The 57,671-nt window shown below is 70.1% G+C and carries 49 protein-coding genes (2 of these 49 only partly in view); 30 read left to right on the top strand and 19 right to left on the bottom strand.

Annotated features, from left to right (window positions below):
• Nucleotides 1–691, bottom strand: partial view of an MMPL family transporter gene (locus tag ACYVOK_RS10685; protein WP_460662143.1) — the 5' end (the start) only. 1,481 nt of this gene lie to the left of the window's left edge; the window shows 691 of its 2,172 coding nt (coding positions 1–691); it begins with the start codon at nt 689–691; its stop codon lies off the left edge, out of view.
• A gap of 68 nt (nt 692–759) precedes the next feature.
• Entirely contained in the window at nt 760–1,308 is a 549-nt protein-coding gene (locus ACYVOK_RS10680) for a TetR/AcrR family transcriptional regulator (protein ID WP_460662142.1), read from the bottom strand.
• Nucleotides 1,309–1,425: 117 nt separating this feature from the next.
• On the opposite strand from ACYVOK_RS10680, the gene ACYVOK_RS10675 reads away from it, so the two are divergent.
• Entirely contained in the window at nt 1,426–2,370 is a 945-nt protein-coding gene (locus ACYVOK_RS10675) for a S1C family serine protease (protein ID WP_460662141.1), read from the top strand.
• On the opposite strand, the gene ACYVOK_RS10670 is transcribed toward ACYVOK_RS10675, so the two are convergent.
• Complete coding sequence (locus ACYVOK_RS10670; protein WP_460662140.1) at nt 2,371–3,504, bottom strand: LuxR C-terminal-related transcriptional regulator; 1,134 nt, start codon at nt 3,502–3,504, stop codon at nt 2,371–2,373.
• A 112-nt stretch (nt 3,505–3,616) separates the two neighbouring features.
• Here ACYVOK_RS10670 and ACYVOK_RS10665 point away from each other — a divergent pair, with 112 nt between their 5' ends.
• Both ACYVOK_RS10665 and ACYVOK_RS10660 read left to right on the top strand, forming a co-directional pair.
• On the top strand, nt 3,617–4,105 hold the full coding sequence (locus tag ACYVOK_RS10665; protein WP_460662139.1) for a cupin domain-containing protein: 489 nt from the start codon (nt 3,617–3,619) through the stop codon (nt 4,103–4,105).
• An 8-nt stretch (nt 4,106–4,113) separates the two neighbouring features.
• A complete protein-coding gene (locus tag ACYVOK_RS10660; protein ID WP_460662138.1) occupies nt 4,114–4,437 on the top strand; it encodes a Cif family virulence factor in 324 nt (107 codons plus the stop codon).
• Nucleotides 4,438–4,452: 15 nt separating this feature from the next.
• Here ACYVOK_RS10660 and ACYVOK_RS10655 read toward each other — a convergent pair whose 3' ends face one another.
• Nucleotides 4,453–5,112, bottom strand: a complete 660-nt coding sequence (locus tag ACYVOK_RS10655) for an MBL fold metallo-hydrolase (protein WP_460662137.1) — start codon at nt 5,110–5,112, stop codon at nt 4,453–4,455.
• Nucleotides 5,113–5,342: 230 nt separating this feature from the next.
• On the opposite strand from ACYVOK_RS10655, the gene uvrA reads away from it, so the two are divergent.
• From uvrA to ACYVOK_RS10615, 8 genes are all read left to right on the top strand, one after another.
• On the top strand, nt 5,343–8,363 hold the full coding sequence (uvrA, locus tag ACYVOK_RS10650) for an excinuclease ABC subunit UvrA (protein WP_460662136.1): 3,021 nt from the start codon (nt 5,343–5,345) through the stop codon (nt 8,361–8,363).
• Nucleotides 8,364–8,546: 183 nt separating this feature from the next.
• Nucleotides 8,547–8,885, top strand: coding sequence for a hypothetical protein (locus tag ACYVOK_RS10645; protein ID WP_460662135.1), 339 nt, complete (start codon nt 8,547–8,549; stop codon nt 8,883–8,885).
• A gap of 14 nt (nt 8,886–8,899) precedes the next feature.
• On the top strand, nt 8,900–9,205 hold the full coding sequence (locus ACYVOK_RS10640; protein WP_460662134.1) for a hypothetical protein: 306 nt from the start codon (nt 8,900–8,902) through the stop codon (nt 9,203–9,205).
• A gap of 98 nt (nt 9,206–9,303) precedes the next feature.
• Nucleotides 9,304–9,678 carry a DUF6507 family protein gene (locus ACYVOK_RS10635; protein ID WP_460662133.1) on the top strand — a complete coding sequence of 125 codons (375 nt, stop codon included), beginning with the start codon at nt 9,304–9,306 and terminating at the stop codon, nt 9,676–9,678.
• Nucleotides 9,675–9,956 (top strand): hypothetical protein, encoded by a 282-nt coding sequence (locus ACYVOK_RS10630; protein ID WP_460662132.1) that lies wholly within the window; start codon nt 9,675–9,677, stop codon nt 9,954–9,956. Before ACYVOK_RS10635 ends, ACYVOK_RS10630 begins: the two co-directional genes overlap by 4 nt.
• Before the next feature lie 64 nt (nt 9,957–10,020).
• Nucleotides 10,021–17,700, top strand: a complete 7,680-nt coding sequence (locus tag ACYVOK_RS10625) for a toxin glutamine deamidase domain-containing protein (protein WP_460662131.1) — start codon at nt 10,021–10,023, stop codon at nt 17,698–17,700.
• Nucleotides 17,700–18,173 carry a hypothetical protein gene (locus ACYVOK_RS10620; protein ID WP_460662130.1) on the top strand — a complete coding sequence of 158 codons (474 nt, stop codon included), beginning with the start codon at nt 17,700–17,702 and terminating at the stop codon, nt 18,171–18,173. Before ACYVOK_RS10625 ends, ACYVOK_RS10620 begins: the two co-directional genes overlap by 1 nt.
• A complete protein-coding gene (locus ACYVOK_RS10615; RefSeq protein ID WP_460662129.1) occupies nt 18,173–18,448 on the top strand; it encodes a hypothetical protein in 276 nt (91 codons plus the stop codon). Before ACYVOK_RS10620 ends, ACYVOK_RS10615 begins: the two co-directional genes overlap by 1 nt.
• Nucleotides 18,449–18,544: 96 nt before the next feature.
• Here ACYVOK_RS10615 and ACYVOK_RS10610 read toward each other — a convergent pair whose 3' ends face one another.
• A complete protein-coding gene (locus ACYVOK_RS10610) occupies nt 18,545–19,426 on the bottom strand; it encodes a hypothetical protein (RefSeq protein WP_460662128.1) in 882 nt (293 codons plus the stop codon).
• Between the two features lie 168 nt (nt 19,427–19,594).
• Between ACYVOK_RS10610 and eccCa the strand changes: the two genes are divergently transcribed.
• The 6 genes from eccCa (at nt 19,595) to ACYVOK_RS10580 (ending at nt 29,142) form a co-directional block, all read left to right on the top strand.
• A complete protein-coding gene (gene eccCa / locus ACYVOK_RS10605; protein ID WP_460662127.1) occupies nt 19,595–23,551 on the top strand; it encodes a type VII secretion protein EccCa in 3,957 nt (1,318 codons plus the stop codon).
• A 324-nt stretch (nt 23,552–23,875) separates the two neighbouring features.
• Nucleotides 23,876–24,280: a hypothetical protein gene (locus ACYVOK_RS10600; RefSeq protein ID WP_460662126.1), complete on the top strand. Its 405-nt coding sequence runs from the start codon at nt 23,876–23,878 to the stop codon at nt 24,278–24,280.
• Between the two features lies 1 nt (nt 24,281).
• Nucleotides 24,282–25,331: a DUF6177 family protein gene (locus ACYVOK_RS10595; RefSeq protein WP_460662125.1), complete on the top strand. Its 1,050-nt coding sequence runs from the start codon at nt 24,282–24,284 to the stop codon at nt 25,329–25,331.
• A gap of 49 nt (nt 25,332–25,380) precedes the next feature.
• Entirely contained in the window at nt 25,381–26,703 is a 1,323-nt protein-coding gene (eccD, locus tag ACYVOK_RS10590) for a type VII secretion integral membrane protein EccD (protein ID WP_460662124.1), read from the top strand.
• Nucleotides 26,704–26,715: 12 nt separating this feature from the next.
• A complete protein-coding gene (locus ACYVOK_RS10585; protein ID WP_460662123.1) occupies nt 26,716–28,398 on the top strand; it encodes a MinD/ParA family ATP-binding protein in 1,683 nt (560 codons plus the stop codon).
• Nucleotides 28,399–28,587: 189 nt separating this feature from the next.
• Nucleotides 28,588–29,142 (top strand): Rieske (2Fe-2S) protein, encoded by a 555-nt coding sequence (locus ACYVOK_RS10580; RefSeq protein WP_460662122.1) that lies wholly within the window; start codon nt 28,588–28,590, stop codon nt 29,140–29,142.
• Between the two features lie 56 nt (nt 29,143–29,198).
• On the opposite strand, the gene ACYVOK_RS10575 is transcribed toward ACYVOK_RS10580, so the two are convergent.
• Nucleotides 29,199–30,419 carry a S8 family peptidase gene (locus ACYVOK_RS10575; RefSeq protein WP_460662121.1) on the bottom strand — a complete coding sequence of 407 codons (1,221 nt, stop codon included), beginning with the start codon at nt 30,417–30,419 and terminating at the stop codon, nt 29,199–29,201.
• 148 nt (nt 30,420–30,567) lie between these two features.
• On the bottom strand, nt 30,568–31,023 hold the full coding sequence (locus ACYVOK_RS10570) for a DUF6194 family protein (protein ID WP_460662120.1): 456 nt from the start codon (nt 31,021–31,023) through the stop codon (nt 30,568–30,570).
• Nucleotides 31,024–31,105: 82 nt separating this feature from the next.
• Between ACYVOK_RS10570 and uvrC the strand changes: the two genes are divergently transcribed.
• The 3 genes from uvrC to ACYVOK_RS10555 all read left to right on the top strand — a co-directional run bounded on the left by uvrC (nt 31,106) and on the right by ACYVOK_RS10555 (nt 35,033).
• Nucleotides 31,106–33,136 (top strand): excinuclease ABC subunit UvrC, encoded by a 2,031-nt coding sequence (gene uvrC / locus ACYVOK_RS10565; protein ID WP_460662119.1) that lies wholly within the window; start codon nt 31,106–31,108, stop codon nt 33,134–33,136.
• The gene (gene rapZ / locus ACYVOK_RS10560) at nt 33,136–34,002 is read left to right on the top strand and encodes an RNase adapter RapZ (RefSeq protein WP_460662118.1); all 867 of its coding nucleotides are present in this window, start codon (nt 33,136–33,138) and stop codon (nt 34,000–34,002) included. The genes uvrC and rapZ overlap by 1 nt, the downstream gene beginning before the upstream one ends.
• An 89-nt stretch (nt 34,003–34,091) precedes the next feature.
• Nucleotides 34,092–35,033, top strand: coding sequence for a gluconeogenesis factor YvcK family protein (locus ACYVOK_RS10555; protein WP_460662117.1), 942 nt, complete (start codon nt 34,092–34,094; stop codon nt 35,031–35,033).
• Here ACYVOK_RS10555 and ACYVOK_RS10550 read toward each other — a convergent pair.
• On the bottom strand, nt 35,030–36,460 hold the full coding sequence (locus ACYVOK_RS10550) for a hypothetical protein (protein WP_460662116.1): 1,431 nt from the start codon (nt 36,458–36,460) through the stop codon (nt 35,030–35,032). The two genes, ACYVOK_RS10555 and ACYVOK_RS10550, sit on opposite strands and share 4 nt — an antisense overlap.
• Nucleotides 36,457–36,963: a SigE family RNA polymerase sigma factor gene (locus ACYVOK_RS10545; protein ID WP_460662115.1), complete on the bottom strand. Its 507-nt coding sequence runs from the start codon at nt 36,961–36,963 to the stop codon at nt 36,457–36,459. The genes ACYVOK_RS10550 and ACYVOK_RS10545 overlap by 4 nt, the downstream gene beginning before the upstream one ends.
• Nucleotides 36,964–37,105: 142 nt before the next feature.
• On the opposite strand from ACYVOK_RS10545, the gene whiA reads away from it, so the two are divergent.
• The 6 genes from whiA (at nt 37,106) to ACYVOK_RS10515 (ending at nt 42,076) form a co-directional block, all read left to right on the top strand.
• Nucleotides 37,106–38,089: a DNA-binding protein WhiA gene (gene whiA / locus ACYVOK_RS10540; RefSeq protein ID WP_112238983.1), complete on the top strand. Its 984-nt coding sequence runs from the start codon at nt 37,106–37,108 to the stop codon at nt 38,087–38,089.
• 252 nt (nt 38,090–38,341) lie between these two features.
• The gene (gene gap, locus ACYVOK_RS10535; RefSeq protein ID WP_460662114.1) at nt 38,342–39,349 is read left to right on the top strand and encodes a type I glyceraldehyde-3-phosphate dehydrogenase; all 1,008 of its coding nucleotides are present in this window, start codon (nt 38,342–38,344) and stop codon (nt 39,347–39,349) included.
• Nucleotides 39,350–39,438: 89 nt separating this feature from the next.
• Complete coding sequence (locus ACYVOK_RS10530) at nt 39,439–40,653, top strand: phosphoglycerate kinase (RefSeq protein WP_460662113.1); 1,215 nt, start codon at nt 39,439–39,441, stop codon at nt 40,651–40,653.
• The gene (gene tpiA / locus ACYVOK_RS10525; RefSeq protein ID WP_460662112.1) at nt 40,650–41,471 is read left to right on the top strand and encodes a triose-phosphate isomerase; all 822 of its coding nucleotides are present in this window, start codon (nt 40,650–40,652) and stop codon (nt 41,469–41,471) included. The genes ACYVOK_RS10530 and tpiA overlap by 4 nt, the downstream gene beginning before the upstream one ends.
• Nucleotides 41,468–41,701, top strand: a complete 234-nt coding sequence (secG, locus tag ACYVOK_RS10520) for a preprotein translocase subunit SecG (protein ID WP_132145086.1) — start codon at nt 41,468–41,470, stop codon at nt 41,699–41,701. The genes tpiA and secG overlap by 4 nt, the downstream gene beginning before the upstream one ends.
• Nucleotides 41,702–41,716: 15 nt before the next feature.
• A complete protein-coding gene (locus tag ACYVOK_RS10515; protein WP_460662111.1) occupies nt 41,717–42,076 on the top strand; it encodes an RNA polymerase-binding protein RbpA in 360 nt (119 codons plus the stop codon).
• 104 nt (nt 42,077–42,180) lie between these two features.
• Here the strand turns inward: ACYVOK_RS10515 and ACYVOK_RS10510 are convergent, their stop codons facing one another.
• Genes ACYVOK_RS10510 through tkt form a run of 7 tightly spaced genes read right to left on the bottom strand, consistent with a single transcriptional unit; the run spans nt 42,181 to nt 51,441 of the window.
• Nucleotides 42,181–42,984, bottom strand: coding sequence for an isocitrate lyase/PEP mutase family protein (locus tag ACYVOK_RS10510; protein WP_460662110.1), 804 nt, complete (start codon nt 42,982–42,984; stop codon nt 42,181–42,183).
• 57 nt (nt 42,985–43,041) lie between these two features.
• A complete protein-coding gene (pgl, locus tag ACYVOK_RS10505; protein WP_460662109.1) occupies nt 43,042–43,812 on the bottom strand; it encodes a 6-phosphogluconolactonase in 771 nt (256 codons plus the stop codon).
• Nucleotides 43,809–44,990: a glucose-6-phosphate dehydrogenase assembly protein OpcA gene (locus ACYVOK_RS10500; RefSeq protein ID WP_460662108.1), complete on the bottom strand. Its 1,182-nt coding sequence runs from the start codon at nt 44,988–44,990 to the stop codon at nt 43,809–43,811. The genes pgl and ACYVOK_RS10500 overlap by 4 nt, the downstream gene beginning before the upstream one ends.
• On the bottom strand, nt 44,987–46,537 hold the full coding sequence (gene zwf, locus ACYVOK_RS10495; RefSeq protein WP_460662107.1) for a glucose-6-phosphate dehydrogenase: 1,551 nt from the start codon (nt 46,535–46,537) through the stop codon (nt 44,987–44,989). Before zwf ends, ACYVOK_RS10500 begins: the two co-directional genes overlap by 4 nt.
• A 23-nt stretch (nt 46,538–46,560) precedes the next feature.
• Complete coding sequence (locus ACYVOK_RS10490) at nt 46,561–48,165, bottom strand: glucose-6-phosphate isomerase (protein ID WP_460662106.1); 1,605 nt, start codon at nt 48,163–48,165, stop codon at nt 46,561–46,563.
• Nucleotides 48,162–49,271: a transaldolase gene (gene tal, locus ACYVOK_RS10485; protein WP_460662105.1), complete on the bottom strand. Its 1,110-nt coding sequence runs from the start codon at nt 49,269–49,271 to the stop codon at nt 48,162–48,164. Before tal ends, ACYVOK_RS10490 begins: the two co-directional genes overlap by 4 nt.
• A 34-nt stretch (nt 49,272–49,305) precedes the next feature.
• Complete coding sequence (gene tkt / locus ACYVOK_RS10480; protein ID WP_460662192.1) at nt 49,306–51,441, bottom strand: transketolase; 2,136 nt, start codon at nt 51,439–51,441, stop codon at nt 49,306–49,308.
• Nucleotides 51,442–51,815: 374 nt separating this feature from the next.
• On the opposite strand from tkt, the gene ACYVOK_RS10475 reads away from it, so the two are divergent.
• Both ACYVOK_RS10475 and ACYVOK_RS10470 read left to right on the top strand, forming a co-directional pair.
• Nucleotides 51,816–52,787 (top strand): heme o synthase, encoded by a 972-nt coding sequence (locus ACYVOK_RS10475; RefSeq protein WP_460662104.1) that lies wholly within the window; start codon nt 51,816–51,818, stop codon nt 52,785–52,787.
• Nucleotides 52,788–52,906: 119 nt separating this feature from the next.
• A complete protein-coding gene (locus ACYVOK_RS10470; RefSeq protein WP_460662103.1) occupies nt 52,907–54,034 on the top strand; it encodes a ScyD/ScyE family protein in 1,128 nt (375 codons plus the stop codon).
• 53 nt (nt 54,035–54,087) lie between these two features.
• On the opposite strand, the gene ACYVOK_RS10465 is transcribed toward ACYVOK_RS10470, so the two are convergent.
• From ACYVOK_RS10465 to ACYVOK_RS10455, 3 genes are read right to left on the bottom strand one after another with little or no spacing between them, the layout of a single operon-like run.
• A complete protein-coding gene (locus tag ACYVOK_RS10465; protein WP_460662102.1) occupies nt 54,088–55,014 on the bottom strand; it encodes a COX15/CtaA family protein in 927 nt (308 codons plus the stop codon).
• Between the two features lie 28 nt (nt 55,015–55,042).
• Nucleotides 55,043–55,822, bottom strand: a complete 780-nt coding sequence (locus tag ACYVOK_RS10460; RefSeq protein WP_460662101.1) for an ABC transporter permease — start codon at nt 55,820–55,822, stop codon at nt 55,043–55,045.
• Nucleotides 55,819–56,544 carry an ABC transporter ATP-binding protein gene (locus ACYVOK_RS10455; protein WP_460662100.1) on the bottom strand — a complete coding sequence of 242 codons (726 nt, stop codon included), beginning with the start codon at nt 56,542–56,544 and terminating at the stop codon, nt 55,819–55,821. The genes ACYVOK_RS10460 and ACYVOK_RS10455 overlap by 4 nt, the downstream gene beginning before the upstream one ends.
• A 161-nt stretch (nt 56,545–56,705) precedes the next feature.
• Between ACYVOK_RS10455 and ACYVOK_RS10450 the strand changes: the two genes are divergently transcribed.
• Both ACYVOK_RS10450 and sufB read left to right on the top strand, forming a co-directional pair.
• Nucleotides 56,706–57,461, top strand: a complete 756-nt coding sequence (locus tag ACYVOK_RS10450) for a helix-turn-helix transcriptional regulator (RefSeq protein ID WP_460662099.1) — start codon at nt 56,706–56,708, stop codon at nt 57,459–57,461.
• A protein-coding gene (gene sufB / locus ACYVOK_RS10445; protein WP_460662098.1) for a Fe-S cluster assembly protein SufB crosses the window boundary here: on the top strand, nt 57,458–57,671 show its beginning. The gene runs 1,199 nt beyond the window's last position; 214 of the gene's 1,413 nt are visible here — the first part of the coding sequence; its start codon is at nt 57,458–57,460; the stop codon falls past the right edge of the window. Before ACYVOK_RS10450 ends, sufB begins: the two co-directional genes overlap by 4 nt.

The following is a 57,671-nucleotide window of genomic DNA, read 5'->3' as shown; positions in this document are numbered from 1 at the left end:
CCAGGATCGGCGCGGTCGACGACACCTCGGTGAACGCCGTCACCAGGAACAACCCGGCCATGCCGGCCGCCACGCCGAGCAGCGCGGTGAGCAGTGTCATCCCCGCCGCAACCAGCGATCCGAAGGTGACGACCAGTACGACGGCCGCGATCGCGACCCCGATCACCTCGGTCGCCCCGATCTCGGGGACGCCGCCGACGATCTGGCCGCCCGGGACGACCTGGAGGTCACCCGTGCTGAGTCCGCCGAGAGCGTCGTACGCCTCGGTGGTTGCCTTGGCCAGCTCGTCGGCCGGCTTGTCGAACTGGACGCTGATCAGGCCGGTGGTGCCGTCCGGGCTGATCGCCTTGCTGCTGAAGGGATCGACCGCGGCGATCACCTCGGGCACCTTCGCGACCTGGGCGACCGCGGTGCCGACGGCGGCCTTCACGGCCGGGTCGGTGAGCCTCTTGCCCTCGGCGGCCTTGACCACCACGGTGGCCGAGGCGCCGCTGGCCGCCGGCAGTTCGGTCTTCAGGGCGTCGAGCGCGCGCTGCGACTCGGTGCCCGGGATCGAGAAGGTGTTCGCCGTCTTGCCGCCGAGGGTCAGCGCGCCGACCCCCAGCAGGACGAGGAAGACCGCCCAGACGGCGGCGACGAGCCGCCGGCGCTGGTACGAGAACCGGCCGAGCCGGTACAGCAGATTGGCCATCGGGATGCGTCCGTTCGTGTGGGCAGGGAGAGCCGAGCTGACCGCGCGGGAGTCAGCGGCGGGCGGGATCAGGCGCGGATGAGCAGTCGCCGCAGCGCGATGTCGCAGAGTCTTCGGAGTTCGTCGTCGGTGCGTTCACCGGGATGCCGGCACTCGCCGAGCAGGCCGTTGATGGCGAACATGGCCAGGTCGTTCTCGAGCGGGTCGTCCGACCCTGCCATGTGCCGGGTCAGCTTGATGCCGTCCGCGACCAGTCCGGCGACCTCCGGCATGTCGTCGATCACCGGGATCACGTCCTGGATCACGTCGATGACGCCGCGGTGCACCACGGCGAGGTCGGTGAACTGCCGGATGGTCAGCTCCTGCGCCTCGGCATCGGACAGCTGGTCGGCGGCCTGGACCAGGGCGGCAAGGTCGGCCGCGGCCGGTTCGAGTACGGCGGCCAGCACCGCGGGCTTGCCGTTGAAGTGGTAGAGCACCGTCGCCTTCGAGCATCCGGCCGCGGTCGCGATGTCCTGCAGTGACGTCGCGTTGTAGCCCTTGGCCTGGAACAGGTCCATCGCCTGCCGCACGATCTCGTGCCTGGTCCGCTCCCGGGCGGGGGTGGTGACTGCCATGTCAGCCATCGTCCTGACCGATCGGCCAGTTTTCAACCGATCGGTCAGTTCTGTGGTCCGCTTCACGTACTGTCGCCGATTTGCTTGCGGTGTAATGCTGTAATCGGGAGGCGAGAGATGGCGGAAGAGACGGCTGGGGACGACGTACTGGACGCCTACTCCCGGGTGGTCTCGGGAGTGGCGGAGCACTTGATCCCGCGGGTGGCCAGCCTGCGGATCCCGGGCCGGCGCGGTGACTCCTCGGGGTCGGGCGTCGTCCTGACCGAGGACGGTCACCTGCTCACTAACGCACACGTGGTCGGGGACGGCTTACTGGCGACGGCCGAGTTCGCGGACGGTACGACGGCGCAGGCGCGAGTGGTCGGGGTCGACCGGCTGTCCGATCTCGCCGTACTGCGGTCCGACCGGGAGATCCCGGATCCGCCCGAGTACGGCGATGCGGACCAGTTGAGGGTCGGGAACCTGGTGGTTGCGGTCGGCAACCCGTTGGGCCTGGCCGGGAGTGTGACCGCCGGCGTGGTCAGCGCGCTCGGCCGGTCGCTGCCGGTCCGGACCGGGAACGCGAGCCGGATGATCGAGGACGTGATCCAGACCGACGCGGCGCTGAACCCGGGCAACTCCGGGGGAGCGCTTGCCGACGGCAACGGCCGGGTGGTCGGCATCAACACCGCGGTGGCCGGCATCGGTCTCGGGCTCGCGGTCCCGATGAACCGGACGACTCGCCGGATCATCTACGCGCTACTGCACGACGGCCGGGTACGGCGCGCCTACCTCGGACTCGTGACGACGCCGGCGCCGCTCCGCCCGCAACTCGCCGAGCGGTTCGACCAGCGCAGCGCACTCCGCGTCGTCGAGGTGATCTCCGGAAGTCCGGCGGCCCAGGCCGGTCTGCGCCAAGGCGATCTCGTCCTCGCGGTCGACGGCGTACCACTCCGCGACGCGCAGTCCCTCCAGCGCCAACTCTTCGAGGATGCGATCAGCCGCCGCACAGAAATCACCGCTATTCGCAACGGCGCCCTGGTCGACGTCGTTGCCTTCCCCGCCGAACTCACCGACCGCTAGTCAGGTCCGTACGGGACCGCCGCGGAGGGGGTGGCCGTCGACCGCGCGGCGCTCGTTGTCGCGGACGCGGGGCTCGTAGTGGGCGAAGAAGATCTTGCCGACCAGGTCACGCCGGCTGCGCACGCCGGTCTTGTCGAACACGCTCTTCAGGTGCTGCTGAACCGTGTGCGCGGAGACGACGAGGCGCTCGGCGATGTCGGTGGTCGAGTTGCCCTGCAGGACCAGTCGGGTGATCTGCTGCTCCCGGTCGGACAGCCCGTACGCCGCCATGAGCAGGGGAGCGATGCGGCCGGGGTGAGCGGGCTCGACGATGACCGCGACCCGGCGTGAGGTCGATGAAACCAGAGAGGTCCCGTGCAGCACGATCCAGCGGCCCGACCGGGACATCACCCGGGAGAGGGCGACTTCACCTGCGTCCGGAGACATCGCCGTACGCAGAGTCTGGCCCGCGATCGCCAGGACAGCCGAGGGCAGGCGACCCGCGGCCCAGTCGCCGTCGGGCAGTTCGTCGAGCCAGCGGTCGACGCCTGGGGTGGCCGACTCGATCTCCCAGCTCTCGGTGACGACGATCAGGCCGGGCGCGTCGTTGCCTTCGGGGTCGGTGGCCTCGCCGAGGAGCAGCGAGCTGCGGGCGCCGGCCGCGAGGACGGGGGCGACGGTCCGGATGAAGGACAGGTCCTCGTCGTCGAAGAACGGCCGGCCGGGCTCGCGATACAGGCTGAGCGCGCCCCAGACCTCGCCTGACCTGGTTCGCAGGCAGGCGATCAGCTCCTGATCGCCACCGAGAGTCATGTTCTGGTGCCAGCGCGGACTGCTGGCCGGGTTGCCGCCGGTGGCCTCGTGCAGCGTGGAGATCCCCCGCGGCGACCGGGCGACGTCGGCGAGCTTGTTGACGTCGTCGTCGTAGTACTCCTCGGCCATCCACTCCTGTGGGAGCTCCGGCATGCCCTCGTTGAAGTGACTGGTCACCAGCAGCGAGGCCGGATCGAGCGTGAACCAGCAGGGCGCCTGGTAGTGCGGGACCGCGCCGCGGAGGGCGTCGGTCGCCTCGCGCCAGAGCGTGGGCAGGTCGAGCCCCTGTCGCGTCAGTGCCGCGATCCGGTTGCTCGCACGCTCCTTCGCGTACCCGCTCACACCACCCACGGTACGGCGGCTCGGCCGGTTTGCGTGATACCAGATTTCTGGAATGGGCGGCAGGTGGTCCCGGTCGTAGCGTCGGCCGTATCCGATCCAGCTGGGAGGGGCCATGACCGATGTACGTGTTGTCGGACCGCGAGACGGCGTGACGACGAAAGACGAGGCGGGAGCCCGTGCCGACCGGTACCTGATCGACAGCGCGGACTCCGGCGGGGGGTTCGCCCTCGTGGAGCACATTCTGGCTCCGCACGTGCTGGCGGCGCCGCTGCACCTTCACACCCGCGAGGACGAGTACAGCTTCGTCCTGGAAGGCCGGTTGGGGGCACGGCTCGGTGACGACGAGGTGTTCGCGGACGCCGGCACGCTGATCTACAAGCCGCGCGGGCAGTGGCACACCTTCTGGAACGCCGGTGACGAGCCGCTCAGGCTGCTCGAGATCATTTCGCCCGGCGGTCTGGAGGTGCTGTTCCGCAAGCTGGCCGAGCCCGGCGGCGAGTACGACCCGGACACGCTGCCGGCGCTGGCCGCGAGCTACGGCTGCGAGGTCGACTTCGGCGCCACGATGCCGATCGCCGAGCGGCACCAGCTGATCTTCTAGGTGTCCCGATGGCCGTCGCGCGGACGCCGGAAGAGCTCGAGCTGATGCTCGAAGACGCGTTCGTCCTGCACGATCACGAGGCGCTCGCACAGCTGTTCGAGCCCGAGGCGTTGCTGCACCCGGAGGGGTGGCGCAGCCCCGCCCACGGCCGGGCCCAGATCGAGCGCCTCGTGCTGGACCTGTGGGACCACCAGCACCTGTACGTCGCCGATCCGCGAACGGTGCTCCAGTCGCGAGGCACCGCCCTGATCCTCAGTGACCTGGCGGTCAACGTCGTACGACGTGGCCCGGACGGAACCTGGCGCTACGCCATCGTGCACCTCAGCCGCTGAGCCGCAGACTGCAGCTCACCAGCCCCGTTCGCGCCACTCCGCGAGATGAGGCCGTTCCTTGCCGAGGGTGGAGTCGGCGCCGTGGCCGGGGTAGACCCAGGTCTCGTCGGGGAGGCGACCGAAGAGCTTGGTCTCGACGTCGTTGATCAGTGACGTGAACCGCTCCGCGTCACCCTGGGTGTTCCCGACGCCGCCCGGGAACAGAGAGTCGCCGGTGAACAGGTGGGGTGCGCCGGCCGGGTCGTCGTACAGGAGTGCGATCGAGCCCGGGGTGTGGCCGACCAGGTGGATGACCCTGAGGGAGCACCGGCCGACCGGGATGGTGTCGTCCTCGTCGACGAGTTCGTCGGTCGGTACGCCGATGCCCTCGGCGTCGTACCGGCCGGCGACCGTCGTCGCGTTGGTCCGGGCGACCACCTCGGCGAGCGCCTGCCAGTGGTCCTGGTGCCGGTGCGTGGTGACGACCCGCTCGAGGCCGCCGTCGCCGATCAGCCTGAGCAGCGTCTGCGCGTCGTTGGCCGCGTCGATCAGCACCTGCTCGTCGGTACGCCGGCAGCGCAGCAGGTAGGCGTTGTTGTCCATCGGCCCGACGGCGACCTTGGTGATCATCAGCTCCGCCAGCTCGTGGGTCTGCACCGGCCCGCCGACCTTGACGTTCCCGTGGTACTCCGCCATCTGCCCTCCTGGGTGTCGGTCCTGCGACCGATCCTCGCACCGATCGCGCTCCCGGGTCATGTCCGCGCGGGGTGGAGAAACCACGCGCCGCGGTCGAATATACTTTCGAAGCCGGCCGGAGCGGGGCGCCCGACCCGGCGCCGGAAGCTTTTGTCGGTGGGCCTCGTTAGCATGACCGGGCATGCCCGACAACCACCCGGAACCCCTCGAGAACGGCTGAGAGTGAGCTTGTGTCTGACCGTCTGATCGTGCGCGGAGCGCGTGAGCACAACCTGAAGGACGTCTCGGTCGACCTGCCACGGGACGCCCTGATCGTCTTCACCGGCCTGTCCGGGTCCGGCAAGTCCAGCCTGGCCTTCGACACGATCTTCGCCGAGGGCCAGCGGCGCTACGTCGAGTCGCTGTCGGCGTACGCGCGCCAGTTCCTCGGTCAGATGGACAAGCCGGACGTCGACTTCATCGAGGGTCTGTCCCCGGCCGTCTCGATCGACCAGAAGTCCACCTCCCGCAACCCGCGCTCGACCGTCGGCACGATCACCGAGGTCTACGACTACCTCCGGCTGCTGTTCGCCCGGGCCGGCCGTCCGCACTGTCCGGAGTGCGGCGAGCCGATCGCGCGGCAGACCCCGCAGCAGATCGTCGACCGGGTGCTCGAGCTGGACGAGGGCACCCGGTTCCAGGTGCTCGCGCCGGTGGTCCGCGGCCGCAAGGGGGAGTACGTCGACCTGTTCCGCCAGCTGAGCGGCCAGGGATTCTCCCGGGCCCGGGTGGACGGCGAGACGATCCAGCTGACCGAGCCGCCGAAGCTGGACAAGCAGAAGAAGCACACCATCGAGGTGGTCGTCGACCGGCTGGCGGTGAAGAGCTCCGCGAAGCAGCGGCTGACCGACTCCATCGAGACCGCGCTCGGCCTGGCCGGCGGACTGGTCGTGCTGGACTTCGTCGACCTGCCCGCGGACGACCCGCATCGCGAGCGCCGGTTCTCCGAGAAGCTCGCCTGCCCGAACGATCACCCGCTCGCCATCGACGAGCTCGAGCCCCGGTCGTTCTCGTTCAACTCGCCGTACGGCGCCTGCCCGGTGTGCTCCGGTCTCGGCACCCGGATGGAGGTCGACCCGGAGCTGCTGGTCCCCGACCCGTCCAAGTCCCTGGACGAGGGCGCGATCCAGCCGTGGGCCGGCGCGAACGTCTCGCAGTACTTCGAGCGGCTGCTGGCCGCGCTGGCCAAGGACCTGAAGATCAAGACCAGTACGCCGTTCGGCGAGCTGCCGGCCAAGGCGAAGAAGTCACTGCTCACCGGCCACGACCGGCAGGTGCATGTCTCCTACAAGAACCGGTACGGCCGCGAGCGGTCGTACTACACCACCTTCGAGGGGGTGATCCCGTACGTCGAGCGGCGGCACGCGGAGGCGTCGAGCGACACCAGCCGGGAGCGGTTCGAGGAGTACATGCGCGAGGTGCCGTGCCTGGCCTGCAACGGCGCGCGGCTGAAGCCCATCTCGCTCGCGGTCACCCTCGGCGGGAAGAACATCGCCGAGATCAGCGCGATGTCGATCGACGAGGTGCACGACTTCCTGCGCCAGATGGAGCTGACGCCGCGGGAGAAGCAGATCGCGGAGCGGGTGATCAAGGAGATCGGCGAGCGGCTGCGGTTCCTGCTCGACGTCGGGCTGGACTACCTGGCGCTGAGCCGGCCGGCGGGTTCGCTGTCCGGCGGCGAGGCCCAGCGGATCCGGCTGGCGACCCAGATCGGGTCCGGCCTGGTCGGCGTCCTGTACGTGCTCGACGAGCCGTCGATCGGTCTGCACCAGCGGGACAACCGGCGGCTGATCGACACCCTGGTCCGGCTGAAGGAGCTCGGCAACACGCTGATCGTGGTCGAGCACGACGAGGACACCATCGACCACGCCGACTGGGTCGTCGACATCGGCCCGGGCGCCGGTGAGCACGGCGGCCAGGTGGTCGTCTCCGGCACCGTCGAGGACCTGAAGAACCACCCGGACTCGATCACCGGCCAGTACGTCTCCGGCCGCAGGGAGATCCCGATCCCACCGGTCCGCCGGCCGCTCACCGAGGGCCGGGAGCTCACCGTGTACGGCGCCCGGCAGAACAACCTGAAGGACATCGACGTCACCATCCCGCTCGGGGTGTTCGTCGCGGTCACCGGAGTGTCCGGCTCGGGCAAGTCGACGCTGGTCAACGACATCCTCTACACCTCGCTGGCGCGGCAGATCTACGGAGCCCGGACGGTGCCCGGCCGGCACACGAAGATCTCCGGGATGGAGCTGGTCGACAAGGTCATCCACGTCGACCAGTCGCCGATCGGCCGTACGCCACGGTCGAACCCGGCGACCTACACCGGGGTCTGGGACCACATCCGCAAGCTGTTCGCGGAGACCCCGGAGGCGAAGGTCCGCGGGTACCAGCAGGGCCGGTTCTCGTTCAACGTCAAGGGCGGCCGGTGCGAGGCCTGCTCGGGTGACGGCACGCTCAAGATCGAGATGAACTTCCTGCCGGACGTCTACGTCCCGTGTGAGGTGTGCCACGGCGCCCGGTACAACCGGGAGACGCTCGAGGTGCACTACAAGGGCAAGACGGTCGCGGACATCCTGGACATGCCGATCGAGGAGGCGTCGGAGTTCTTCGCCGCCATCCCGGCGATCTCGCGGCACCTCAAGACGCTGACCGAGGTCGGCCTGGGGTATGTCCGGCTGGGCCAGCCGGCGCCGACTCTGTCCGGCGGTGAGGCGCAGCGGGTGAAGCTGGCCTCCGAGCTGCAGAAGCGGTCGACTGGCCGGACGGTGTACGTCCTCGACGAGCCGACCACGGGTCTGCACTTCGAGGACATCCGCAAACTGCTCGGCGTCCTCGGCGGCCTGGTGGACAAGGGCAACTCGGTGCTCGTGATCGAGCACAACCTCGACGTGATCAAGACCGCCGACTGGATCATCGACCTCGGTCCGGACGGTGGCCGTCGCGGCGGGACGCTGGTGGCCGAGGGCACCCCGGAGGAGGTCGCGGCGAACCCGGCGTCGTACACCGGGCAGTTCCTCGCCGAGATCCTCGGCGGGCGGGCCGCCAAGCCGAGCGCCAAGCAGCAGGCTGCCGCGGCGAAGACGGCCAAGAAGGCCCCGGCGAAGAAGGCCCCGGCCAAGAAGGCCGCAGCCACCACGGCGGGCGCGGCCAGGAAGGCAGCGAAGAAGGCACCCGCGAAGAAGGTCGGCGCCACCCGGAAACGCGCGGCTGGCTGACCCCTCGGCGCCGACCGGAACTGGTTGGCTGAGGCAACAAGTTCCGGGTGGCACAGGTGGCGGCGGACGGCAAGCTTTTCGACCTGGACGGAAAGAGTGCGCCAGGTCGCCTGAGCGGCTCGGGTGACCCGGTGTGCCGACTATCGTGACGTTGCGGCGCAACCACACTTCGAAGGAGAGACTGTGACCGGACGCTGGGACATGGGCCAGGACACGCTGAGCCAGTTGGCCAAGAAGACCTCTACCGGAACCCAGGACCTCGGTGGCCTGGTGAAGCAGTTGGTCGCCGCCGCGCAGCCGCTGGAAGGCAAGATGAACGGCGCCGGCAAGCAGGCGTTCATGGCCTTCAAGGCCAACGTCGACGGGATCGCCGCCGACCTGAACGCCGGTCTGGCGGCCATCAACCAGGGCCAGTCGGGCATGGATGCCGCCTTCCGTACCGGTGACAGCGAGATGGCCGACACCGCGAAGAAGAACCAGGGCACGGCCGACTTCAACGCGGCCAAGTTCGGCAAGCGCTGAGAGAGGAACCGACAATGGCCAACCGCAACAGCTACGACACCGCTGCCTCCGGCGAGGTCCAGACGAAGATCAACAGCCTCGCCAGTCAGATCTCCGGCCTGATCGCGACGCACAAGCAGAACGTGACCGCGGCCCTGTCGGACGCCTCGGCCAGCGGCGTGACCGAGAACTACCGCGCCGTCGAGGACCGCTTCAACAAGGCGGCCGACCAGACCCTGGCGATCATCCAGTCGCTCAAGGACACCCTGGCGCAGAACGACGCGACCGCCGCCGCGACCCTGAAGAAGGCCTCGGCCGCGGTCGACGGCATCGGCGGCTGACCGCCGGTCACACAGCATCACAGGCCCTGGACGTCCCCGGTCGACGGGGTGCGTCCGGGCTTGTCGTGGGCAGGGCCCGGCAGATCTGAGGAGTGACAGTGGACTGGGACATCGACGTCGAGGGCGTGAACAAGGTCCTCACCGACACGTCGACCGCCGCGCAACCGTTCGACGCGCTGGCGAAGTCGTACGGCGACAATTTGACCGCCATCATGGAGGGCCTCAACTACGACGTCTTCACCGTCGTCGCGGTCGCCGTCAGCGAGTACGCCCAGCACTGGGCGCCGACCCTGGACGCCGCGGCGAAGCAGGTCGGTGCCTCACTGACGGGCGCGCAGAACGCCGTGATGGCCTACATGAACGGGCAGGAAGAGATGGCCCTGAACGCCCAGCGGGCCGCGGGGAACGGGGTGATCCCCGATCCGCCCGGCGGGTCGAACAGGCAGCCGACCGGGGGGAACAAGGCGGTATGACGAATCAGGACCCGGCCGTCGCGCCGGACGACGTGGCCCAGGCCGGGCGGGTACGGCTGGCCGAATGGCTGACCGCCGAGGCGCCGAGTCCGGAGCTCGGCGCGACTCCCGAGGAACTGGCGGACTGGCCGGCGTACCAGGTGGAGGAGTTTCTCGTCTTCGTTCCGCCGGGGTACGCCAACCTGATCTTCCTCGTGGCCGACCACGGCATCAGTTCCTTCGCGCCGAGTGAGCAGACGCTCGAGCAGGCGATGGTGGCGGCCCGGCCGCAGTCGTGATCGCGGCCGTACGCCGTACCCGAAGCAATCGTTGACCCCGCGTGTGACCGAGGACTGAGCTGACATGATCAAACCCGAAGGCATCCCGATCACTGAGCTGAGCAAAGTGGTCTCGGCCCTCGACAACAACGTGTCGAAGCTGAGCGGCCTCGGGCAGGGTTTCACCGACGTCGGCAACGGTGTGCACAACACGTTCCAGCGGCTGAACGGGGTGTACCACGCGCCGGAACGCGAGGTGCTGGTCAACTCGACGAAGAAGATCCAGACCAACCTCACCGAGTTCGGCCCGAGCCTGCCGAAGATGTCCGGGCACCTGAGCACGCTCGCCGACGAGGTGCGCAGCCGGCTGGGCAAGCTGAGGGACATTCGGGACGAGGCCTACGAGTGGCACCGCCGCAAGAACGGCAACCCGGAGTGGCAGAACGACCAGGACATGATCGACGACAACAACCGGATGTTCGGTGATGTCGAGCGGATCATGAAGGAGGAACTGCCCAACCTCTGTTTCACCGCGGCCAACGAGATCGTCAAGCTCCACGGCGGCAAGACCTGGGACCCGAAGACCGGCGTCCGGGAAGGCGAGCAGCCGCCCCCGCCACCGGACGAGGACCAGGAACCGAAGGAGTCTCCGTGGGGTAGCCCTGAGGAGCGTGACAAGCCGCTCTGGCAGGACATCGTCGAGTTCCCGGTGAACTTCGTCGTCGGCGTGGCGACAGTCGTCGGTGAGACGCTCGAGAGCGTCCTGACGCTGGTGCCGGTGCTGCCGCTGCTCGGCAGCATCCCCGGGGTGCGCGACTTCCTGAAGGACACCATCGGCTATGACATCCCGACCTGGGAGGACTTCGGGAACTCCTGGAAAGGCCTGGCCACGTTCGTGGGACAGGTCGCCACGGCTCCGCTCCAGCTCGCCTGGTGGGGGTTCGACGCCATCACCGGTCTGGACACCCGGCCCCAGTGGGTTCAGGACTGGGGTGAACTGGGCGTCAACATGGGCGAGCAGATGGTGAAGGGCTTCGTCGCCTGGGACGAGTGGGCGAAGAACCCGGGCAAGGCACTCGGCATGGCGCTCACCAACATCGTCGCCACCGTGGCCAGCGGGGGTAGCGCCGGTGCGGTGAAGACCGCGGCGATGGCCGGCAAGTTCGGTGCCGCGAGTACGGCGGTGTCGCGGGTCGCCGGGGTGGCCGCGAAGTTGCAGGGTACGCGGGCCGGCCTGCACGACGCCGCCCTCGGCGCGGTGACGAAGATCCCTAAGGTCGGTGACGTGATCGGGGGACTGGCGAAGATCCCGATCGTCGGCGACACCTTCAAGATGCAGGGCGTCCCGAAGGTCGACGTACCGTCGTCGGTCGATGTCCCGGACGTCTCCGCGGACGCCCCGACGTCGACGGATGCCCCGGACGTCTCGGTCGACAGTCCGTCGTCGCACACCTCGTCGGTGAGCACCCCCGACGCCAACGCGCCCACCACAACCCAAACTCCGACCGTCGACTCCCCACCGACCCCGGTGTCCCACACGGACCCTGGGGCAACGCCGGTGTCTCACGCGGACCCTGTTACTACCCCGGTCTCTCACACGAACCCGGGCACGACGCCGGTGTCTCACGCGGACCCGGTCACGACGACACCCGGTTCTTCCCCGGATCCGGGGACCACCACCCCGGTCTCTCCTGCAGACCCCGGTACGACCACGCCGACCAACCGCGCCCCGGACACGACTTCGCCCACGACGCACACCCCCGACTCAACCACGGGTCCTGCTACGCGTACGCCGGATTCGACGACGGCTCCCGGCACGCGTACGCCGGACTCGTCCACGGCTCCGGGCACGCGTACGCCGGATTCGTCCACGGCTCCTGGCACGCGTACGCCGGACTCGACCACTGGCCCTGGCACGCGTACGCCGGACTCGTCCACGGCTCCTGGCACGCGTACGCCGGAGTCGTCCACGGGTCCCGGCACACGTACGCCCGATTCAACTACGTCACCGGGAACCCGCACGCCCGACTCGACCACGCGAACCGCGGACACGTCGCGGACGCCGGATTCGACGCGTAACCCGGAGACCTCCCAGACCCCTGAGACGTCTCGCACGCCGGAGACGTCTCGCACACCAGAGACCTCCCAGACCCCGGGGACATCTCGCACGCCGGAGACCTCGCGCACCCCGGAGAGGTCGCGCACCCCGGAGACGTCGCGCACTCCCGAGACCCCAAACACGCCGGAGACGTCGCGGCCCCCCGAGACACCGCGGACCCCCGAGACCCCAAACACGCCGGAGACGTCGCGGACCCCCGAGACACCGCGGACCCCCGAGACCCCAAACACGCCGGAGACGTCGCGGACCCCCGAGACACCGCGGACCCCCGAGACACCGCGCACGCCGGAGACCTCGCCTGGGACCAGGCGGACACCTGAGAGCACGCCGTCGACACCCGGCACCACGCGCGCTCCGGAGCCGGTCGCGGCGCGGCATGCAGACCCGGCGGTCACCCCGGTCATGCCGATGCATCCCGGCGTACCAAGTCATGCCGGTACGCCGGACGCGCCCAGCCACACCAGCGCGCCGAATCAGCCCGGCCGCACCGCGACGCCGAACCAGCCCAGTCACACGAGCGCGCCGAACCAACCCAGTCACACGAGCGCGCCGAACGCGCCCGGTCGCGTGGAGTCGCCGGCGGCGCGTCGTACACCGGACGGTCAGCCTCCGCGCTCCCGCGGCGAGGATCCGCTGCACCCGACCGGCGACCGCAGGCACGAGGGCTGGGAGTCGCCGGACTACCGCGACCCCGACCGTACCGGCGAACACGCCAAGACCCAGGCGGACTCGACACCGCCGTGGCACGGGCCGAGCAACGCGAACCGGCCGCCGTGGCACGACCCGGACCACAAACTCCCGGACAACGACCCGAGCGACCCGAAGTCGCAGCCGTTCGAGGACCAGCAAGGGCCGCGCTCGTACTCGGAGCAGAACTACGACCCCAGGTACGACCCGGCCAAGGTAGGGCGGGAGCCGGACGCGCCCGACGCCGGCAACGACCCGAAGTGGGACGACCCGCTCGAGCGTCAGAAGGTGCTCGACGAGATGAAGCCGGACTACCTCCGTCCGGAACCGGGCAAGGACCGATCGAAGATCGACCCGCATCAGTTCGTCGAGGCGGACCCGCGGGATCCTCGCCGGGGCGACCTGCGCGACTCGGTCGGCGACCCGCCGGAGCGGAACCCCGAGGACTGGGCCGGCAAGATCAACCCGGACTACGGCCTGAGCCACCAGTACCGGATGAACTGCGCGGACGGCTCGCGCAAGGCCGCGGCGATCCTGAACGGCGAGACACCGGACCTGGCCGCAGGCCGGAAGTTCGGGCGCGGCGAGTGGCCGGAAGACACCCTCGAGTGGATGGATCTGGACGACTTCCCGCCGGACCACAAGATGGGGCTGCAGGACTGGACCGCCGACCCGGCGGAATTCACCAACGCCGCCTACCGCAAGGTGTACGACGCGCTGGCCGGCCGTCCGCCGGGCACGCACGCGGTCATCTTCGTGAGCTGGCGGTCCCCGAACCCCGCCATCCCAGGCGGTGGTCACGTCCTGAACGCGTTCGTCGACGAAGCGGGCCACGTCAAGTTCCTCGACGTACAGCCGCCGGGCGGCAAGATCGTCGACGCGTTCCCGGACGGTCACCAGGGCCCGCATCCGAAGAACCCGTACGACGTCGACATCACGTCGATCCAGTTCGCCGTACGTGAGCGAGGCGGCCGCTGGGAAGGCCCCCCGCGCAGCCCCAACACCCCGCCGGCCTCGCAGCGGCAGCACATGCGCCCCCAGATCCCCCCGATCGCCAAGCCCCCGACCGGCAACGTCTTCGGCACACCGGGTGTCAACCCCCACGGGACTCACACACCGGATCCGAACCCACCGGACGCGCCGACCCCACCTGCGCGGAACCCCGAAGGCCTCTCGATCGCCGACCGCCTCGCCGGCCTCGACACCCCCTCCACCACCCGCCACACCCCCGAGCCATCTACGCCGCAGGCAAACACCCCAGACACGCGCACGCCAGACTCGGGAACTCCTGAGCCGCAGGCCCCCGACGGCCATACGCCGGATGCGCGCACGCCGCAGGCGAACACCCCGGGCACGCCTGCCCCGGAGTCGCGGGCTCCCGAGACGCAGGCTCCCGACGGGCGTACGCCGGAGACGCACGAACCGCAGTCGCGGGGAACCGAGACGAACGCGCCGGACGGGCGTACGCCGGGGGCGAACACCCCGGGCACGCGTGCACCGGAGTCGCGGGCTCCCGAGACGCAGGCTCCCGACGGGCGTACACCGGAGACGCACGAACCGCAGGCGCGGAGAACCGAGACGAACGCGCCGGACGGGCGTACGCCGGAGGCGAACACCCCGGGCACGCGTACGCCGGAGTCGCGGGGAACCGAGACCAACGCGCCGGATGCGCGTACGCCGGAGGCGGACACCCCGGGCACGCGTGCACCGGAGTCGCGGGCTCCCGAGAGGCAGGCTCCCGACGGGCGTACACCGGAGACGCATGGACCGGAGTCGCGGGGAACCGAGACCAACGCGCCGCACGGGCGTACGCCGGATGCGAACACCCCGGACGCGCGTGCGTCGGAGGCGGGTTTTGCTGAGCCGTACGGTTCGGGGGACATGCCTGGGCAGGCGGGCGGGGGACCGCGGTCGGAGTTGGCTGATCGTAGGTTCCGGGCTTCGGCGGCGGACGAGGCGGCGTACCGCGCCACCTTGAGGTCGATCGACGCGGGCAAGATGGCGGAGCACCGGGGACGCGGCCGGGCGCAGCTCGGTGATCGGATCGACGACTTCTCCGACCTCGAGCTGAACGCGATGGAAGAGATGCTCGGGATGCCGCACCAAGACATCAACCGGGCCTTCCGCGCGGGTGACCCGAGCGTCGAGCGGATGCCGCTCGTCCGGATGGCGACGTCGGCGATGAACAAGCTGCCCGACCACGTGGGCGAGATCCACCGGGGCATCACCTTCGACACGGTGGAGGACCTGCAGGCGTTCCTGAACCGGTACCGGCCGGGCAACTCCGTCCACGAGCCCGCGTTCACGCACTCGGACAAGGATCCGGACGGCGCCAAGATCTTCAGCGGCGGGGATTACGCCCCTGCCAGGGTCGTCATGCACATCGACGCCCGGCACGGCAAGGACATGTCGTTCCTGCGTGATCCGGCCCTCGGTGTCGACGAAGTCATCCACCCGCCGCACACGCCGTTCTATCCGACGAAGCTGGAGTTCGACGAGGACACCAACACCTGGCACGTGCACGTCCGCGACCACAGCGGGCCGGTGGATATCCCGCCGGCCGAACGGATGGCGCCGATCACGCTGGAGCCGGACACCAGAAACTCGTACTGGCAGCAGCACGCCCAGGCACGCTACGCACCGCCGCAGCACCCAGCCCCGACCGGTCACCCCCAGAACCCTGCGGACCCGTACACCACCGGCCAGCCACAGCAGCCGTTCGGTCCCGGTCAGCCGGCGCCCTTCGGTCCTGGCCAGCCCGACTACGGCCCGCCACCCCAGCCGACCCCGTCGTACGGTCCGGATCAGCAGCACCCGCAGTACGGCCCACCACAGCAGCCGCAGTACGGGCCGCCGCAGCCGCCGGCTTACGGTCCAGGTCAGTCCGGTTCTCGTCCGGAGCAGCCGGTAGACCCGTTCGCTCCCGGGGCACAGCAGTCGTTCGGTCCCGGTCAGCCGCATCAGCCCGGTTACGGTCCCGGGCAGGCGCAGCAGTCGTACGATCCGACGGGGGAGCAGCAGCCCTACGGTCCAGGGCAGCCACAACCCGGTCACGGTCCGGGGCAGCCGCAGCCGTCGTACGGTCCGGGGCAGCAACGACCGTCGTACGGTCCGGGGCAGCCGGACGGTCAGTTCGGTCCGACGGGGCAGCCGCACCGCGGGCAGGAGCCGTTCGGCCCGACGTTGCAGCAGCCGGGTTATCACCCCGGTCAGCAGCCGGGACACCTCCCGGGGCAGCCACAGCCCGGTCACGGTCCGGGGCAGCAACAACCGTCGTACGGTCCGGGGCAGCCGGAAGGTCAGTTCGGTCCGACGGGGCAACCGCACCCTGGGCAGCAGCCGTTCGGTCCGGGGCATCGGCAGCCGGAGCAGCCGGGGTACCCACACCAGCAGCCTGGATACGACCCGCAGCAACCCCAGCAGTTCCCGGGGCGGCAGCCGAACCCGAACCAGCAGCCGGGCCACCCGAGCCAGCAGCCGGGGCAGCACCCGGGGCAGCGTCCGTTCGAGGCACCGGCGCCGCACCGGCAGCCGCATCAGCCGCCGGGATACGACCCTCGGCAACCGCAGCAGTACCCGGGGCAGCACCCGCACCCTGGACAGCAGCCGCACCCGGGGCAGCAGCCGCACCCTGGGCAGGAGCCGTTCGGGCCGGGGCATCGGGAGCCGGAGCAGCCGGGGTACCCACACCAGCAGCCTGGCTACGACCCGCGGCAGCCGCATCAACAGCCGGCCCGCCCAGGTCAGCCGCATCAGCGCCCGGCGTATGACCCGCGGCAGCAGCCGCAGCAGTTCCCGCCGCGCCAGCCGGACCCGTACCAACAGCCGGGGCACCCGGGTCAGCCGCACCAGCAGCCTGGGTACGACCCGGGTCAGCCGGGCCCGTATCAGCAGCCGGGACAGCCCGGTCAGCACCCGGGACAGTCGCCGTATCAGCAGCCTGGTCAGCCGGGTCCGTACCCGGGGCAGTCGCCGTATCAGCAGCCTGGTCGGCCAGGTCCGCACCCGGCGCAGCAGCCGGGGTACGACCCGCGGCGGCCGGACCCGTACCAGCAGCCGGGACAGCCCGGTGAGCACCCGGGGCAGTCGGCGTACCAGCAGCCGGGGTATCGGTCGGATGAGTACGGCCCGTCCGCTCGGCACACACCGGAGTCGGAGCAGCCGCGCGGGCCGCAGCAGCCGCCGCATGGCGCTCCACAGCAGTACGGCGCCCAGCCGCCGCACAGCCGGCCCGACGCGTACGGCTCGCAGCCGAACCCATACGGCTCACAGCCCGATTCGTACGGCTCGTCAGACGCCAACGGCTCGGCGGAGCCGGACGGAACGGCGGGTTCCCGCGAACCGGCGGAATCCGGCAGGCTGGCAGAGCGGGAAGGACCGGCTGAATCCAACGAGCCGGCGGAGTCTGGACCGCAGGCGCACGACGGTCCGCAGGCTGGTTCGACCGACGGACAAGACTGGCGGCCGGGCGATGCCAGATTCGGCGTGAGCACCAAACCGGGCTTCGACCCGGCCTTCCACCACAAGGCGCTCGGGGACGACTGGGCGCCCGGCGTACATGACCCGGAAGGCAAGTTCTTGCCGAAGGAGAGGGTGATCGCCGACCGCCTGCACGAGGAAGGATGGCGGGTCGACGCACGCCCGCAGGACGACTCCAAGAAATCGATGAAGAACCCGGAGTCCATGGTCCGCAAGGATCCGGCCGATGAGGGTGTGATCACCGAGTACAAGACGCTGAAGAGCGGCGAGTGGACCGCCGTCAAGCGAAACATCCAGAAGGCGAGCAAGCAGGTTCCGTCGGACGGCGAGGTGGTCATCGACGGCAGGAACGTCGACCTCACGAAGGAGAACGCCGACCAGGCGTTCGCGGTCCTGGAGCATTATGGCGACACGCGAGCTGCGAAGGTGCACGTCATCCTCGGCGACGGCCGAATGGTGACCTACGTGAGGAGGGACTGATGTCCGAGCAGGAGAACATCTTCCTGCGGTCGTCCGCGACAGCCGAGGAGGCGGCGACGGTGCTCCGCGAGCTGCTCGATCTGGAGCCGATTCCCGACACCTCGGGCGCCGGTCCGGATGAGCACGGCCTGCGCGGCCCGGCGCGGACCGTCGAGGGTGTACTGGGCTTTGTGATCCAGCCGAACGATCTCGCGGCGCCGGACCGGGGCACGGACGACGTGCAGGCCATCGACGGGTACCCGATCGAGATCGACATCTGGCTCGGCCGCGACGAGGTGGTCCAGTTGAAGGAGGCGCGGCTGGTTTTCGACCGTCTGGTCGAGGCGCGGCCCGACGTGCCGATGCTGCTCTGCCACGACCTCGACCTGGTCGTCGCGGCTTATCTCCCCGGCCGGGGTGTCCATGAGTTCCCTGCGGGTACGACGGTGGATGCGCCCGACGCTGAGAAGTGGCGGGAGTGGGTGGTGGACTGATGTCGGGTAGTTATGGGACGCAGGTCATCGAGTCGGTGGCGGTTCGGCGGCGGCGGTTGCGGGAGGCCTGGTTGTTCGGGGCCGAGCGGGCGAAGAACACGTTGAACGAGCAGACCGGGAAGGTGCTCGCGAGCGTGATGATCGGTGCGGTGGCGTGTGCCGGATGCGCTGGTGTGTCGTACTTCAAGTCGGCACAGGCTAAGGAGAAGCAGAACCAGCAGCCCACGCCCACCGCAACCACATCCGGCCCGGTGAGCCCGTCACCGTCGAGGTGACCGGGCGCGCGACGACCAGGCGGTGAGCCTTTGGCGCCGAGGTGACCGGGCCGCGCGACGACCAGGCGTGAGCCGTTGGCGCCCAGGGCGTGGGGGCTAGCGGCCGAAGAGGGTGCGTAGCCAGGTGCGGCGGGGCTGGGGTTTCAGTGCGGGTGGGAGTACGGCGGTCGGCGGCGTCGCCAGTGTGACCGGGACCTGGACCATCTGGTCACCCTGGAGCCAGTAGAGATCCGGCGAGCACTTGTCCGGCGCGCCGCGGTAGCTGTCGGCGATCCACCGTGCCAACGCGTCGGCGCGGTCCTGGCCGGCGTCGGCGGGGCAGTACGCGACCGTGCTCAACCGGGGTACGCCGATCAGCACACCCGCGCCTGTGGATGCCTGCGGCAACAACCTTTCCCGGTCGACGATCGCCATCGACACCAGCGGATCGCCCTCACGGCTGAGGACGGAGAAACCGTTGTGCTCGTGTGGTTTCAGGTCCGCGATCTCGGCCAGGCTGAGCCGCACCGGCGACGGTACGCCGGGATCACCGAGTCCGTGCATGGACCGCCGGACGACGGTCAGCCGCCGGAGTTCGTCGCCGGTCCGGATGAACACGACCACCTCGAAGTGGTCGCCGAACGGCAGCAGCGCGTCGGCGACCGGGCCGGCCGTCCGCGCCGACCAGCCGCGCTGCACCAGCACTGCGCGCTGGCGTTCGGCGACGTCGCCGTACCGATGTTCCTCGGTGGCGAGCTCACCTTCGGCCACGACCGCACGCAGCCAGGCCTCGATCCGTTCCGGCCAGCGTTCCTGTGGTAGCTGAAGGCAACGATCGACGATCTCGCCGACGCCGACCACGGCGGACATCTGCAGCGCACCGCGTCCCCAGCCGACCTCGACCGTGCGCTCTGCGGAGTCCACGACGCAGCCCGGCAACCAGATCGGTGCCAGCTCCGCAATCATTTCGACCACGCTGGAATCGTCTGTCTCTGTCATCCGGTGACCTCACCCACCACTACAGTGTCTCGCACGTCCGTCGGTAAGAAGTAGGAAGTCCCCCCGCGCAACCGCGGGCCGGTCCAGCGGAGGAAAACCTTAGTGGCAAGCCGGATCGTGCACCGCCCGGCGCGGCGCACACCTGCCCCCGGGGTGCAGCAGCAGCGTGTGATCGAAGCCGCACCGTCGCTCGGCGGAAGTGGCGGCGGTGGGGGTGGCGGCGGCGCCATGCAGATGCTGCTGCCGATGGTCGGCAGCGTCGGCTCGGTCGCGATGATGACCATGGGCCGGTCCGGTCCGATGGTGATGGTCGGCATCGGCATGCTGGCGCTCACCCTGGTCGGGTCGGTCGGCGGCATGCTGGCCTCCCGCGGCCGCGGCGGCAAGGACCGGAAGAACCAGCGCACCCGCTACCTCGACTACCTGGAGCGGATGCGCGACGAGTTCTCCCTGGAGGAGCGCAAGGCTCGCGCGCAGGCGCTCGAGCTCAACCCGCCGCCGGACGGGCTGCTGGACTGTGTCGCGGACGTGTCCCGGTTGTGGGAGCGGCGCCGTACCGACAGCGACTTTCTCCAGCCGCGCTGCGGGAGTGGCCGGGTCCCGGTGGTGCCGGCGGTGGTCGGCCAGGGCGGATCCGCGATGGAGCCGCCGGACCAGTTCATGATGGCCGAGGCGAACGCGCTGGTACGGCGGTTCACCGAGATACCCAACATGCCGCTCACCGTTCCGCTCGACCACGTCGGCAACGTCAGTATCGTCGGCGACCGCGAGGGCGTCGTCCGAGTGGCTCGGTCGCTGCTCGTGCAGACGGCGGTGTTCCACGCGCCGGAGGATGTCGCGATCGCCGCGTGCTATCCGCCCGCGTCGATGCCGGACTGGCACTGGATGAGTTGGTTGCCGCACGTCCAGGACCCTGAGCGCAAGCAGGGCCCGATGCCGTTCCGCAGGATCGCGGAGACGCCGCTCAGGCTGTCGCAGCTGCTCTCCGACGACCTGTCCGAGCGGGTCCAGTGGGCGACCGAGTCCCGCCGTGGATCGGTGAACTTCGAGGATCGCCGCCGGCTGACCCGGCGCCTGCTCGTCCTGCACGACACGTACGGCGACGTCGCCGCCGAGGTCCGCCCGCAGGCCGACGACTCGCTCCTGCCGGGCGAGCTCGGCGTCACCGTCCTGCACCTGGTCGCGGACCGCGTGCAGGAGCCGAGTTCGGTGACGATGCGGATCACCGTGTACGGCGACGACATCCGGATCGAGGACCTGCGCGGCCCGTACCCGATGGTCGCCAGCGGCCAGGTGGACCGGATGGAGGCTCCGGTCGCCGAGGGCATCGCCCGTGAGCTCGCGCCGTTGCGGCTGTCCGCGGAGTCGCTGGACGAGGACGCGCAGCGCGAGAACGTCGACTTCATGAGCCTGATCGGCATCAGTGACGTGGCCCGGCTGGACTTCAGCCAGCTGTGGCAGCCGCGTCCCGACCGGGCCTTCCTGCGCGTGCCGCTCGGCATCGACGACAACGGCGGCGTCGTACTCGTCGACCTGAAGGAGTCGGCCCAGCTCGGTATGGGTCCGCACGGCCTGTGCGTCGGTGCGACCGGTTCCGGCAAGTCCGAGGTACTGCGGACCATGGTGATGGCGCTGATGGCCACGCACGGTCCCGAGGACCTCTCGTTCGTCCTGGTGGACTTCAAGGGTGGCGCGTCGTTCGCGCCGTTCGAGGGTGTGCCGCACGTGGCCGGCATCATCACCAACCTGCGCGACGACGCGAGCCTGATCGAGCGCGCGTACAAGAGCCTGGAAGGTGAGGTACTGCGCCGTCAGCAGGTGCTGAAGGACGCGGGCAACATCGCGAACATCACCGACTACCGGCTGCACCGGCAGCAGAAGCCGGACCTGCCGCCGCTGCCGCACCTGTTCGTCATCATCGACGAGTTCGGCGAGCTGCTGAACGAGCGGCCCGACTTCATCGATCTGTTCCTGTCGATCGGCCGGATCGGCCGGTCGATCGGTGTGCACCTGCTGCTGTCCAGCCAGCGGGTCGAGTCCGGCAAGCTCCGCGGCCTGGAGACCTACCTGTCCTACCGGCTGGGCCTGCGGACGTTCTCCGAGGAGGAGAGCCGGACGGTGCTGGACACGACGGACGCGTTCCACCTGCCGCCGCTGCCCGGCTTCGGGTTCCTCAAGGTGGACACGAGTGTCTACCAGCGGTTCCGGGCGGCGTACGTGTCCGGACCGTACGTTCCCCCGGCTGACGAGGTCCTGGAGGACGAGGGTACGGACGCCCGGCCGCAGGAGTTGACGCCGTACCAGCTGACCGAGGCGGAGCTGCAGGCGACGCAGCCGGTCGAGGTGAAGGCGACGGAGCGTACGACGGGGCCGACGGAGCTGAACGTGTTCGTCGACCAGCTGCGCCGTGCAGCCGAGCAGGTGCTGAAGATCTGGCTGCCGCCGCTGCCGACCGCGTGCACGCTGGACGGGCTGGCCGGCCGTGTGGACTACGTGGACGGTCGCGGCCTGCAGCTTTCCGTCCGGTCACCGCAGATGATGCCGCCGATCGGTGTGATCGACGACCCGGCCAACCAGCGCCAGGAGGTCTTCCGGCTGGACCTCACCCGGGCCGGCGGGCACGCCGCGATCGTCGGCGGTCCGCAGTCCGGCAAGACGACTGCGCTGCGGACGCTGGTCACCTCGCTGGCGCACACCCACACCCCGCAGGAGGTCGCGATCTACGCGCTCGACCTGGCGGGTGGCGGTATGCAGGCGCTGTCGCAGCTCCCGCACGTCGGCGGGGTGGCGCTGCGGACCGACCGGGAGCGGATCCGGCGGACGGTCGAAGAGGTCCGCGGGATGATCGACCACCGCGAACGCGTCTTCCGCAACCACGCCATCGACACCATGGAAGCCCTCCGCGAGGACCATGCGGAAGGCCGGATCCCGGAGCTGCCGAGCGCGGACGTCGTGCTGGTGATCGACAACTTCGGCGCGATCCGGACCACCTTCGACGAGCTGGACGAACCGATCAGCGACATCCTCCAGCGGGGCAGCAGCTACGGCGTGCACGTGGTGACGTCGATGATGCGGTGGAACGACGTCCGGATGCAGAACCAGGCGATGTTCGGGACGATGCTCGAGCTCCGCCTGAACGACGCGTCCGACTCCAACATCGACCGGCGCCTGCAGGAGGTGCTGCGCAAGGCCGGTCCCGGCCGGATGCTGGTGCCGGGCAGCAAGCTGTTCGCCCAGTTCGCGCTGCCGAGGATCGACGGTGTCGCCGACGACGACAACCTGGCCGAGGTGCTCGAGGGCCAGGCGTTGTCGGTCCGGTCCACCTGGCAGGGTCCGCGCGCGCCGCAGATCCGCATCCTGCCGCTGCAGCTGCCGCGCGCCGAGGTGGCGGACGAGGTCCGGCAGCCGGCCGTCGTACCGATCGGTGTGGACGAGCGCGCGCTGGCACCGGTGTACCTGGACCTGGCCGGCCGGGACACCAACCTGGTGGTGTTCGGCGACAGCGGCTCGGGCAAGACCAACATCGTCCGGCTGGTCGTGCAGCAGCTGATCGAGCGGCACACGTCGGACCAGCTGGTGTTCGCGGTGATGGATCCGCGGCGCGGTCTGCGCGAGTTCGTGCCGGAGGCGTACGTCGGCGGCTACGCGCCGACCGGCCGGGTCGCTGCCGGGCTGGCGGCCGGCGTGTCGCAGGAGCTGGCGAAGCGGATGCCGGACGACACCGGCGCGATTCCGGCGGAGGGCCAGGGCGGGCCGCGGATCGTCGTGCTCGCGGACGACTACGACCTGCTGACCTCGGGTGGGCAGTCTCCGATGGACCCGTTCCTCCCGTACGTCGCGGCGGGCCGGGACATCAAGTTGCACTTCATCGTGACCCGGCGCGCGTCGGGTGCGTCGCGGCAGCTGTACGAGCCGTTCCTGTCCGCGGTGCTCGAATCCGGGGCGGCCGGCCTGGTGCTGTCCGGTGACCGCAGCGAGGGACAGCTCTTCACCGGCGCGTACCCGGGCGACTACCCGCCCGGCCGTGGATTGTTCGTACGACGGGGCGACGGACCACAGCTGGTCCAGACGGCCATGGCCGATCCGGTCCAGGCCGTCAGCCCGAGCAGCGGAGGAACGACATGACCCTGCTATTGGCCGCGCCTCCGGCGCGGCGGGTCGTGGGGCCTTGGCTCCCGTCCTTCCCTCGTCGCTCCAGTCGCTGTGTTGACTGCCGCGCCTCCGGCGCGGCGGGTCCTGGGGCTCGTGCTCCCGTCCTTCCCTCGTCGCTCCAGTCGCTTCGCTCCCTCCGCTCCTCAGTCCAGGACGGGAGGCCCCACGACCGGGCTCCCTCCGCTCCTCAGTCCAGGACGGGAGGCCCCATGACCGGGCTCCCTCCGCTCCTCAGTCCAGGACGGGAGGCCCCACGACCGGGCTCACCGTGTTCGTCAGCCAAGGCCGGGAGGCCACATGACCTATGACCTGATCGCGCTGGTCGACGGGCGCCCGTCGAGCGACGACGTTCTGGCCGGACTCGCGGCCGCGGGGGAGGACCTCGGGGTTCGCGCGGTAAGCGGCGGAGCTGTCATCCAGCTGTGCGACGACGAGGCTCTGCCGCTGGTGTCGATCGAGTTGCCGCTGCTGGTCCAGGTGCCGGGTGAGGTCGAGCGGATGCTGGGCGCCGAGGTCGGCACCGTCGAGACCCCGGCCTGGTGGGTCGAGATCCGGGCGACCGCGCGCGACGGGGCCCGTGAGCTCGCGGAGAAGTACGCGAGCACCCTGGTCGCCCGCCTCGGCGGCAAGGTCTGGGCGTCCGGAGGGATCCTGACGCCGCAGGACGGGACAGCGGCGAGTACGAGCGAGGGAACCGACTGAGATGCCGAACGAACTGATCTTCAGCCCGGGCGTCGACCTGATCACCGAGAAGGTCGCCGTCGTCATGCAGGACCGCCCGGTGATCGGCATGTCGGCCTGGCTCAGTGACGCCGCGGCGTCGGCCAAGGCGGCCGGCCGCGAGGTGCAACTGGTCACGCCGAAGAGCTCCAGGATCACCTGGCCGGTCCGGTCGACCCTGTTCGCCAACCCGTACTCCCGGTGGGTCGTCACCGGCGACGACGGCGAGTACTTCGACGGGCTGAACGGCACCCGGCTGAAGTGGAACGGCGACATGTTCATCGCCCGGTCGACCGTCGGCCAGGGCGAGCAGAACGCCGATCTGCACCCCGACTTCGTCGTTCAGGAGCAGCCGTTCGCGCAGCTGCAGCTCACCGTGCGGGTCCGGCACAAGCCGGTCGCGAGCCTGGTCCTGGGCCGCGTCGCGGAACGCTTGTTCACCGCGACCAGCGGGAGTGGCCCGGCCGGCTGGTCCACCTCGGAACCGGTGACGCAGCCCTGGAGCCCGGAGGCGCTGACCGAGTACTGCCGAGACCGGGCGCCGCAACCGACCTGGCTCGTCCTCGCCGGTCAGCCGGGAGCGGAGTTCAGGCCCTCGGTCGGCACTCTGGAGGCACGCCGGACCCAGTCCGGTCTGGACGAGACCGTGACGCTGGCGGTCGCCCAGCCGGGACTGGAGTTCCCGGACCCGAACAAGGTCGGCGAGTGGATCGACGAGATCGCCGACGACTTCGAGCTGATCTCGGCCATGGTGATGGGCTCGTACGGCGCCGCGGACGGCACGTACGAACCGCGGTTCCTCGGCATGGCCTGCCCGATCGGGATCGCCGCCGGGAACGAGGCGGTCCGGGCGTCCGGTATCGCGGAGATGGTGAAGGTCGACGGCATCAGGCGGGCGCTGGCGATCGGACCCGCGCACGCGCCGGCGGTCTGGTACCCGATCGGGGACGGGCGGACCCCGGGCGACTGGGAGATCTACGCCAGGCTGATGAAGAAGCTCGTCCCGGCCGAGGCCGTGACCGGTCGCCGCTGACCTCCCCGAACAGTCGTCGCGGATTTACCAGAACAGGAGTTCTCCACAGATGGGCATCTATAGCCGGGTGACGGTGATCGGGCAGCGGAAGCGGCTGGATGCGGTGCTGCCGGCCGACGAGCCGCTCGGCGTACTGCTCCCGGACTTGCTGCGGATGCTGGACGAGCCGTTGCAACAGACGCCGCAGCGGCGGTTCCTGACCACCGCGACCGGTGCGCTGGTGCCGCCGGAGGGCACGCTCGCGTCGGCGCAGATCATCGACGGCGCGGTACTGCGGCTGGCCTCCGAGGGTGAGCTGCCGCCGCCGCCGACCGTGTACGACGTGACCGAGGAAGCCGTCGAGGACCTCAAGCGGCGCGCATCGACGTTCAAGCCCGCGCACCGCAGGGTCCTGGCCGGCGCCGGACTGGTGTTCTCGATCGTCGCCGGTGCCATCTCGCTGCTGGTCGCCGCGCCGAACGCGCTGACCGGTGTGATCCTGTTGGTGCTCGCCGCGATCTGCGCCTTCATCGGCATTGCGCTCGGCCGATCCGGCAACAACGTGGTCGCGATCCCGCTGGTCACGGTGGCGACCGTCGTACTGGCCCTCACCGCCGCCTTCTGGGCACTGGACGCGGGATGGGAGCTCGGTCTGTCCATCACCGTCGGGGCGCTCTGCCTGGCGTTCGGTCCGATGTTCTACGCAGCTGCCGGTGTGGCCGGTGGCGGTGTGGTCGCCGGCGCCACGTCGGTGCTGTTCGTGGCGGTGTGGATGATCGGGAGCGGCACTGGCCTCGCCGCGGAACGCACGGGCGCTCTCGCGGCCTTGCTGGCGGTGCTGCTGCTCGGTCTGCTGCCGCGGCTGGCGCTGGCGTTGTCCGGGCTGTCCGGGCTGGACGATCGGCGTGCTGCCGGTCAGGAGATCATGCGGGGGGACGTGCAGAGCGCTCTGAATGCGGCTCACCTCGGCCTGGCACTGGCGGTCGTGCCGATCGCGGTGTCGTCCGCGGTGGCCGGGATCATGCTGCTGCGCCAAGGCGGTGCTTGGTCGGTGGCACTGGCACTGGTGCTTGCGTTCCTGCTGGCATCGCGGTCGCGGCTGTACCCGTTGGTGAGCGAGGTCGCCGTTCTGTTCGCGGCCGCGTTCACGATCGTGTCGGGGTGTGTGCTGATCGCGGCGGTCAACGGTCAGGGCGGCGCGTTCATCGCGCTCGGGTTGCTGGTGCTGGTGGCGATGTTCTGCGCGTTCGGTCTCAGTTTCGCACCGGCGGAGCATGTCCGTGCGCGGCTCACCCAGCTGCTCGACTATCTTGAGGTCGGGGCGATCATCGTGACCGTGCCCCTGGCGCTGGGAGTGTTCGGCGTCTACTCCGACCTGCTGCACGCATTCTGACGACCGGATGGAATGACTGAATCGAACTGGCAGGGTGACATGCTGCGCCAGCTGGCGGAGCAGTCACCGGCCGAAGCCCCGGACCGCCCGGAGAACCCGCCCGCACCGGCCCCCGCCGCACCACCCGCGGCCCCTGCCGGGCAGGGCGGTCCAGTTGTGCCCCCCGCACCCCAGCAGGGCGTTCCACCACAGCAAAGGGTTCATCCGCACCAGGGCGTGCAGCAGCAGGGCGGTCCGCAGCAGGGCGTGCCGCCGCAGGGCGTGCCGCAGCAGGGCGTGCCGCCGCAGCAGCAGGGTTCCTATCAGCAGCAGGGGCCGTATCAGCAGCCTTACCCACAACAGCAGTCGGCACCGGCTCCGCCGTACCAGCAACCGCCTTACCCCCAGCCGCCGTACCCGCAGGAGCAGTACCCACCACAGCAGTACCAGCCTCAGCAGTACCCACCGCAGCCGCCGTATCCGCCGGAGCAGTACGCGCCTCACCCGCCGTACCCGCCGCAGCAGCCCTATCCGCCGGAGCAGTATCCGCAGCAGGGCTACCAGCAGCCGCCGCCGTACCAGCCGGGTCCGTACGACCAGCAGTACGCCCCGCCGCCGTACGAGCAGTACCCGCCGCAGCAGGGTTATCAGGCTCCGCCTGGGCAGGTCGCGCCGTATCAGCCGGCGTCGTACGAGCAGTACCCGCCGCAGCAGCCGCCGCCGTACGCGCAGCCGCAGGCCTATCAGCCGGTGTACGAGCAGCAGTACCCGCCGCAGGATCAGCAGCACCCCGGGCAGGTGCCGCACCAGGACTACTACGAGCAACCGCCGTACCAGGGACCTGCACCGCAGCACACCGACGGCTGGGGCCCACCGCCGCCGACGCCTCAGTCGGATCAGATCGGCAGGCCGATGCCGGCTCCCGAGGGCGACTCGGTGTTCGACCGGTTCCGCCGGATCGCGTCCGAGGCGGCGTACCTGGTCGGTGCGTCGGGCCGGATGCAGCGCGACGTGGACAACATCGCGACGATCCGCCGGCCGATCGCGATCATGCGACGCGTCGGCGTGCTGAGCCCCGTCACCAACGGTGGTACTTCGACAATCACCGCACTGCTCGCCGGGATGCTCGCGGCGCAGCGTTCCGACCGGGTGGTCGCGGTGGACGCGGACCCGGGTGGTGCCGAGCTGTCCCGGCGACTCGAGCTGACCGTCGGCGCCGGACCGATCGAGCGGGTCAGCCTGCTCCGCAGCGAGAGCACCGCGGATGCCGTGCGTACGACGCTCGCCGAGGCACAGACCCAGGGAGCACGCGACGTCGGCCTCGCCGTGGTCGACTGCCCGGGCGGCCTGTTCGACGAGATCAGCGCCGAGATGGCCGGCTCCGGACACTGTGTCGTCGTTGTCCTTCCGTCGGTGCAGCACGTGGCGGAGTACTGCCTCGCGCAGCTCGACCAGCTCACGCCGGACGGTCAGGACGTGCTGCTGACCCGTGGTGTGGTGGTGATCAGCCTGGTCGAGAACGTCGACCCGGCCTCGGTCACCTGGCTGGTGGAAGCGTTCCGGCAGCGCGGTATGGAGCCGCTCGTGCTGCCGTTCGACCTGCACATCGCCCAGTCCTGGCCGCTGCACATGGAGGAGCTGCAGTCCGGCACCCGCCGGGCCGTTCTCGATCTGGCCGCCCGGGTGGTCGAGACGGTGACCCGGACGGCCGGCTGACCCCACAGCCGGCTCACCGGAAAGCCTCAAACTGCGGTTGAATCCGGCGAAGTTGCTCAAACGCTGAACCGTTTGGCCGATCTGGTCGTTTCACCCGGTATCCGCCCCGCAGTTCGACGGGTGGGGTAGACATCAAGGAAGCACAGCGTTCAACTACTTTGACCCGGAAGCTCTTGGAGGTCCAGATTCATGAGCGATGACACGATGGCCCCACCCACCGCCCCGGAGGCGACGCCCGCCGCCGGCGACCTGCGCGACCGGAGGTCGGTCCTGCGCTGCGCGGCGATGGTCGCGCTGGCCGGCGCCGGCGCGCCGATCCTGGCCGCCTGCGGCGGCGACGACACCGGCTCGGCCGGCGGAGCCGGGACGACCTCGGCGCCCGGTAGCGCACCGACCTCCGCCGCAAGCTCGGCCCCGTCGAGTGCCCCGTCGTCGAGTGCACCGGCATCAGGCGGGACTGTGCTCGGTCCGGCCTCCGAGGTGCCGGTCGGCGGCGGGAAGGTGTACCCCGAGGCCAAGGTCGTGGTCACGCAGCCGTCCGCCGGTCAGTACAAGGGCTTCTCGGCCGTCTGCACCCACCAGGGCAACCCGATCGGCTCGGTCGAGGGTGGCCAGATCGTCTGCCCGTTCCACAACAGCCACTTCAGCATCACCGACGGCAGCCCGGTCAGCGGCCCGGCCAACGCCCCGCTGCCGCCCGTCAACGTCGCGGTCGAGGGCTCCAACATCGTCCAGTCGGCCTGACGCCGCAACGAGAAGAGCCCGGCCTTCGGGGGCCGGGCTCTTCCTCGTTCAGCACATCAGCGCTGCGCGGCCGGGTCGACCTTCCCGAGATACAGCAGTTTGTTCGGCGAGCCGGTGCCCGGGTCGACCACCTTGTCCGGCGTCGACGCACCGAGCAGGGCGGTCGTCACGTCGGCCGGCTTGGCCTCCGGGTGGTCGGCCAGGTACAGCGCGATCCCACCGGCCACGTGCGGAGTGGCCATCGACGTACCGCTCATCCTGAGCGTCGACTCCGGGTCGGTGATGCCGACCGACAGGACGTCGACGCCGGGGCCGAACAGGTCGACGCACTTGCCCCAGTTCGAGAACGTCGCCTTGTGGTCCTGGTCGTCGGTCGCGCCGACCGTGATCGCGGACGGCTCCCGGGCCGGCGAGCTCGCGCAGGCGTCGGAACTCTCGTTGCCGGCGGCAACGGCGTAGGTGATGCCGGCGTCGACGGACGCCTTGACCGCCGCGTCCAGCGCGTCGTCGGCGACACCGCCGAGGCTCATGTTCGCGACCGCGGGTTTCTTCGCGTTCTTGGTCACCCAGTCGATCCCGCCGACGACGGACTCGGTCGAGCCGGAGCCCTTGCAGTCGAGCACCCGGACGCCGAACACCTTGGCGCCCTTGGCCACGCCGTACGTCGTCCCGGCGATGGTGCCGGCCACATGACTGCCATGACCCATGCAGTCGACGCCGTTCTGGCCGTCGCCGACGGTGTCGGTGCCGACCGAGGCGCGGCCGCCGAAGTCCTTGTGCCCGGCGTAGATGCCGGTGTCGATCACGTAGACGTTCACGTTCTCGGCCGTGCTGGAGGCCTCGAACTTCTTGTCCAGCGGGAGATCACGCTGGTCGCTGCGGTCCAGGCCCCACGGCGGGTCGTCCTGGCTGACGGTGATCCGCTGGTTCTGCTGGACGAACGCGACCCGCGGGTCGCCGGCCAGCTTCCGGGCCTGCTCCTCGCTCATCGCCGCCGAGAAGCCCTTCACCGACGAGTCGAACTGCTTGCGCAGTTCGACGTCGTACGTGCCGGCCAGGCTCTGGTTGGTGGCCCGCGTCTCGGCCTGCCCGCGCTGGCCGGCCAGGACGACGATGTAGCTACCGGGGATCGCGGTCGTGGTGCCGGCGCCGCGGATGGTCGCACCGGGTTCCGGCGCGGCCTGGCTGCCGGCCGGGGTGGCAACGATCCCGGCGCTGGCGAGCACGGCGGCGGCGACCGTTGCCAGGACGGCCCGCGGTCTACGGATGGGGGACATGGGCGGCTCCCTCGAGTCAGCGCAAGGCCCAGTTGCCTCACGCAAAGGTCCTGCACATCTACCCTGGGCGACACGTTACGCAGTCCGCTCATCCCAACCGGGGGTCAAACCGGGCCTATGAGGCAAGCCGCAACACGACCGCAAAACATCAGTGGGGTTGCCGTGCCCGGTGCTTGTCGTACTTGCGGACGGCGAACTCGTACGCCTCGGCCAGCAACGGTTCGAGCGAGGCGAGATCGGTCGGCGACACGATGGCGACCCAGTGCTGCGAGGCGTAGAACGGGTGCGGCATCAACTTGTCCCGCTCGACGTAGTCGTGACCGGAGTCCAGCACCCAGTCCGCGTCCCGCTCGGTCGGCACCGCCCCGAACAGCGAGGTGTACGTCGCCTTGGTCAGGCCGAGGTTGAGCCGCCAGGCCCCTGGTTCGTCGAGCCGGGAGACGTTGTCGTAGTGGTCGCCGGTCACGATGGTGGCGAACGGTTGCTGGCGCTCCGGCGGCAGGTCCACCTCCGGGTCGTACAGGTAGAACAGGTCGCCCTGGGCCTCGAGCGCGCGCACGCCGTCGTACCTCCGGATCAGGAGGTCCATCTCTTCAGCAGTCATACCTTCAAGTCTGTCATTGAACCAGCAGTGGAGACTTTGGCGGAATTCCGGGTTTGTCCGTACGGCGAACTAGGGTGGACGGGTGGCTGATCCGTCGTCCTACCGTCCCGCTCCCGGGTCGATCCCCGACTCGCCCGGTGTCTACCGTTTCAGCGACGCCGCCGGGCGGGTGATCTACGTCGGCAAGGCGAAGAACCTGCGCGCCCGGTTGTCGTCGTACTTCCAGGATCTGGTCAACCTGCACCCGCGCACCCAGGCGATGGTGACGACGGCCGCGAAGGTCGAGTGGACGGTGGTCGGCAGCGAGGTCGAGTCGCTGCAGCTGGAGTACTCCTGGATCAAGGAGTTCGACCCGCGGTTCAACGTGAAGTACCGCGACGACAAGTCGTACCCGTGGCTCGCGATCACCCTCAACGAGGACTATCCGCGGGTGATGGTCGGCCGCGGCCAGAAGAAGAAGGGCATCCGGTACTTCGGCCCGTACAGCCACGCCTGGGCGATCCGTGAGACCGTAGACCTGCTGCTGCGGGTGTTCCCGATGCGCTCGTGCAGCAAAGGTGTGTTCAACCGGCACCGCCAGATCGGCCGGCCCTGCCTGCTGGGCTACATCGGCAAGTGCGCGGCGCCGTGCACCGGTCAGGTCAGCCAGGAGGAGCATCGCAAGATCGTCGACGACTTCGCCGCATTTCTCTCTGGTCAGACCGCGACCTACGTGCGCCGGCTGGAGAAGGAGATGAAGGCGGCCGCGGCCGAGCTCGAGTACGAGCGGGCCGCGAAGATCCGCGACGACCTGGCCGCGCTGGAGAAGGCACTGGCCAAGAACGCGGTGGTCCTCGGCGACGGCACCGACACCGACGTGATCGCGCTGAGCGAGGACCCGCTCGAGGTCGCGGTGCAGATCTTCTACGTGCGCGGCGGCCGGATCCGCGGTGAGCGCGGCTGGATCGCGGACAAGGCCGACGGTACGGCGACCACGGGTGACCTGGTCTCGCGATTCATCCAGCAGACGTACGCCGGGGACTCCGGCGACGCGATCCCGCGCGAGATCCTGGTCCCGACCGAGCCCGAGGACGCCGGCGCGCTGACCGAGTGGCTGTCGGAGCTGCGCGGTTCGAAGGTGTTCATCAGGGTGCCGCAGCGCGGCGACAAGAAGGCGCTGATGGAGACCGTCGAGCGGAACGCGCTGCAGACGCTCACCATGCACAAGACCAAGCGGGCCAGCGACCTGACCACCCGCAACCAGGCGCTGGAGGAGATCCAGGCCGCCCTCGACCTGCCCGAGGCGCCGCTGCGGCTGGAGTGCTACGACGTCTCGAACCTGCAGGGCACCGAGGTGGTCGCCTCGATGGTGGTGTTCGAGGACGGCCTGCCGCGCAAGAGCGAGTACCGGCGGTTCGTGATCAAGGGTGTCGACGGGCAGAACGACGTCGCCTCGATCGCCGAGGTGCTGACCCGGCGGTTCAGGCGGCTGCTCGACGAGCGCGCGACCCTGCAGGACGACGAGGACCCGGCGGCCAGTCTGATCGACCCGGAGACCGGCCGGGCGCGCAAGTTCTCCTACGCGCCCGGTCTGGTCGTGGTCGACGGCGGTCCGCCGCAGGTCGCGGCCGCGCGGCAGGCGCTGGACGAGCTCGGCCTCGGCGACATCCCGGTCTGCGGCCTGGCCAAGCGGCTCGAGGAGGTGTGGCTGCCCGACGACGAGGACCCGGTCATCTTCTCCCGGACCTCGGAGGGCCTCTACCTGCTCCAGCGGCTGCGCGACGAGGCGCACCGGTTCGCCATCACCCACCACCGCAGCCGGCGCTCGAAGTCGATGGTGGAAAGCGTCCTCGACGACGTCCCCGGGCTGGGCGAGGTACGCCGCAAGACGCTGCTGAGGCATTTCGGGTCGCTGAAGAAGCTGCGCCAGGCCACGGTCGACGAGGTGGCCGCGCTGCCCGGTTTCGGTCGCCGTACCGCGGAATCCGTGGTCATCGCGGTGAACACGGCGGCAACGAAGGCCGACACCGGCCGGGCGCCGGCGGTGAACATGACCACGGGCGAGATACTGGACGACGACGTCCCGGCGCCGGCCGGGGCGCCCGACGGGGATCCAGGGAGAACTGAGAACTGATGGCGGACCAGGGCGGCAATCTCATCATCGTGTCCGGCATGTCGGGCGCGGGACGGAGTTCGGTCGCGGACGTGTTGGAGGACCTCGGCTGGTTCGTGGTGGACAACCTGCCGCCGATGTTCCTCACCACCATCGTCGAGCAGGTCGTCGGCACCGGCGCGTCACCGCGGCTCGCGGTCGTCGTCGACGTACGGACCGGGCTGTTCTTCGACGAGCTGAGCTCGGCGATCCAGGATCTGCGGACCAAGGGGTACCGGCCGCTGACCCTGTTCCTGGAGGCCTCCGACGACGTGATCGTGCGCCGGCAGGAGAGTGTCCGCCGGCCGCACCCGCTGCAGGGCGAGGGCCGGCTGCTGACCGGCATCCAGCGCGAGCGCGAACTGCTCGGCGACATCCGGGCCGGCGCCGACCTGGTCATCGACACCTCGAACATGAACATCCACCAGCTCGCCGCGAAGATCGTGAACGCCTTCGGCGACGAGGAGAACGCCGAGCTGCGGGCGACCGTGGTGTCGTTCGGGTTCAAGTACGGCATCCCGGTGGACGCCGACGTGGTGGCCGACATGCGGTTCGTGCCGAACCCGTACTGGCAGCCCGACCTGCGCCCGATGACCGGGCAGGACAAGCCTGTGTCAGACTTCGTCCTCGGCCATCCGCTGGCCCAGCAGTTCCTGCAGAACTACGTGGACGTGCTGGACACCCTGCGGACCGGCTACCTGAACGAGGGCAAGCGCTTCGTCACCGTCGCGATCGGCTGCACCGGGGGTAAGCACCGCAGCGTCGCGATGGCCGAGGAGATCGCCCGGAGGCTGCGCGAGAGAGGGTCACCGACCTTGGTGGTACACCGGGATCTGGGGCGCGAGTGAGCGAGAGCCACTGGGACACCCCTGCCCGCGGAGAGCACGGACCGGGCGGGTCCGGCGTGTCGTCTGGGGGACCCCCAGGCCCACGCTCAGTGTCACGAGCGCCCAGGGTCGTCGCACTGGGCGGGGGGCATGGTCTGGCCGCCTCCCTGTCCGCACTTCGTCATGTCACCGACCAGCTGACCGCGGTCGTCACGGTCGCGGACAACGGCGGCTCGTCCGGCCGGCTGCGCCGTGAGCTCGGCGTCCTGCCGCCGGGTGACCTGCGGATGGCGCTGGCGGCGCTGTGCCGCGACGACGAGTGGGGCCGGACGTGGGCCGACGTACTGCAGCACCGCTTCCGCAGTGACGGCGAGTTGCACGACCACGCGGTCGGCAATCTGCTGATCGTCGCGTTGTGGGAGTTGCTCGGCGAGGCGGTGGACGGGCTCGACTGGGTCGCACGGCTGCTCGGTGCCCAGGGCCGGGTCCTGCCGATGTCCGCCGTACCGCTGGACATCACCGCCCGGGTGCTCGGGCTCGACCCGGACCGTCCGGAGGCGATCACCGAGATCCGTGGCCAGGCCGAGGTGGCGACGACCGAGGGGCACGTCATCGACGTCGCCCTCGACCCGGCGGACCCGCCGGCCTGTCCGGAGGCGCTGGTGGCCGTCGCGGAGGCCGACTGGGTCGTCGTCGGTCCCGGGTCGTGGTTCACGTCGGTGATCCCGAATCTGCTCGTCCCGGCGTTGTGCCGCGGGCTGGAGCAGACCAGCGCCCGCCGCGTGCTGACGCTCAACCTGGGGGAGCAGAAGGGGGAGACCGACGGCTTCTCGCCGGAGACCCACCTCGAGGTGCTGGCGGCGCACGCGCCCGACCTGCGCATCGACGTGGTGCTCGCGGACGAGGGGCATGTGCCGGATCCGGCATCGCTGCACCGTACGGCGGAGTCCCTCGGCGCGGAGCTGGTCATCGCCGATATCGCCGACGACGACCGTCTCCTCCACCACGCCCCGGACAAACTCGCCAAGGTCTACCGCGAGATCTTCGCCTAACTGGCGTCGACCTGCTGCCGCTTGTCGTACACCTGCTTGCCCTGGGCGTCGTACCCGCGGACCCGGACCGTCTGGATGTCGGAGTTCCCGCCGGTCAGGCCCCAGATGTAGTAGCCGTTCGAGATCAGCGCACGGGTCGGACCGTACTTCGGCAGGTCGACGACGATCTGCGCGACCCCGTCGGGGACCATGGCCCACCCCAAGCTGTCGGCGAACCTCCCGTCGGCCTGGACGCCTGACCGGCCGTAGTCGTAGTCACCTCGCCCGAGCACGTGACACCAGGCGACGACGTTGCGCCCCGGTGACACCAGCAGCGCGGTGAAGTCGGCACCGGTCCCGGTCTTGAGGACGACCTCCCAGTCCGTCGTGATCGGTCCGGCGTCGTACGTCCGCCGGTCTCCGGCCGGCTGCCCGCCCGAGTTCTTGAAGTACGCGCCGTCCGGGGTCTTGCACCGGGTACGGATCTCGTCGTCGGTCAGCGGACTGACCGGCGGCGCCGGCGCGAACGGCTTCCCGGTCTGCGGGTCCTTCGTCACCGCCACCACGGGCTCGATCGGGTCGGCCGTCCTGATCGTGATCTTCGGATCCACGGTCGGCATCGTCCGCGCCGTGGCAGGTTTCCGCTCGAGCTCCCAGATCTTCTTGCCGGTGGCGTCGTATGCCCGGACCCGCTTCACCTCGCTCCGGACGTTCCTGGTGCCGTCGTAGCCCAGGGTGTAGAACCCGTCGGTGCCGACGAGCGCCTCGCGCGGACTCTCGTCGCCGGTCTTCTCCACCAGGACGCGCACGGCGCCGGGGACCGGCACCCGCAGGGCGGCCTCGACAGCGTCCGGCATCTTGTTCCGGCTGGAGGGCAGCACCTCCGTAACGCTGTGGCGGCCGTTGGTGGATGGCTTCTCGGGTGCATCCATGGTGCAGGTCGAGACGATCGACTTGTCCGGTGACAGGAACGCCGCGGAGAGGAGCGACTGGTCGCCGCTCTTCACGGCGACCTTCCACCGGGCGTCGATGGGGCCGGCCGTGTCCCAGAGGTTGGCCTTGCGCTCCCGGAGGAACTCGACGTTCTCGCGGTCGTACTGCTGGCAGCGGCGAAGGACCTCGGCGTCGGACAACGGGCTCACCGGCGGTGCCGGCACGACTGTCCTTCCGGTTTCGTTGTCGACGATCCGGCCGGTGTTCACGTCGATCGTGATGGTCTGGCCCTTCTCGGTGCCTGCCGGGCCCTCGCTGTCGGTCCGGGTCGAGGACCAGGTGGTGAGGCCGCCGATGACGGCCGCGGTGGTGAGTGCGGCGGTGGTGACGGCGGCGATGCGCCGGCTGCGGACCGAGCGGCGGCCGCGGGTGAGGATGGTGTCGATGTCGGTCTGCAGCGGCCGGTCGGAGTCGTCGGCGGCCGCGGCGAGGAGGCGTTCTATGTCGGTGCTCATGAGGCGCTCCTTTCGGAGTGGCCGAGGAGTTCGCGGAGGTGGGTGAGGCCGCGAGAGGTCTGGCTCTTCACGCCGCCGGGGCTGATGCCGAGGATCTCGGCGGTCTGCTCGACGCTGAAGTCGGCGTAGTGGCGCAGTACGACGCAGGCCCGCTGACCGGGAGCGAGCCGGGCGAGCGCCTCGATCACGACCGTGCGGTCGTCCACCGCCTGCAGCGGGTCGGGAGCCGCCGGACCGGAGTCACCGGGGTCTTCCAGGTGCTCGCGGCGCCAGGGGCGTCTCGACTGGTCGAGTACGGCGGTGACGACGGCCTTGTGCGCGTAGCCGATCAGGGCGTCGCCGCGGCTGATCCGGTGCCAGCGGCGGTAGACCTTCACCAGCGCGTCCTGGGCGGCGTCCTCGGCCCGGTGCCAGTCGCCGCACATCAGGTACGCCGTACGCCGCAACCGCCGGATCGTGATCGCCGCGAACTCGGTGAACTCGTCGTCGTCGCGTCTTCGCATCCGGTCCCCTCCTGTCAGCAGTGTCGCCGATGGAACGCGGCCGGCGGCCGGTTGGGTTGCAGACCGGCGTAACACAGTTCGGACGGTCTCAGTTGGAGGATTACGGCCTGAGGGTCTTTGACAACGGTGGGAGGATGCCTTCATGGCGATGACAGCACAGGTGAAGTCCGAGTTGACCAGCATTCAGGTCACGAAACCCTGTTGCCGCAAGGCCGAGGTGTCGTCCGTGCTCCGCTTCGCGGGCGGGTTGCATCTCGTGTCCGGACGGATCGTCGTCGAGGCCGAACTCGACAGTGGTGCCGCGGCCCGGCGGCTGCGCAAGGACATCGCCGAGATCTTCGGGCACCCGTCGGACGTGGTGGTCATCTCCCCGTCCGGCATCCGGAAGCAGACCAAGTACGTCGTCCGCGTCGTCCGCGACGGCGACGCGCTGGCCCGGCAGACCGGCCTGGTGGACAACCGCGGCCGCCCGGTCCGCGGCCTGCCGCCGGCGGTGGTCTCGGGTGCGTCCTGCGACGCGGTGGCGGCGTGGCGGGGTGCGTTCCTGGCGCACGGCTCGCTGACCGAGCCGGGCCGGTCGTCCTCGCTCGAAGTGACCTGCCCCGGGCCGGAGGCGGCGCTGGCGCTGGTCGGTGCGGCCCGGCGGCTCGGCATCGGGTCGAAGGCCCGCGAGGTGCGCAACGTGGACCGCGTGGTGATCCGCGACGGCGACGCGATCGGTGCGCTGCTGACCCGGCTGGGTGCGCACGAGTCGGTGCTGGCCTGGGAGGAGCGGCGGATGCGCCGCGAGGTCCGGGCGACCGCGAACCGGCTGGCCAACTTCGACGACGCGAACCTGCGTCGTTCGGCCCGGGCCGCGGTGGCCGCGGGTGCGCGGGTCGAGCGGGCGCTGGAGATCCTCGGTGACGACGTACCGGACCACCTGCAGGTCGCCGGCAAGCTACGGCTGGAGCACAAGCAGGCCAGCCTGGAGGAGCTCGGCCAGTTGCACGAGCCGGCGCTGACCAAGGACGCGGTGGCCGGCCGGATCCGCCGCCTGCTCGCGATGGCCGACAAGCGCGCCGCCGACCTCGGCATCCCCAACACCGAGGCCAACCTCACCCCGGACATGCTCGACCCGGCCTGACCCTGTCTCACAGTTCGGCGGTCTTCGGCAGGTGTCCGGAGGCCGCCGTACGCATGCCTGGAGGGTCCGGAACGCGGACGGGTGGGGGAGCGCACGCGGGAGCGGCGTGTACCAGCAGGTGGTCTGGTCTGGCACACCCCCTGAGACGCCGGTGGTCTGATGTGGACGGTACCAGTTGATCGAGTGGGCTCTTCGGCTAGTGTTCGGGCTGTAGCGGCAGTGCTCATAGCTAGTTTGAGGAGACGCAGTCCCGTGACCGTACGCGTAGGTATCAACGGCTTCGGCCGGATCGGCCGTAACTTCTTCCGCGCCGTGCAGGCGTCCGGTGCCGACATCGAGGTCGTCGCCGTCAATGACTTGACCGACAACGAGACCCTCGCTCACCTGCTGAAGTACGACTCGATCCTGGGCCGCTTCCCGGGTGAGGTCTCCGCGACCGAGGACGACATCACGGTCGCCGGTCACAGCATCAAGGCGTTCGCCGAGCGCGACCCCGCCAACCTCAAGTGGGCCGACGTCGGCGCCGACGTGGTGATCGAGTCGACCGGCTTCTTCACCGACGCCACCAAGGCCAAGACGCACGCCGACAACGGCGCCAAGAAGGTCATCATCTCCGCCCCGGCGAAGAACGAGGACCTGACCGTGGTGATGGGTGTGAACCACGAGCTGTACGACGCCGAGAAGCACACCGTGATCTCGAACGCGTCCTGCACCACCAACTGCCTGGCCCCGCTGGCCAAGGTCCTGCACGACGCGTTCACGATCGAGAAGGGTCTGATGACCACGATCCACGCGTACACCCAGGACCAGAACCTGCAGGACGGCCCGCACAAGGACCTGCGTCGCGCCCGCGCCGCCGCGCTGAACATCGTGCCGACCTCCACCGGTGCGGCGAAGGCCATCGGCCTGGTGCTGCCGGAGCTGAAGGGCAAGCTGGACGGGTACGCGCTGCGCGTTCCGACCCCGACCGGCTCGGCCACCGACCTGACCGTGACCGTCGGCCGCGAGGTCACCGTCGAGGAGGTCAAGGAGGCCTACAAGGCGGCCGCCACCGAGGGTGCGCTGAAGGGCTACCTGACCTACACCGAGGACGAGATCGTCTCCACCGACATCGTCACCGACCCGGCCTCCTGCATCTTCGACGCCGGCCTGACGAAGGTGATCGGCAACCAGGTCAAGGTCGTCGGCTGGTACGACAACGAGTGGGGCTACTCCAACCGCCTCGTCGACCTGGTCAACCACGTCGGCGCCTCGCTCTGACCCCTTCACTCGCGACAGCCTGCGTCCGGGGCGGCTCCGTGCCGGCGCCGGGCGCAGGCTCATGCCTGAGCCGCAAGGATTGCTGAACTGTGAAGACCATCGAAGACCTCGGGGACGTGGCCGGCCTGCGGGTGCTGGTGCGCTCCGACCTGAACGTGCCGATCAAGGACGAGACGATCGGCGACGACGGCCGCATCCGGGCCAGCGTGCCGACGCTGGTGAAGCTGGCCAAGGCCGGCGCCAAGGTCATCGTCACCGCGCACCTCGGCCGCCCGAAGGGCAAGCCGAACCCGGAGTTCACCCTGGCCCCGGTGGCCAAGCGGCTCGGCGAACTGCTGCAGCCCGAGGGCATCACGGTGCACTTCGCCTCCGACGTCACCGGTGACAGCGCCCAGTCCGCCGTACAGGACCTGGACGAGGGCGAGGTGCTGCTGCTGGAGAACGTGCGGTACGACTCGCGCGAGGAGAGCAAGGACGAGACCGAGCGCGAGGCGCTGGCCGAGGAACTGGCGGCGCTGGCCGATGTGTTCGTCAGCGACGGCTTCGGCGTCGTGCACCGCAAGCAGGCCAGTGTGTACGACGTCGCGCGCAAGCTCCCGCACGCCGCGGGCGGCCTGGTGCTGGCCGAGGTCGAGGTCCTGAAGAAGCTCACCGAGGACCCGGAACGGCCGTACGTCGTCGTGCTCGGCGGCGCGAAGGTGTCGGACAAGCTGGCGGTGATCGAGAACCTGCTGGCCAAGGCCGACAAGCTGCTGATCGGCGGCGGGATGGTCTTCACCTTCCTGAAGGCGCAGGGTCACGAGGTCGGCAAGAGCCTGCTCGAGGAAGACCAGCTGGACACGGTCAAGGGCTACCTGGAGACCGCGAAGTCCAAGGGTGTCGAGATCGTGCTGCCGACCGACATCGTGGTCGCGCCCGAATTCAAGGCCGACGCACCGGCGACGGTCGTGGCCGCCGACGCGATCCCGGCCGACCAGCTCGGCCTGGACATCGGACCGGAGTCCGGCAAGGCGTTCGCCGCCGAGATCGCCGGTGCCAGGACGGTGTTCTGGAACGGCCCGATGGGTGTCTTCGAGATGGCGGCGTTCGCGGGCGGAACGAAGGCGGTCGCGCAGGCGTTGACCGAGGTTGACGGCCTCAGCGTGGTCGGTGGCGGTGACTCGGCCGCGGCCGTCCGCCAGCTAGGCTTCGCCGACGACCGGTTCGGGCACATCTCCACCGGTGGTGGGGCGTCGCTCGAATACCTGGAGGGCAAGGAGCTCCCGGGTCTCGCCGTACTGGAAGAAGGAACAGAGTCCGGATGACTGCCGTTGACAATGCAGCAGCTGCCCGCACGCCGTTGATGGCGGGCAACTGGAAGATGAACATCAACCACGTCGAAGCCGTGCACCTGGTGCAGAAGCTGTCGTGGACGCTGCAGGACAAGAAGCACGACTTCGAGCGGGTCGAGGTGGCCGTGCTGCCGCCGTTCACCGATCTGCGCAGCGTGCAGACGCTGATCGACGGCGACCGGATGAAGATCAAGTACGGCGCCCAGGACGTGTCCGAGCACGACGCGGGCGCGTACACGGGTGAGATCTCCGCGTCGATGCTGGCCAAGCTCGGCTGCACCTACGTGCTGGCCGGCCACTCCGAGCGGCGGCAGTACCACGGCGAGGGCGACGCGCTGGTCAACGCGAAGACGACCAAGGCGCTCGAGAACGGGCTGATCCCGATCGTCTGCGTCGGCGAGGGGCTCGAGATCCGCAAGGCCGGCGAGCATGTCGCGTACACGCTGGCCCAGGTCGATGGTGCGCTGGCCGGCCTGAAGCAGGACGACGTCCGCAAGCTCGTCATCGCCTACGAGCCGGTCTGGGCGATCGGCACCGGCGAGGTGGCCACTCCGGAGGACGCGCAGGAGGTCATCACGGCGATCCGGGGCCGGATCGAGGAGACGATCTCACCGTCGGTGGCCGACTCGGTGCGGATTCTTTACGGGGGGTCGGTGAAGATGGCCAGCGCAGGTGGCATCATGGCCCAACCGGATGTCGACGGCTGCCTGGTCGGAGGTGCGAGCCTTCAGGTGGACGAGTTCGCCGGCATCTGCCGTTACCTGGACCTTCAGTTAGGCTACTCCTCGTGATTCTCGCTTTCTCGATCGTCGTGATCGTCTGCAGCCTCATCCTCACGCTGCTCGTGCTGTTGCACAAAGGCCGCGGTGGCGGTCTGTCGGACCTGTTCGGTGGCGGTGTCTCGTCCAGCCTGGGCGGCTCCTCGGTCGCCGAGCGGAACCTGGACCGGATTACGATCGGCGTCGGGCTGATCTGGTTCGCCGCCATCGTCGCGCTCGGCCTGCTCTACAAGCTCGGCTGAGGGGAGTAGGTTCCCGTGGCTGGTGGTGGCAGTGCGATCCGTGGCAGCCGGGTCGGTGCGGGTCCGATGGGCGAGGCGGAGCGCGGCGACACCGCGCCCCGGCAGCGCATCGTGTTCTTCTGTGCCAACGGGCACGAGACCGCGACGGTGTTCGCGGTGGACGCGTCGATCCCGGAGGCGTGGGACTGTCCGCGGTGCGGTCTGCCGACCAGCACCGACGTGAACAACCCGCCCCCGCCCCCGAAGATCGAGCCCTACAAGACCCACCTGGCCTACGTGAAGGAGCGGCGCAGCGAGCAGGAGGCCCACGAGATCCTCGAAGAGGCCCTCGAGAAGCTCCGCGCCCGCCGCGCCCGCGGCGAGGTCATCTTCTAGTACGACGCCTCACAGCCCGGACCGGTCCTGGATCGGTCCGGGCTGTCGGCGTTCTCGGGGTGCGGCTGAGCGGCCCGGAGCCTGCTGCTCCGGGCCGCTGGTGTTCACGGCCGGCCGGCGAAGAGTTGGTTGAGCTCCGCCTGGGGGATCTGGACGGCGGCGAAGGTGATGGTGCCGGTGGTGAGGAGTTCTTGGGCGGCGCGGCGTACCAGGCCGAGAGCGGCGCGGGCGATGCTGCCGCCGAGGCTCACTCGGGTGACGCCGGCAGCCTGGAGGTCGTGGACGGTGAGCGATGACGTGCCGAGGCCGAGGACGACGTTGAGCGGGCCGTCGATCTCGCGCACCAGCGTGCGGATCGCGTCGAGGTCGTTGACGCCGGGGACGTAGAGGCAGTCGGCGCCGGCTGCGCGGAAGCGGTTCGCGCGGTCGATGGAGTCGGCGAGCGAGGTCGGCGTCCGCAGCAACTGGCCGTCGGTGCGGGCGGTGAGAACGAAGTCCGGCCCAGCGGCCTCGCGGGCTGCGACGATCCGCTCGACCGAGAGTTCGACGTCGTACAACTCTCGCCCGTCGTAGTCCTCGATGTTCCCGCCGGCCAGACCCGCCGCGCGGGCCAGAGTGATGGTCTCCGCGACCTTCTCCGGCTCCCGCCCGTAGCCGTCCTCGAGGTCGCCGTTCACCGGTACGGCGCTGGCCTCGGTGATCTCCCGGACGCGCGCGAACATGTCCTCCCGCGACACGGCCGGAGCACCGTCCGGGAGGGTGTGATCACCCTTGCCCAGCGAGAACGCGATCCCGGCACTGGTGGTCGCGATCGCCGGGAATCCGGCATCGGCGAGCACCACCGCGCTGCCCGCGTCCCAGGCGTTCGGCATGACGAAGAATCCGTTGTGCAGCTCGCGAAACGTCATACCGGCATCCTCGCAGCCGAACGGTTCGGCACCGGCCGAACGATCAGCGTCGGCGGCTCAGGTCCGTGGTGCCCGGATGGTGCTCGGGATCTCCTGGGCGGATGCCTCGTCGAGGAGCCAGAGGGTGTGGTTGAGGCCCTTGACGCCGGCGGCCGGGATCTGCAGGCGGCCGGTGTCGGACAGGGCCAGCCGGACGGCCTTCGCCTTGTCCTCGCCGGAGACGACGAACCAGACCTCGTGCGCCCGGTTCAGCGCCGGGAACGTCAGCGAGATCCGGGTCGGCGGCGGCTTGGGGGAGCCGTGGACCGCGATCGACGACACGTCCTCCGAGTACAGCGCGGCGTGCTCCGGGAAGAGCGACGCGACATGCCCGTCAGGGCCCACACCCAGCAGCAGTACGTCGAACGTCGGTACGCCGTCGCGATCACCGGGGCCCACGGCCTTGGCCAACTCGGACGCGTACGCGGCCGCGGCCGCCTCGGCGCCCTGACCCGTGTCGGCCGGCATGGGGTGAACCCGCGCCGGGTCCACGTCCACATGGTCGAGCAGGGCGTCCCGGGCCTGCGTCTCGTTCCGCTCGGGGTCGCCTTCGGGCAGGAAGCGTTCGTCACCCCACCAGAACTCGACCTGGCGCCAGTCGATCGCGCTCCGGGCCGGCGATTCCGCGACGGCCCGGTAGACGACCGAGGCGACCCGGCCGCCGGTCAGCACGACGTGCGCGACCTTGCCGCTGCTCTGTACGTCGACCAGGCGCGTGATGAACCTGGCCGCGACGGCGTGGGCCAGGGCCTCGGCGTCGCGGTTGACCAGAATCGACGGGGAGCTCACGACCGCCCCGCCACCCTCTTGCCCGACGTCTTCGGTGCCACCTTCTTGGCCGCCTTCTTGGCCACCTTCTTCGTCACGGCCTTCTTGGCGGCGGAGTTCTTCGCGATGGACTTGTTCGCGGGCGTCCGCTTCGAAGCTGCCTTCTTGGCCGCCGGTTTCTTCGCAGTGGCCGTCTCGGGAGCCGACTCGGCAGCCGTGCGCGCGGCCGCCTTCGTGGCCGCGGTCTGGGTCGACCGCCGGTCCGCAGCGCTGACCTTCTTGTCGTCGTCGGGCATGTTCTCCCGCTCGACCATGCACGCCAGCGTCTGCGCGTACACGTCGTCGGGGTCGAGCCGCCGAAGCTCTTCGCTCAGCAGTTCGGACGTCGTACGGCGCTTCAACGCGACCGGGCGATCGGGCTGACCGGGGATGCTGAACGTCGCCACCGCGCCGTCCGGACGGGTCAGCGAGATGGGACCGGTCGGCGTGAACAGCCGGGCCGCGGTGATGCCCGGGCCACGCGAGGTCTTCTGCTCGACCGCAACGCCCAGCTTGTGCTGCAGCCAGGCTGCCAGCAGATCGGCGCTCGGGTTGCCCTTGGCGGACACCACCTCGGCGCCGGTCACCTTGGCCGGGTACTGATCGAGCGCCGCGGCCATCAGCGCACGCCACGGGGTCAGCCGGGTCCAGGCGAAGTCCGTGTCGCCGGGCTGGTAACCCTCGGCCCGCGCGGTGAAGTCGACCGATGCCCGGCGGGTCGCGGCCGCGTCGGTGACCCGGCGACGGCCGAGCCGGCCCAGCGGGTCGTCGGCCGGCACCTTGGGCCCGCCACCCGGCCACCAGACGATGACCGGCGAGTCGGGCAGCAGCAGGGGAGTGATGACCGATTCCGGCACCTTGGCCAGCTCACCGTGCAGCCGCAGCAGCACGGCCTCGCCCGGGATGCCTTCGCCGACCCGGACCTCGGCGTCCAGGCCCGACGCGCCGCGGCCGGGCCGCAGGATCGCGACCAGGACGCGGGACGGGTGCTCGCGGCCGGCCTCGTTCGCGGCCTTCATCGCATCGTGGTGGGACGCCTCGTCGACGACCACCACGATGGTGCCGACCATGCCCATGGCCGGTGAGCCCGCGTTCCGGCGGGCCCGCAGCAGCGCCGACGCGATCTCGCTCGACGTCGTGTCGGTGAGGTCGATGATCATGGCCGCCTCCAGGCGCGTCCGTCATGGGCGAGCATCTCGTGCGCCGAGTCCGGGCCCCAGCCGCCGGACGCGTACTGCTCCGGCTTGCCGTGCCTGGCCCAGTAGTCGATCACCGGGTCGAGGATCTTCCAGCCCAGCTCGACCTCGGTGTGCTGCGGGAACAGCGGCGGGTCGCCGAGCAGGACGTCGAGGATGAGCCGCTCGTACGCCTCGGGCGAGGACTCGGTGAACGAACCGCCGTACTGGAAGTCCATGTTCACGTCGCGGATCTCCATCGCGGTGCCGGGCACCTTGGCGCCGAACCGCATGGTGATGCCCTCGTCCGGCTGGATCCGCAGGACCAGGGCGTTCTGACCGAGTTCCTCGGTCTCGGTCTTGGTGAACGGCAGGTGCGGCGCCCGCTTGAACATCACCGCGACCTCGGTCACCCGGCGGCCGAGCCGCTTGCCGGTCCGCAGGTAGAACGGCACGCCCGCCCAGCGGCGGGTGTCGACGTCCAGCCGCAGCGCGGCGAAGGTCTCGGTCGCGGAGTCCGGCGGGATACCGTCCTCCTCGAGGTAGCCCTTCACCTTCACCCCGCCGGCCCAGCCGGGGGAGTACTGACCGCGGGCGGTGTGCAGGTCGAGCCGCTCCGGCAGCTTCACCGCGTTCAGGACCTTCTTCTTCTCCTGCCGCAGCGACCAGGCGTCGAAACTGACCGGCTCCTCCATCGCGACCAGCGCGAGCAACTGGAGCAGGTGGTTCTGGATCACGTCCCGGGCCGCGCCGATGCCGTCGTAGTACCCGGCCCGGCCGCCGATGCCGATGTCCTCGGCCATGGTGATCTGGACGTGGTCGACGTAGTGGCTGTTCCAGACCGGCTCGAACATGGCGTTGGCGAACCGCAGCGCCAGCATGTTCTGCACGGTCTCCTTGCCCAGGTAGTGGTCGATCCGGAACACCGCCTCCGGCGGGAACACCGACTCGACCACCCGGTTCAGCTCACGCGCGCTCTGCAGGTCGTGACCGAAGGGCTTCTCGATCACCACCCGCCGCCACGAGCCGGGGACCTCGTCGGTCAGCCCGTGCTCGGACAACTGCTGCACGACCTGCGGGAACAGGCCGGGCGGGATCGACAGGTAGAACGCGTGGTTGCCACCCGTGCCGCGGGTGACGTCGAGCTCGTCCACGGTCTCGCGCAGCCGCTTGAACGCCTCGTCGTCGGTGAGGTCGCCCGGCACGAACCGGAAGCCCTCGGCCAGCTGCTGCCAGACCTCCTCGCGGAACGGGGTCCGGGCATGCTCCTTGACCGAGTCGTGCACGATCTGGGCGAAGTCCTGGTTGGTGTAGTCGCGCCGGGCGAACCCGACCAGGGCGAAGCCCGGGGGCAGCAGCCCCCGGTTCGCCAGGTCGTACACGGCCGGCATCAGCTTCTTGCGGGCCAGGTCACCGGTGACACCGAAGATCACCAGGCTGCACGGCCCCGCGATCCGCGGCAGCCGCCGGTCCTGCGGATCCCGCAGCGGGTTGGCCGGGCCGGTCGGCTCTTCGTCGAGCTCAGCGGTCATCAGCCGCTTCCCTCCGAGATTCTCTAGTTGCTGAAAAGGGACAAGAGCTGCTGTACGCCGGTTGCCGGGTCGGTCAGGTGGAGTCGCAGGACGGGGCGACCGCGCTCGGCGAGCACCTTCGCGTCACCGGCCGCCTGGGCCGAGATCAGGGTGCCGAACGAGAACGGACGGTCGGGGATCTCCACGTCCGTCGGGTGTGCCGCGGTGATCTGCAGGAACACGCCCTCCGGGTGGCCGCCCTTGTGGTACTGGCCGGTCGAGTGCAGGAACCGCGGACCCCAGCCGAAGGTGACCGGACGGCCGGTGCGAGTCGCCAGCGCCGGCCGGACACCCGCCAGGTCGGCGTCGCGCTCGGAGTCCAGGTACGCCATGACGGCCAGGTAGCCCTTGTCGTCCAGCTTGCCCAGCAGCGCGTCGACAGCGCCCTGCACCGAGTCCACGCCGTCCAGCAGACCCTCGGACCCGCGCACCTCGACGGACCCGTCGGTGAATGCTGCAGACTCTGGCTCAGGCTGGGCGTCGAGCAGCCCCCGAGCGGCAGCCTTCGCACTCTCCACGTCCGGCTGGTCGAACGGGTTGATTCCCAGCAGGTAGCCCGCCACCGCGGTGGCCGTCTCCCACAGCAGGAACTGCGCGCCCAGCGAGCCGGTCGTCACGACCGTCGGCGTACCGGAGGCGACGGTCGCGGCGCTGCTGTCGGCCGCCAGCAGGGCGTGCACGAGATCACTCGCACTGCTGTGGAGCTCAGGCGCTTCGAGGCTCTCCACCGCGATCGGCAGGACACCGGTGCCGTTCTTGCCGGTGCTCTCCGCGATGAGCTGCTCGGCCCAGTCGGGGAACCCGAGGATCGACGAGCCGCCGGAGGCGATGACCACCTTGTCCCGGCCCGGGCTGGCGGCGAGTACGGCGCCGAGAACGAGGGCAGGGTTCGACGCGTCGTCGGCCTGCAGCGACGGGGCCACCTCGGCGGCCTGGTCGAGCAGCTCCGCGACGTCCGCGCCGGCCAGCGCCGACGGGACCAGACCGAACGCGGTCAAGGCGCTGTAGCGGCCGCCGACATTCGGGTCGGCGAGGAAGGTCTTGCGGTAGCCCTCGTCCGCCGCGAGCTTCTCGAACGGCGAACCCGGGTCGGTGACCACGACGATCCGCCCCGCCGGGTCGATCCCGGCGTCCTGGAAGGCCTTGACGAACGCCCGGCGGTGGCTGTCGGTCTCCACCGTGCCGCCGGACTTGCTGGACACCACCACGACCGTCTTCTGCAGGTCCCCGGCCAGCGCCCGGGCGACAACGCTCGGATCGGTCGAGTCCAGGACGACGAGGTCGACGCCGGCGGTCCGGGTGATCACCTCGGGCGCCAGTGACGAACCGCCCATCCCGGACAGCACGATCCGGTCCAGGCCCTCCGACCGCAGGTCGGCCTGCAGGGCCTCGATCTCCGCCAGCAGCGGGCGCGAAGACTCGTACAGGTCGACCCAGCTGAGCCGGATCGACGCCTCCGACTCGGCCTCCGGACCCCAGGTGGTCGCGTCCTTGGCCGCGATCCGGGAGGCGATCTTCTCGTCGACGAGCCGGTCGACGGCCTCGCGCCAGCCCTCGCCGTACGCGTTGACAGTCAGCTTCTCGGTCACTTGGCCGCCGCCTTGAGGGACGCGGTGACGGTGTCCTGCAGCTCCGACCAGGACGCGTCGAACTTCGCCACGCCCTCGTCCTCGAGCACCTGGACGACCTCGTCGTACGAGATGCCCAGCTTCTCCAGGTCCGCGATCACCTGGCGGTCGGCGTCGTAGTTGCCGCGGACCGTGTCACCGGTGATCTCGCTGTGCTCGGCGACCGCCTTGATGGTTGCCTCGGGCATCGTGTTGACCACGCCGCGGGTGACCAGGTTGTCGACGTACAGGGTCGGCGGGTACGCCGGGTCCTTCACGCCGGTGGACGCCCACAGCGGCCGCTGCGGCTTGGCGCCGGCGTTCTCGAGCTCGCGCCAGCGGTCGGAGGAGAAGATCTCCTCGTACGCCTCGAAGGCGAGCCGGGCGTTGGCGATCGCCGCCTTGCCCTTCAGCGCCTTCGCCTCGTCGGTCCCGATCGCGTCCAGCCGCTTGTCCACCTCGGTGTCCACCCGGCTGACGAAGAACGACGCGACGCTGCCCAGCTTGGTCACGTCGTGGCCGTTCTCGATCGCCTTCTCCACGCCGGTCAGGAACGCGTCGGCGACGGCCCGGTAGCGCTGCAGCGAGAAGATCAGCGTCACGTTCACGCTGATGCCCGCGGCCAGCGTCTCGGTGATCGCCGGCAGGCCCTCCTTGGTGGCCGGGATCTTGACGAACACGTTGTCCCGGCCGACGGTCTCCCACAGCTCCTTGGCCTGGGCGATCGTCTTCTCGGTGTCCCGGGCCAGACCGGGCTCGACCTCGATCGAGACCCGGCCGTCGACCGTGTCGGTGGCGTCGTACACCGGCTTGAACAGGTCCGCGGCGTCCCGGACGTCGTCGGTGGTGATGACCCGGATGGCCTCGTCGGTGGAGACCCCCTCGGCGGCCAGCCGGGACACCTGCTCGGCGTACGTGCCGGCGTCGGAGATCGCCTTGGCGAAGATCGTCGGGTTGGTGGTCACCCCGCTGATGTGGGAGTCGTGGATCAGCGTCTCCAGGCCGCCGCTGGTCAGCCGCTGCCGGGAGAGGTCGTCGAGCCAGATGGAGACACCCGCGTCGGCGAGTGCTTTCAAGCGATCGTTCATGTCCGAAGCCTCCGAATGTTCTGTTGTGGAGTTGTCAGTTGCGCTCGTTGGTGGCGTCGGCATTCGGGTCGGCGCTCACCGCCGGGTCGTCGCCGGGACCGATCCCGCCCGCCGGGCGGCGGCCGGCCGGAACCCCGGAGCCGCCGAGTTCCGCGGCGGCGGCGATGCTGTCCTTGGCGGCCTGGACGACGGCGTCGGCGGTGATGCCGAACTCGTCGTACAGGACCTTGTAGTCGGCGGAGGCGCCGAAGTGCTCGAGGCTCACGCTGCGGCCGGCGTCACCGACGACCTCGCGCCAGCCCAGTGCGACACCGGCCTCGACCGACACGCGCGCCCGCACCTGCGGCGGGATGACCGAGTCGCGGTAGGCGTCGTCCTGCTCGTCGAACCACTCGCGCGACACCATCGACACGACCCGGGCCTTGATGCCCTCGTCGGCCAGCCTGTTGCGGGCCTCGACGGCCAGTTGCACCTCGGAGCCGGTGCCGATCAGGATCACGTCCGGCGTGCCGTCGGTGTCCAGCAGCGTGTAACCGCCCTTCTTCACGTTCTCGGTGCCGGCGAAACCGTCGGTACCGCGCGGGAAGACCGGTACGTTCTGCCGTGTCAGCGCCAGGCCGGCCGGGCGGTCGGTGTGCTCGAGGATCGCGGCCCACGCGGCCGCCGTCTCGTTCGCGTCGGCGGGCCGTACGACGTCCAGGCCCGGAATGGCCCGCAGCGCCGCGAGGTGCTCGATCGGCTGGTGGGTCGGGCCGTCCTCGCCGAGGCCGATCGAGTCGTGCGTCCACACGTAGGTGACGGGCAGCTTCATCAGCGCGGCCAGCCGGACCGCCGGGCGCATGTAGTCGCTGAAGACGAGGAACGTGCCGCCGTACGGACGCGTGCCGCCGTGCAGGGCGATGCCGTTCAGGACCGAGCCCATGGCGTGCTCGCGGATGCCGAAGTGCAGCACCCGGCCGTACTCGTCGCCCTGGAACTCCTTGGTGGAGAACTCCGCGGGGACGAACGAGGGCTGGCCCTTCGGAGTGGTGTTGTTCGAGCCGGCCAGGTCGGCCGATCCGCCCCAGAGCTCGGGCAGCCCGGGCGCGAGCTTGGTCAGCACCTCACCGGACGCGGAGCGGGTCGCGACGCCCTTCGCGTCGGCGTCCCAGCTCGGCAGCGCGTCCTTCCAGCCGGCCGGCAGCTCACGCTTGTCCAGCCGGGCGAACAGCTCGGCCCGCTCCGGGTTCGCGGCCTTCCAGGCGTCGAACCGGGTGTTCCACTCCTCCTCGGCGACCTTGCCGCGCTCCAGCGCCCTCCGGGTGTGCTCGATCACGTCGTCGGCCACCTGGAACGTCTGCTCCGGGTCCCAGCCGAGCACCTTCTTGGTCGCGGCGACCTCCGCGGCGCCGAGGGCGGAGCCGTGGATCTTGCCGGTGTTCTGCTTGTTCGGGGCCGGCCAGCCGATGATCGTCTGCAGCCGGATGAAGCTCGGCTTGTCGGTGACCGCCTCGGCCGCCCGCAGGGCGTCGTACAGCGCCTGGACGTTCTCCTCGTAGCCGGTGCCGCCGACGGTCCAGTCGACGTCCTGGACGTGCCAGCCGTACGCCGCGTAGCGGGCCGTCACGTCCTCGGAGAACGCGATGTTGGTATCGTCCTCGATCGAGATCTGGTTCGCGTCGTAGAGGACCGTCAGGTTGCCGAGCTTCTGGTGCCCGGCCAGCGAGGACGCCTCGGCCGAGACGCCTTCCTCCAGGTCGCCGTCGGAGGCGATCACGTAGATCTGGTGGTCGAAGAGGCTCTCGCCCTTCGGTGTCTCCGGGTCGAACAGGCCGCGTTCGCGCCGGGCCGCCATCGCCATGCCGACCGCGTTGCCGACACCCTGGCCGAGCGGGCCGGTGGTGGTCTCGACGCCCTTGGTGTGGCCGTGCTCCGGGTGGCCCGGGGTCAGGCTGCCCCAGGTGCGCAGCGCCTTCAGGTCGTCCAGCTCGAGGCCGAAACCGGCCAGGTACAGCTGGATGTAGAGGGTGAGGCTGGAGTGACCCGCCGAGAGCACGAAGCGGTCGCGTCCGGCCCATTCCGGGTTCGCCGGGTTGTGCCGCATCACCTTCTGGAACAGCAGGTACGCCGCCGGCGCCAGGCTCATCGCCGTACCGGGGTGGCCGTTGCCGACCTTCTCGACCGCGTCCATCGCGAGCACCCGTACGGTGTCGACCGCGCGCTGGTCGAGCTCGGTCCATTCAAGCTTGGGGCTGGTCTTCTCCGTCACGCCGGCGGCGCTCCTCTCGATGGCTGCGAAACTCCCTGTGGTCAGCGTCGAGGGGATCGCTCCCGGACCAGTCGGCCGGTTCCGATCGCGCCCCCGCGCGTCACCGTGTGCGAGCCTACTCGCCCGGGCGTCGGCGCCTTCCACAGACTCGGAACCCGGACCACGTCCTTCTTGTTCCCGCCGTCTCGCAGGTCACACGGTGACTCGCCCAGGGGGGTGGCCGGACCCTCCTACGGGGCGTCGTAGACTGTCGAACCGTCAGCGCCGGTCTGCGGCGTCAATCCACTGAGTTCGAGGTGTTCGTGACGGCCGTCGACCCGCGTCCAGCCGCGACGACGTCGTATCCGGCGCCGCTGCCGGACGGCACAGCTGTTCTGAGTCCGTCGGTACGCGACGTGGTGAAGGCGTACGTCGGTCTGACCAAGCCACGCATCATCGAGCTGCTGCTGATCACCACGGTGCCGGTGATGTTCCTGGCCGCCGGGGGAGTACCCGGCCTGGGAGTCGTCGCCGCCACCCTGGTCGGCGGGATCCTCGCGGCCGGCAGCGCGAACACGATCAACTGCGTGCTCGACCGCGACATCGACGAGCAGATGCGCCGGACCCGCCGGCGCCCGCTGCCGCGGCATGCGGTCAGCCCGCGGTCGGCGACGATCTTCGGCATCGTCCTCGGCGTCCTGGCCACCCTCGAGCTCGGGTTCTTCGTGAACTGGCTGTCGTCGATCCTGGCGCTGGCCGCGAACGCGTTCTACGTGTTCGGCTACACGATGTTCCTGAAGCGCCGGACCGTGCAGAACATCGTCTGGGGCGGGATCGCGGGCTGTTTCCCGACGCTGATCGGCTGGACCGCGGTGACCAACGAGCTGGCCTGGACGCCGTTCGTGCTGTTCGGAGTGGTCTTCTTCTGGACCCCGCCGCACACCTGGGCGCTGGCGATGCGCTACCGCGACGACTACGCGTCGGTCGACGTACCGATGCTGCCCGTGGTCGCCACCCCGGTCGCCACCGCGCGGCAGATCATGGCGTACTCGGTCGTGATGGTGATCACCTCGATCGCGCTCTGGCCGGTCGCCGACACCGGGTTCGTGTACCCGCTGGCCGCGATCGCGCTGGGCGTCGTCTTCCTCCGCGAGGCCCGCGCGCTGCTGCTCCGCGCCCACACCGGCGCCGAGGGCGCCGCCCTGCGGCCGATGCGGCTGTTCCACTTCTCGAACATCTACCTGGCCCTGCTCTTCATCGCCGCGGCCGTCGACCCGCTGCTCCACTGAGCGTCACCCTGCGGTCGCAGGGAGTTTTCCCGTTGACCTGATCGTGATCTCGGTGTTGCCTGTCAGGGTCTGTGGAGGGGGATCCACGCCTGGGGAGACACAGATTCAGGGGGTTCGCAGTGGGGATACGAACACGTATAGCCGCGATCGCGGCGCTGGGGCTCGCAGGGTCCGCGTTGGTCGCCGCGCCGGCCGAGGCAGGTGGCGGTGGAACGACGATCAAGCCGATCGTCTCGGGTCTGACCAGCCCGCGCGGGGTGGCGACGTACGGCGGGAAGATCGTCTACAGCGTCGGTGACGGCTCGGTCTACGAGGCCTGGGCGAACGGCAAGAAGATCCGCAAACTGGGTCAGGTCCCGGGCGGGTTCCCGCCGGCGATCGACACCAACAAGTGGGGCGTGACCTACGCCCTGACCGGCGCGGGGGGCGAGCCGGGTGCGCCGCCGGCGCCCGGCAGCACGACGTTGTTCAAGCTGCGGCCCGGTAAGTCGCCGCTGAAGATCGCCGACATCGGCAAGTACCAGCAGAAGGATCCGGACCCGTACGACCTCGAGGGGAACCCGACGGAGTCCAACCCGTTCGGCGTGGCCGCGCTGGCCGACGGCACGGTCCTGGTCGCGGATGCCGCCGGCAACGACCTGCTCCGGGTCTGGCCGAACGGCTACGTGAAGACGGTCGCCCGGTTCAAGCCGCGGGTCGTCGCGGTCCCGACCGGCCTGCCGCCGACCGGTCCGGACGGCAGCCCGCTGCCGCCGGCCGGCACCAGGATCCCGAGCGAGTCGGTGTCCACCTCGGTCACCGTCGGCTCGGACGGCTACTGGTACGTCGGTGAGCTCCGCGGCTTCCCGGCGACACCGGGCACGTCGCAGATCTGGCGGATCAAGCCCGGCACGTACGGCGCGGTCTGTGACCCGGCGAAGCCGCACCAGGGCAAGTGCCAGCGGTACGCCGACGGCTACACGTCGATCGTCGACCTGGCCGGCGGACCGTTCGGCACGCTCGCCGTGGTCGAGCTGGCCCGGGAGAGCTGGCTGAAGTGGGAGCTGGGCGGTTCGGCCATCGGCTCGCTCTACCTGCAGTTCCCGGGCAAGTGGCACAAGGCCGGGCCGCGGAAGGAGCTTGCCCGAGGCAAGCTGACCCTGCCGGGCGGTACGGCGATCAGCCGGTCGGGCAAGGTCTACGTGACGGCACCGTTGTTCGGTCCACCGGGGTCGGGGGCCGTCTACCAGGTCGTCGCGAAGCGCTGAGAGCAACCCGGGGCGTCAGGTCCACTCACCGGACCGGGCGCCCCGGGTCCCAGCTAGGTGGCCGGCGTGCCGCGTTCGCCGTACACCGCTGTGACCAACGCGATCAGGACCGCGGCGAAGAACATGTGGACGAGCACCAGGCCCCAAGGCAATCCGGTGAAGTACTGCGTGAAGCCGACAACGCCCTGCAGGAGCTCCATCGCCAGCAGCCAGGCAGCCAGCTTCCGCAGCGTCCGTGAGGTCGCCGTCACCCGGGTCGCGATCACCAGCGCGATCGTGATGCCGAGCAGGGCGAACACCACGTCGGCGTGCAGCTGACTGATCAGCTCCTCGTCGAACCCGTTCCGCCCGGTCGACGGATCACCGGAGTGCGGCCCGGCCCCGGTCACCAAGGTGCCGAGGGCAACAGCCAGCCAGACCGCCACCACGCTGGCAGTGGCCAGCGCCCGGACCACCGGGGGCGTGTGCGGGTAGGGACTCGTCCGGGACCGCCGCATCATCGACACGGTCAGCGTGATGATCACCGGCGAGACGAGGAAGTGTGCCGAGACGATCCACGGGTTCAGCCCGGTCAGCACACTGATGCCGCCGATGACCGCCTGCAGCGGCACACCGAGCGCGGCCGCCGTGGCCAGCCGGCGCAGGTCCTTGCGCACCGGCCGGTACCGCATCACCGCGAGCCAGGTGCCGATCGCGATCACGGCGACCACGAACCCGAGCATCCGGTTGCCGAACTCGATCGCGCCGTGGATGCCGAGTTCGCTGTGCGGCACATACGACTCGTCGGTGCACTGCGGCCAGGTCGGGCAGCCGAGGCCGGAGCCGGTCAGCCGGACCAGTCCGCCGGTCACCACGATGGCGATGTTCGCCACCACCGAGGCCCAGCCCCAGCGCCGTACGACGTCAAGGCTCGGCTCGGGGACCAGGCGCCAGAATCCGGTGACTGGTTCGGTCTCTCGGGGCGGGGTCTCCGTGGTCATCACCGGCACACTCTAGAGAAGGGGCTGCTCAGTCCCAGCGGAAGGTCCGGGACACCAGGTATCCCAGCACCCCCGCCCACAGCGCGAGCGACAGCGCGGCCGCCCACGGGATCACACCCTCGATGGTCGAGTTGGCCAGCCCGTTGGCCAACGCGGCACTCGGCAGCACGCGTACGACGCCCTGCAGGCCGGCGGGGTACTCGTCGACGGGCGTGAGCACCGCGCCACCCACCAACAGCAGCAGGTACAGCAGGTTCGCCGCGGCCAGCGTCGCCTCCGCTCGCAGTACGCCGGCCATCAGGAGACCGAGCGACGCGAAGGCAGCCGTCCCGCACAGCACCATCATCGCCACACCGACGACGGCGTTCAGGCCTCCGGCCGGGTCCCAGCCGAGTGCGAACCCCGTCGCGATCAGTACGGCGAGCTGGATCGCCTGCACGACCAGCACGGCACCGATCTTCCCAGCCAGCAGTCCGGTGCGAGACAGGGGAGAGGCACCCAGCCGCTTGATCACGCCGTACCGCCGCTCGAAGCCGGTCGCGATCGCCAGTGACGTGAACGACGACGACAGCACGGCGAGCGCCAGCACCCGCGGCACGGCGTCGTCGATCGGCGCCCCCTCGCCCAGCGGCAGCCGGTTGCCGAGGCCGGTGCCACCCAGTAGGAGGAGCAGCCCCAGCGGGATCACCAGGGCGAGCAGCAGTTGCTCGCCGTTGCGCATGAGCAGCCGAAACTCCATGCGGGTGTGCGCCAGCACCTTCCGTGGCCACGCCGCACTTCCCGGCTGCGGCGCGTACGTCGTACTCATCGGGACTCCCGCTTCGGCGGCGCGGTCAGCGCGAGGTAGACGTCCTCGAGCGACTTCGTGCCGTGCTCGGTCAATGTGTCCGGAGTGCCCGAGGCGATCACCTTGCCGGCGGCCAGGACATGGACCTGATCCGACAGTTGCTCGGCCTCGTCCATCGCGTGGGTCGTCAGTACGACGGTCACGCCGTCGTCACGCAGGTCGCGGATCAGCTGCCAGATCTCCCGCCGCCCGTGCGGGTCGAGCCCGGTCGTCGGCTCGTCCAGGAAAGCGATCTCCGGGCGGCCGACGATCGCCAGCGCGAACGACAGCCGCTGCTTCTGCCCGCCGGACAGCCTGCGGTACGGCGTCCGGCCGCAGGTCCCCAGGTCGAGCCGCTCGACCAGAGCCGGGATGTCGAGCGGATGGCTGTGCAGCGTGGCGACGTACCGGAGCATCTCGATCGCGCGGACCCCGGACCAGGCGCCGCCTTCCTGCAGCATCACGCCGATCCGCGGCATCAACGCGTCGTGGTCGGCGACCGGGTCCAGCCCGAGCACCCGGACCCGGCCGGAGTCCGGCCGGCGGAATCCCTCACAGCTCTCCACGGTGGTGGTCTTGCCCGCCCCGTTGGGGCCGAGCACGGACGTCACCGTGCCGCCGGTTACGGTGAGACTGAGACCGTTCACGGCGGCCTTCTCGCCGTACCGCACGACGAGGTTGTCGATCTCCACCGCGACTGGCACGCAAGCAGTTTAGGACCGCGCCCGCGGGCCGCCGGTCCGGGTGGGCATCGGCCCGGGCGGCGTGACGCTGGTCACGGCGGGTTCCACGCCCCGCCTGGGCGGGCGAACCGGTTAGGGGACCCTTATTTGAAGGGCCCCAGGAATTACGCGACACTGATGTTGTGAAAAATCCTGCGACGAACGGACCGGTGCCCGCGGGCGCCGCGGTGCCGGTTGCGCGGGACGAGTCCACCCGGGACCGGGTCGCCCGCTCGATCCTCACCAACGGTCCGTCCAGCGCCGCGGTGCTGGCGGAGCGCCTGGAGCTCACCCCGGCGGCGGTTCGCCGGCATCTCGACCATCTGCTCGAGGAGGGCCTGGTCGAGGCGCGCGAGGAGCGGGTCTACGGCCCGCGCGGCCGGGGCCGCCCCGCGAAGGTCTTCGTGCTGACCGACGCCGGCCGGCACGCGTTCCACCAGGCGTACGACGACCTGGCGGCCACCGCGCTGCGGTTCATCGCCGAGGCCGGCGGTGACGAGGCGGTCGCGGAGTTCGCCCGGCGGCGGGTCGCCGACGTGGAGCGGCGGTACCGGGAGCTGATCGACGCGGCCCCCGAGAACAACAAGGCGGAGGTGCTCGCCCGGGCGCTGACGGCGGACGGGTACGCCGCCTCCACCGCGGAAGCCGGGCACGGCGCCCAGCTCTGCCAGCACCACTGCCCGGTCGCGCACGTGGCCGAGCAGTTCCCCCAGCTGTGTGAGGCCGAGACCGAGGTGTTCTCGCGGTTGCTCGGCAAGCACGTCCAACGGCTGGCCACCATCGCCCACGGCGACGGTGTCTGCACCACTCATATCCCCGGGCACATCCCCGCCCCCAAGGCTGGGCCCGGTTTCACTGCCCCTGTCAACGACGGCGAATCTGCGAGGACTGCACGATGACGCAAACCGCTCACCCCGAACTGGAAGGCCTCGGCAACTACCAGTACGGCTGGGCCGACTCCGACGCCGCCGGCGCGGTCGCCAAGCGCGGCCTGGACGCCGACGTCGTCCGGGGCATCTCCACCCTCAAGAACGAGCCGGAGTGGATGCTCGACCTGCGGCTGAAGGGCCTGAAGCTCTTCGACCGCAAGCCGATGCCGTCGTGGGGTG

The organism is Kribbella swartbergensis, from assembly GCF_054784135.1.
This window is presented reverse-complemented; position numbering and strand designations above follow the sequence as displayed.

What these genes read in the sequence shown, in the direction of transcription:
- tpiA (WP_460662112.1), top strand. Translation starts at nt 40,650, where the DNA reads ATGACTGCCGTTGACAATGCAGCAGCTGCCCGCACGCCGTTGATGGCG.
- eccD (WP_460662124.1), top strand. Translation starts at nt 25,381, where the DNA reads ATGGGCATCTATAGCCGGGTGACGGTGATCGGGCAGCGGAAGCGGCTG.
- ACYVOK_RS10625 (WP_460662131.1), top strand. Translation starts at nt 10,021, where the DNA reads ATGATCAAACCCGAAGGCATCCCGATCACTGAGCTGAGCAAAGTGGTC.
- ACYVOK_RS10680 (WP_460662142.1), bottom strand. Translation starts at nt 1,308, where the DNA reads ATGGCAGTCACCACCCCCGCCCGGGAGCGGACCAGGCACGAGATCGTG.
- ACYVOK_RS10675 (WP_460662141.1), top strand. Translation starts at nt 1,426, where the DNA reads ATGGCGGAAGAGACGGCTGGGGACGACGTACTGGACGCCTACTCCCGG.
- ACYVOK_RS10465 (WP_460662102.1), bottom strand. Translation starts at nt 55,014, where the DNA reads ATGACCACGGAGACCCCGCCCCGAGAGACCGAACCAGTCACCGGATTC.
- ACYVOK_RS10545 (WP_460662115.1), bottom strand. Translation starts at nt 36,963, where the DNA reads ATGCGAAGACGCGACGACGACGAGTTCACCGAGTTCGCGGCGATCACG.
- ACYVOK_RS10550 (WP_460662116.1), bottom strand. Translation starts at nt 36,460, where the DNA reads ATGAGCACCGACATAGAACGCCTCCTCGCCGCGGCCGCCGACGACTCC.
- ACYVOK_RS10610 (WP_460662128.1), bottom strand. Translation starts at nt 19,426, where the DNA reads ATGACAGAGACAGACGATTCCAGCGTGGTCGAAATGATTGCGGAGCTG.
- ACYVOK_RS10575 (WP_460662121.1), bottom strand. Translation starts at nt 30,419, where the DNA reads ATGTCCCCCATCCGTAGACCGCGGGCCGTCCTGGCAACGGTCGCCGCC.
- ACYVOK_RS10500 (WP_460662108.1), bottom strand. Translation starts at nt 44,990, where the DNA reads ATGATCATCGACCTCACCGACACGACGTCGAGCGAGATCGCGTCGGCG.
- rapZ (WP_460662118.1), top strand. Translation starts at nt 33,136, where the DNA reads ATGGCGGACCAGGGCGGCAATCTCATCATCGTGTCCGGCATGTCGGGC.
- ACYVOK_RS10665 (WP_460662139.1), top strand. Translation starts at nt 3,617, where the DNA reads ATGACCGATGTACGTGTTGTCGGACCGCGAGACGGCGTGACGACGAAA.
- ACYVOK_RS10510 (WP_460662110.1), bottom strand. Translation starts at nt 42,984, where the DNA reads ATGACGTTTCGCGAGCTGCACAACGGATTCTTCGTCATGCCGAACGCC.
- ACYVOK_RS10630 (WP_460662132.1), top strand. Translation starts at nt 9,675, where the DNA reads ATGACGAATCAGGACCCGGCCGTCGCGCCGGACGACGTGGCCCAGGCC.
- ACYVOK_RS10660 (WP_460662138.1), top strand. Translation starts at nt 4,114, where the DNA reads ATGGCCGTCGCGCGGACGCCGGAAGAGCTCGAGCTGATGCTCGAAGAC.
- ACYVOK_RS10460 (WP_460662101.1), bottom strand. Translation starts at nt 55,822, where the DNA reads ATGAGTACGACGTACGCGCCGCAGCCGGGAAGTGCGGCGTGGCCACGG.
- ACYVOK_RS10615 (WP_460662129.1), top strand. Translation starts at nt 18,173, where the DNA reads ATGTCGGGTAGTTATGGGACGCAGGTCATCGAGTCGGTGGCGGTTCGG.
- ACYVOK_RS10640 (WP_460662134.1), top strand. Translation starts at nt 8,900, where the DNA reads ATGGCCAACCGCAACAGCTACGACACCGCTGCCTCCGGCGAGGTCCAG.
- ACYVOK_RS10580 (WP_460662122.1), top strand. Translation starts at nt 28,588, where the DNA reads ATGAGCGATGACACGATGGCCCCACCCACCGCCCCGGAGGCGACGCCC.
- ACYVOK_RS10655 (WP_460662137.1), bottom strand. Translation starts at nt 5,112, where the DNA reads ATGGCGGAGTACCACGGGAACGTCAAGGTCGGCGGGCCGGTGCAGACC.
- ACYVOK_RS10600 (WP_460662126.1), top strand. Translation starts at nt 23,876, where the DNA reads ATGACCTATGACCTGATCGCGCTGGTCGACGGGCGCCCGTCGAGCGAC.
- whiA (WP_112238983.1), top strand. Translation starts at nt 37,106, where the DNA reads ATGGCGATGACAGCACAGGTGAAGTCCGAGTTGACCAGCATTCAGGTC.
- ACYVOK_RS10595 (WP_460662125.1), top strand. Translation starts at nt 24,282, where the DNA reads ATGCCGAACGAACTGATCTTCAGCCCGGGCGTCGACCTGATCACCGAG.
- tkt (WP_460662192.1), bottom strand. Translation starts at nt 51,441, where the DNA reads ATGGACGCGGTCGAGAAGGTCGGCAACGGCCACCCCGGTACGGCGATG.
- ACYVOK_RS10620 (WP_460662130.1), top strand. Translation starts at nt 17,700, where the DNA reads ATGTCCGAGCAGGAGAACATCTTCCTGCGGTCGTCCGCGACAGCCGAG.
- tal (WP_460662105.1), bottom strand. Translation starts at nt 49,271, where the DNA reads ATGAACGATCGCTTGAAAGCACTCGCCGACGCGGGTGTCTCCATCTGG.
- ACYVOK_RS10585 (WP_460662123.1), top strand. Translation starts at nt 26,716, where the DNA reads ATGACTGAATCGAACTGGCAGGGTGACATGCTGCGCCAGCTGGCGGAG.
- zwf (WP_460662107.1), bottom strand. Translation starts at nt 46,537, where the DNA reads ATGACCGCTGAGCTCGACGAAGAGCCGACCGGCCCGGCCAACCCGCTG.
- ACYVOK_RS10570 (WP_460662120.1), bottom strand. Translation starts at nt 31,023, where the DNA reads ATGACTGCTGAAGAGATGGACCTCCTGATCCGGAGGTACGACGGCGTG.